This is a genomic window from Kitasatospora sp. NPDC048407 (assembly GCF_043200475.1).
GTDB lineage: Bacteria > Actinomycetota > Actinomycetes > Streptomycetales > Streptomycetaceae > Kitasatospora.
The window spans coordinates 55,874-108,772 of record NZ_JBICXW010000018.1; the positions used below are offsets into that span (position 1 = coordinate 55,874).

Here is a 52,899-nt window from a genome sequence, read left to right on the forward strand (position 1 = left end):
GGACGGTGTCGGCGGCGCTTCCAGTGGTAGCGACGGCGCGGCCGAGGCCTTCGGGCGGGCGCGGGACGCCTGGCGGGCGATCGGGCGGCCGTACGAGGCCGCCCGCGCGGAGGAGCGGTTGGCCCGGGTGCTGGCCGAGCACGACGCGCAGAGCGCGGCCGAGCGGCTGACCGCCGCGGAGGCGACGTTCACCACGCTCGGGGCCGCGTCCGACGCGGCGCGCTGCCAGCACGTCCGGCGCGATCTCGGCCTCGGGCGGATGGCGTCGCCGGGGCGGCGGGGCTACGGCGAGGCACTGTCGCCACGCGAGCGGCAGGTCGCGGAGCTGGTTGGGCAAGGGGCCACCAACCAGGACATCGCCCAGGCGCTGTTCCTGTCGCCACGCACGGTCGAGCACCACGTGGCGAGCGTGCTGCGGAAGCTCGGGGTGGGGCGGAAGGAGGTGGCGGAGGCGTTGGCGGCGACATGACGGCCGGTGAGCCGACGGGCGTGGGCGCCGAGTTGGCAGGTGTGGGCCGAGAGGCGGTGGATCAGCGAGTCGCGGGACTCAGGGACGAGGGCGGTGGGGCAGGCGGGCGAGGCGGGAGAGGGTGGCACGGCGGGTCTGGCGTTCGACGAAGCCGCGGCGGGGGGCGGGGCGTTCGGCGAGTGCGGTGAAGTGCTCGCTGGCGTACAGGCGGAAGCGTTCGCGGCGGGTCATCCGGATCTCCTGACTGGGGGTGGGGAGAGCGAATACCAGCTTTGCGGTGGGCGGGGGGCTGATCAATGCGTAGGGGATACCCATCCGGCACGGCGAAGAGTACGTAGTGGCCGAGGTGGGTCGACAGGACAAGGAGTTCAGCGGATGACGTGCGGGAGGAAGCGGGCGCCTTGGTGGGTGATGGGGCTGTCGTCGGTTTCACGGATGCCGAGGCCGGCGGATTCGCCGTCGACGACCCAGGTGCCGAGGACGGGCCGGTTGCCGTCGAAGTCGGGGAGGGGGTGGTACTGCTGGTAGCAGTGGCCTTCGGCGCCGTAGCGGTCGGGGTCGCCGGCCCAGTCGGCGAGGCGGGTCTGGGTGCCGTCCGGTTCGACGATGCGGATGCCCGCGCCTTCGCGGCCGAGCAGCGGCTTGGCGGCGTAGCCGGGGCCGTCGGGGTCGGCGAGTTCGCGCGGGCCGTCGAGGTAGGCGGGCAGCAGGTTCGGGTGGCCGGGGTTGAGTTCCCACAGGACGGCCAGCAGCGCCTTGTTGGACAGCAGCATCTTCCAGGCGGGCTCGATCCACAGGGTGGAGCCGGTGCTGCCGCCGAGGTCGATGACGTCGAGGAGCTGGTCGGCGAACTCGTCCTCGGCGAGCCACTCCCAGGGGTAGAGCTTGAACGCGGAGCGGATGAAGCGGTGTTCGAGATCGACGAAGCGGCCGGTCAGGCCGTCCCAACCGATGTCCTCCATGGCGATGCCGATGGTCTGCAGGCCGGCCTGTTCGGCGCACTCCTGGAGGTAGAGGGTGGTCAGCCAGTCCTCGCCCTCGGTGTCGCCGCGGGAGTGGGCGAAGTGCACGGGCCCGGGCGGCAGCAGGTGCTTCTGGCGCTGCCAGGAGGCGATCAGGCGTTCGTGAAGGGAGTTCCATTGGTCGGCGTCGGGGAAGCGGTCTTCCAGCCAGAACCACTGCGGCCCGGCGGCCTCGATCAGCGAGGTCGGGGTGTCGGCGTTGTACTCGAACAACTTGGCGGGTCCGGTGCCGTCGTAGGCGAGGTCGAACCGGCCGTAGACACTGGGCTGTTCGTCGCGGCGGTGCCAGGATTCGGCGACGATCGCGGCGAGCCGGGGGTCGGTGATGCCGAAGTCGGCGAAGCGGCCGCTGCGCACCACGTGGTCGGCTGCGGCGAGGGAGAGTTCGTGGAGTTCCTCGACGACCTCCTCCAGGGCCTCGACCTCGGGCAGCGAGAACTCGTAGTAGGCGCTCTCGTCCCAGTAGGGGTGCGGGCCGCCCTGGTTGCAGGGGTCGGAGCACATCGCGTAGACGAGGCCCTGGGATTCGACGGTGGCCAGCCAGTCGGGGCGCGGGGTGATGGTGTGACGGCGCATCAGGGGTCAGCCGCCGCCCGAGCCGCTGCTGCTGCCCTTGGGGCAACCGAAGCCACCGCGCTTGGTGGCGGCCTTGTCGAAGGTGCCGCCGTTGGCGGTGTCGGTGCCGTACCCGCAGTAGTACCAGCGGCCCGCGCCGGAGCCTCCGCCCGAGCAGGAGTGGCTGTCCAGCACCTTCAGCGTGGTCGGGTCGACGCAGCGGCTGGGCGGGGTGCTGGAGGAGGAACAGCCGGACAGCGTGAGGGCGAGCGTGCCGACCATCCCCAGCGTGACGAAGCCGGACCGGCGACGGCCGTCCGGTATCGGAAGGCCCGGGGCGGAAGTGGCGGGCGGCGGCGGTGTCATGGCGGACCATCGTACGCGGAAGATGTGATGTCAGGTCCAGTGCCGTCGGAATCTGACGGGCTTCCAGGGAGATGGGTTATGTTTTGCCGATCCTTGACCATGGTGCGGCCCGGCGCGGCTGCCCGACCCCGGGAGAGCCCCGCTGATGAACGATATAGTCCACGGCCTCGGCGCGGCCGCCGTCTACGGTCTGGTCGGCCTGGTGCTGTTGCTGCTCGGCTACCTGCTGATCGATGTGCTCACCCCGGGCAAGCTCGGCCGGCTGATCTGGGCGGAGGGCAACCGCAACGCCGCCCTGCTGCTCAGCTCGGCACTGCTCGGCGTCGGCGGCATCGTCTACACCGCGATCCGCACCACCTACGACGACTTCGGCAAGGGCCTGATCTCCACGCTGGCCTTCGGCGTTCTCGGGCTGCTGCTCATGGCGCTCGCGTTCTGGCTGCTGGACCTGCTCACCCCGGGGCGGCTGGGCGCGATCCTGGTGTCGAATCAGCCGCACCCGGCGGTGTGGGTGTCGGCCAGCTGCAACCTGGCTGCCGCGGCGATCGTCTCCGCCTCGATCGCCTGACGGCCGGCCATCCCCGGGGCCCCGGTGCGTGTTCATCGGCCGGCGCCCGGCAGGAGTTCGGCGAGCAGCGGTGCGACCTGGCCGGTCTCCAGCAGGAAGCCGTCGTGGCCGTACGGCGAGGAGATCACCCGCAGGGCGTCGGCGTGCGGCAGGTGCGCGGCGAGTTCGGCCTGCTGGGAGGGCGGGTAGAGCCGGTCCGAGTCGACGGCGGCGACCAGCGCGGGCGCGGTCACCCGCCGCAGGGCGGCGGCCGTCCCGCCGCGACCGCGGCCGAGGTCGTGGGCGTTCATCGCCTCGTTGAGGACGACATAGCTGCCCGCGTCGAAGCGGTGCGCCAGCTTCGACGCGTGATGGTCGAGGTAGGACTCGACGGCGAACCGTCCACCGCGCCAAGGGTGTTCGCCGGGCTGCCGGGCGCGGCCGAAGCGGGCGGCGAGTTCGGGTTCGCTGCGGTAGGTGATCTGGGCGAGCCGGCGGGCCAGGCCGAGGCCGCGGTGCGGCCCGGCGCCGAGCGGCAAGTGATGGTAGTCGCCGCCGTGCCAGCCCGGGTCGGTGCGGATCGCGTGCATCTGCGCGGAGGCGTGCGCGATCTGTTCGGCGGAAGCGGCGGCCGCGGTGGCCAGCACCAGCAGCGCACCCACCCGTCGAGGGTGTGTCACCGCCCACTCCAGCGCCCGCATCCCGCCCATCGACCCGCCGGCCACCAGCGCCCAGTGCCCCACGCCGAGCGCATCGGCGAGGTGGGCCTCGGCGGTGACCTGGTCGCGCTGGGTGAGGAACGGGAAGCGTCCGCCCCAGGCCCGTCCGTCCGGCGCGGCAGCGGACGGCCCGGTGGAGCCCTGGCAGCCGCCCAGCACGTTCGGCGCCACCACGAACCAGCGGTCGGTGTCCAACGCCCGGCCGGGGCCGACCAGTTCGTCCCACCAGCCGGGCGTGGGGTGCCCGGCCGCAGCGGGCCCGGCGAGGTGGCTGTCGCCGGTCAGCGCGTGCAGCACCAGGACGGCGTTGGAGCCGTCCGGAGCGAGCGTCCCCCAGGTTTCGTATGCCAGCCGCCCGCCCGGCAGGGTGCCGCCCGCCTCCAGGGGGAGCGGCCCGGGCAGCGTGAACCAGCGCCGCCGGCCGGCCGGGTCGCCGTCCCGCCAGGCCCCGGTGGCGGGCGGGACGGCGAGGCCCAAGGTGCCGTTCAGGACGCGCCCTTCGCCGAGCGGAAACCAGCCTCCAGGTCCGCCTTCAGATCGGTGACGCTCTCCAGCCCGACCGACAGCCGCACCAGGCCGGGCGAGGTGCCGGTGGCCGCCAACTGCTCGGCGTCCAGCTGGCTGTGCGTGGTGGATGCCGGGTGGATCACCAGGCTGCGCACGTCCCCGATGTTGGCGAGGTGGCTGAACAGTTCGAGCCCGTCCACGAACCGCCGCCCGGCCTCGACGCCGTCGCGCAGTTCGAACGAGAGCACCGCGCCCGCGCCGCGCGGCAGGTAGTGCTGCGCGGCGGCGTGCCAACGGCTGGACGGCAGGCCCGGGTAGTGGACGGCCGCGACCTCGTCGCGGGCCTGGAGCCAGCGGGCCAGTTCCAGCGCGTTGGCGGTGTGCCGCTCCAGCCGCAGCGACAGCGTCTCGATGCCCTGCAGCAACAGGAACGCCGAGTGCGGGGAGAGCGCCGGACCGAGGTCGCGCAGCAGTTGCACCCGCAGCTTGGCGGCGAACGCGCCCGGTCCGAGGGCGTCCCAGAACCGCAGGCCGTGGTAGCTCGGGTCGGGCTCGGTGAAGCCGGGGAACCGTGCGGGGTGGGCGCCGAAGTCGAAGGTGCCGCCGTCCACCACCACGCCCCCGATGGTGGTCCCGTGCCCACCGAGGAACTTGGTCGCCGAGTGCACGACCACGTCCGCGCCGTGCTCGATCGGCCGGAGCAGGAACGGCGTGGGCACGGTGTTGTCGACGATCAGTGGCACCCCGGCGGTGTGCGCGACCTCGGCGACGCCGCGTACGTCCAGCACGTTGCCGCGCGGATTGCCCAGCGACTCCGCGAACAGTGCCTTGGTGTTCGGTCGGATCGCCGCCCGCCAGGCGTCCAGGTCGTCCGGGTCGTCGACGAAGCTCACCTCGATGCCGAACCGGGGCAGGGTGTGCCGCAGCAGGTTGTAGGTGCCGCCGTACAGCGACGCCGAGGAGACCAGGTGGTCGCCGGCCCCGGCCACCGTCAGCAGTGCCAGCGTCTCCGCGGCCTGCCCGGAGGCCAGCGCGACCGCCGCCACCCCGCCCTCGAGGGAGGCCAGGCGCTGCTCCAGCACGTCGGTGGTCGGGTTGTGGATCCGGGTGTAGATGTTGCCCGGCTCGGCAAGGGCGAACAGGTCGGCGGCGTGCGCGGTGTCCCGGAACGCGAACGAGGTGGTCTGGTAGATCGGGACCGCCCGGGCCCCGGTCGCGGGGTCGGGCTGCGAGCCCGCATGGATCTGCCTGGTCTCGAACGACCAGCCGGGGGTGGCGACGGGGCTCTGCTCGGACATGCTGCTCCTGTACGCGTGCGGGGATAACGACGGCTTCGCGGGCAGGGCGAAGCCGTCGCGGGACGGGGAGGTGAGAGATGCGCGGGGCGGGGGAGGAGGGCCGCCCGGGCGGTCACGGCGTCAGGTAAGCACAGCGCGGGATCGACCCGCCAGCGGATCGCAGGAGCGGACACGCGGGGACATGTGGCGAAACGCCACGGAGACCTGACGGATCATCATCTAATCGTCGGACGAGCCGATTTCAGGTGGACGCGTCGGCCGGGACGCCCAGCAGATCGAGGAATGCCGCGGTGGCCGGCGTGCGGCCCGTGCGGCTCCACACCACCGTCTCGATCCGGGTCGGTGCGTCCGTGACCTCGACGGTGGCGACGCCCGTCAACCGGTCCACGTACGCTGCGGGCAGCATCGCCACCGCCAGGCCAGGGCCGACCAGCCGGGGAATGTAGGCGGCGTCGGTGACCTCGAACGCCACATCACGGACCAGGCCGGCCGCGCTGAACGCCAGATCGGTCTGGGCACGGCCGGCCGTGCCCGCCGGCAGGTCGACGAACGGCTCGGCGGCCAGCGTGCGCAAGCTCACTCGGCTGCGGGCGGCCAGCGGATGGCCCGGCGCGACGACCGCGACCAGGCGGCCGCGGGCCAGCTCACGGGCCGTCACCCCCTGCGGGCGCAGCGTCGGTGGCAGACCGAGGAAGGCCACGTCCAGTACGCCCTGGCGGACCAGCTCGATCAGGTCGTCGCTGGCGCCGACCCGCAGGCTGATCCGCACCTGCGGATGGCGGCCGCGGAACGCGTGCAGCCCGGACGGGATGTCCACGGCGGTGACGGTGGGGATCAGGCCCACCGCGAGCCGCCCGCGTACCTCGCCGACCGCCGCCGCGACCTCGGCCGCCGCCCGCTCCGCCGCCTCCAGGCACTGGCGGGCGGCCGGCAGGAAGGCCTCGCCGGCCGCGGTCAGCCGCACCCGACGGCTGGTGCGCTCGAACAGCCGGGCGCCCAGCTCGTGTTCGAGTCGGGAGATCTGATGGCTGAGCGCCGACTGCACCACCAGGCAGCGCTCCGCGGCACGGGTGAAGTTGAGTGTCTCGGCCACCGCGACGACGTAGCGCACCTGCTGGAGCTCCATGCGCCCCATCCTGCATCCATCGCGAAACGAGATCAATGCACTGACAAACATGTGTTGGACTCATCGATCCGGTGAAAGTCAGACTCTCCGCATGACAGCGACCAGCACCGCCACCCCGTCCGCCGAACCGCTCACCACCCGTGCACCGTCCGGCAGTTCGGGCGGTGGCCGCGGCGTCCTGCCGCGCACCGCGCTGACCGCGATCGCCCCCGCCGTCTGGGGTACCACCTACGTGGTCACCACCGAGCTGCTGCCGCCCGGCCACCCGATGTTCGCCGCCCTGCTGCGCGCCCTGCCCGCCGGCCTGATCGCCCTGGCCGTCACCCGGACTCTGCCGCGCGGAAGTTGGTGGGGCAAGGCCGCCGTCCTCGGGGTACTGAACATCGGACTGTTCCTGCCGCTGCTGTTCACCGCCGCCGAACGCCTGCCCGGCGGAGTGGCCGGAACCCTCGCCGCCGCCCAGCCGGTGATCGTCGCCGTACTGGCCGTGGTGGTCCTGCGCCAACGGCTCTCCGGCCGACGACTGCTGTGGGGCCTGGTCGGCGTACTCGGCGTCGGACTGGTGGTGATCGGCCCGAGCGCCGCCCTGGACGCCGTCGGCGTGGCTGCCGGGCTCGGCGGCGCCGCCACCATGGCGCTCGGCGTCACCCTCACCAAGCGCTGGGGCCGCCCCGAAGGCGTCTCCCCGCTCGCGCTCACCGGATGGCAACTCACCTCCGGTGGCCTGTTCCTACTGCCGCCGACCTTCCTGTTCGAGGGCGCCCCGCCGGCCATCGACGGGCGAGCCGCGCTCGGCTACCTGTGGCTCGGCCTGATCGGCGGACTGCTCACCTACGCCCTCTGGTTCCAGGGCATCACCAGCCTTCCGGTCACCGGCGTCGCGGTGCTCGGGCTGCTCTCTCCGCTGGTGGCTGCCGTCCTCGGGGCGGTGGTGCTCGACCAGACCCTCGGCCCGGTCCAGCTGGTGGGTTTCGCCCTCGCGCTGGCCTCGATCGTCGCCGGACAGTTGCCCGACCGCCGCCCCGCCCCCGCTCGGAGCTGATCGGCGATCGGGTGCCGGGGCCTCGGCCCCCGCGCGTCAGACCCGGCGGATGACGTTGATCGAAATCGCGTCGACCTTCATGACCTTGACCACGTCACCGGCCTTCGGCGCGTGCACCACCATGCCGTTGCCGATGTACATGGCGACGTGGCTCCGGTCGGACTTGTAGATCACCAGGTCGCCGGGCTGGGCATTGTGCCAGTCGGTGCCCACGCTGACGCCGGCGCCGGCCTGAGCCTGCGAGGTGCGCGGCAGCGAGACACCGGCCTTCGCGTAAGCCCACACCATCAGGCCGGAGCAGTCGAAGGTGTTCGGACCGGTCGCGCCCGAGACGTAGTCCAAACCCTGCCTGCTGAGCGCGGCGTCCACCGCGACCTTCGCCGCGCCGCTGGCTGCCGGCAGACTGGCCGGATCGACCCGGGAGGCACTCCGCGAGGCGGACCCGTCGTCGCCCCGTACGATCGAGGCCCGGTCGGCCGCCGATACCGTGGACAGCAGGCGCTGCGCCTCCGCCAGCTTGGACTGCGCCGTGCTCCGGGCGCCGTTGAGTTCCTGGGTCCGGCTGTCCAGTTCGGCCAGTACCGTCGCCGCCTCCCGCTTCTGCTGCTCCAAGCGGCGCTGCTGCTCCTGCAACGCCTTCAGAGTGGCGGTCTGGGTGCTGGCGGCCTGGTCGAAGGACGACGCCTGGTCCAGGTACTTGTCCGGGTCGGACGAGAGCATCAGCTGCATCGACGGGTCGACGCCGGCGTGCCGGTACTGGTCGCCGGCCACCGCCGCCAGCCCCGAGGCCAGCTCGTTCAACTGCTCCTGGCCGCGGGCCACCTGGTCCTGCAACTGGTCGGCCTGCTTGCGCAGCTGGTCCGCCCGTTCCTTGGCGCCGTTGTACTTCTCGGTCGACTGCTCCTGCTCCTCCAGCAGTTTGTCGACCTGGGCCTTCACCTCGTTCTTGTTCGGCTGGGCCGGCGCGGCGTGCGCGTTCACCTGGGCCGACAGCACGACCGCGGTCGCGGCGGCACCGGTCAGGACGTAGGCGCGGGCGCGGCTCGGTTGTTTCGGGCGTCGATGGGAAGCCATGTGGGCTCCTTCTTTCTGCTCCGGTCGGATGCGTCTGAGTGCGTGATCATCCGACAATCGGTTTGGTGCCAGACCGTAATCAAGGCAGGGCCTCTACGTCCACTTCCGCAGGTCCGTGAACCGGCTCGCACGGCTGCCGCATGACTACCCATCAGTGGAAAATGCCTTGCCAGGAGGGCTCGCTAGCTTGCCCGCATGACCGACACCCTCCACCAACTGCGCCACCCGCGGCCCGACGCCGACCTGGCCGCCGTCGCCGCACTGCTGACCGCCGGACGGCTGGTGAAGCCGTACGCCAACGACGAAGACACCGCCCCCGTGCTCTGGACGAGCGACGGGCCGGCACCCCTCGGGCTCTGGGAGAAACTGCACCACGAGCACCCGGCCAGCGGACTGTGGCCGCTGCTGCTCGCCCCGCTCTCCACCACCGACGTCGAATTCCGCCCCTGGAGCTCCGGCGAACTCCAACCGCGCTATGCCACCGAACCCGACTGGTACGACCTCGCCGCGCTGCTGCGCACCAACTGGGAGTACTACGCAACCCCCGACGCCGACGCTCCCCCCGACCCGGACGAGAGCGCCGAACTCGCCGCTGGTCCAGGTCGGCTTCGCCGAACTCGAGTTGAGCGTCGGCGTGCCACCCCAGGACCACGAACCGGAGCTTCGGATCGCCGCCGAACACCTTGCGTTCTGCCCCGACGATATCTTCCAAGGAGCCGGCACGACCGCCGACTACGCCCCCGGCCTGGTCAATGCCGACCGGTGGTCCTTCTGGCGGGACTGAGCTGCCTTCGCTTCTTCTGCAATGTGCCATTCACCAAAGGAGATTGAGTGAACGTCAACTTCGCTCAGGGCTGATCCACCCGTGCGGGCGGAGAATTGCCCTTCGGCTCACCCCGCCGGGTGGTTTGGGGCCTGTGCCAGCGGGTCTGGCTGGGAGCCGCCCCTAGGCTTCGGAACATCCGGAACGGGCCGAAGCCGAACGGCCATTGAGCAGCCGTCGGGCCAGCCGGAGCGAAAGGGGGTACGGACCTATGACGCACACCGCACGAGCGGAATCGGACTCCATGCTGCGCCGCACCCTCGGCGAGCGGCGCATCGCCCTTGTCGCCTGGCGGCTGCTCGTCCTGCAGAACGCCCACCCCGCCGTCGGCGCCGGAGTCGACCAACTGTCGACCTACCGCAGCCACCCCTGGCGGCGGATCGAACACACCATGGACAGCGGCAGGCGCCTGTTCTTCTCCGACCAGGAGGCGCTGCGCCGCGAGATCGAGCGCCTCGAACGCAGCCACCGCCGGATCGCCGGAGTCGACGCCCAGGGCCGCCCCTACACGGCCCTCGACCCCGCCGTCCGGGTCTGGGTGCTGGTCACCCTGTACGAGGCCATGACGGCAATGCGGGCACTCTCCGGCCGCCCGCTGCGCCCCGCCGAACTGGACAAGCTCTACCGGGAGTTCCGCGAGGTCTGCACCGCCTTCCGGCTCCCCGACGAGCTGTTCCCGCCCACCGCCGCCGACGTGCCCGGCTACCTCCGGGACACCATCAGGGAGACGCTCGAACTCACCGAAGCCGCCAAGGACATGCTGTACACCGTCCTCACCCGCGCACCGGCCCCACGCCGCCTCGGCCGGCTCCGACCCGCCTGGCCGCTGCTGCGCCGATTCGTCGCCCGCTTCCTCACCACGCTCACCCTGGCCGACCTTCCGGCGGAGTTTCGCGCCAAGTGCGGCCTGCCACGCAGCCGCAGCGCCGCCCTACTCTCCTGGACGGTCCACCGCGGCGCGCGCCTGATCGCCGAGCGGCTGCCCGACCGGCTCCGCTACCGCACCCATACCGGAGGCGAGCAGCCCCGGGCGGCCACCACCGCACCGCCCCGGCCGCCACGCACACCACGTACGCCACGGCGGGACGACCGACCGGCCCGGATCGCCGCCTTCTATCACCAGGTGATGGACCAGACCGGCGACGGACGCCTCACCGCCGCCGACTTCCGGGCCATGGCGCACAACATCTGCTGGCCGCTGGAGCGCGACGAGGAGACCGAGTCCGCCGTCTACACCGCCTTCGACACCTGGTGGCAGCACCTGCTGGCCACCATGGACGCCAACGGCGACGGGGAGATCTCCTGCGAGGAGTTCGTCACCGCGATGCTGGCCGGGACCGACCGTGACCCCGGCTACCTGGAGCAGGGCCTGCACGTCGCCGTCCGCGCCATGTTCCACGCCGCCGACGTCGATCACAGCGGCCAGCTGTGTGCCGACGAGTACCGCACCCTGTTCGGCGGCTCCCGCGTCCACCCGGCCGAACTCTCCCACGGCTTCCGCCAACTGGACACCGACGGGGACGGCCAGATCACCGAGGAGGAATTCGTCGGGGGCTTCACCGAGTTCTTCACCGCCCGCTCCAGCAGCACGGCCGGCACTCAACTCCTGGGCCGACCATGACGGATGCCCGGTGCCCGGCGCGCCCGGCGCCGGGGAACGCGGCAGGGCCGCCCCTCGGGAGGGGCGGCTGCCGAGGGCGCGCGGGTACGCCGGTCGGGATCGCGGAGTTCGGGCGCGGTGTCAGAGCGCGGTGGTGGGACGGGTGCGCAGCAGGGCGCGTCCGGGGAGAGCAGTGGCGGCCAGGCAGAGCAGAGCGGTCGCTGCGCCGAGCGGAAGGGCGGTGGTGAGGGGAACATGTGGAGCTGCGGAAGTCAGCGCGCGGGTGATCGGGGTGAGCGTCGCCCAAGCGATCGCGGCACCGGTCGCCAGGCCGATCGCGGTGATCAGCAACGCCTCCCAGCGCAGCATCGCGCGGACCTGACGGCGGGTGGTGCCGGCCAGTCGCAACAGGGCGATCTCGCGGCGGCGGTCCAGCACCGTCATCACCAGGGTGTTCGCGGCTGTCAGCGCCGCGAACCCGGCCAGCACGCCCGCCATCACGTTGTTCACCCAGCCGTTCAGCTCGCGGTCCTGGTCGGTCTGCGCCGCGTAACCCTGGCGATCCGTCACTGTCAGGCCGGCTGGTGCGAGTTCGGAGAGTGTCTTCGCGGTGGCCGCTCCGTCCGTGCCCGGGGAACTGGCGACCAACAGCCGGGTCGCGTACGGCGAATCGGTGTGCGCGGCGACCGCGGCCTTCGGCAGCAGGGCCTGCCCGAAACCGAGTCCGCGGCGGTAGATCGCGACCACCGTGGGCTCAACCCGGGTGCCGTCGCCGAGCCAGAACGCCGTCCGCTGACCGACCTTCGCATGCAGGCTCTCGGCCAGAAGGCTGTCCAGCGCGACGGTGTCGGCGGAGCGGGACAGGTCGGCCGGCGAACCGGACGTCACACCCAGGTCCAGGAGCTTCGCCAGTGCGGCCGGATCGCCGTCCACCGCCTCGGCGGTGGCCGTGCCGAGCGCGCCGGAGCTCTGGTACGTCAGACCGGTGGGCAGCAGGCCGACCGCGGCGTCCACGCCCGGCATCTTGGCCGCGCGTTCCACCGCGTTCGCCGGCAGTCCCGGAGCGGCTTCGGCGGTGACCACCAGATCCGCCTTCAGACCCTCGCGGACCTGCTCGGAGGCGGCGTGCTGAAGGCTGGACTGCAGGAACACCAGCGTCCCGCAGAAGGCGATGACCATCACGATCGGGACGGTCGCCGAGGCCAGCCGGCGCGAGCCGGCGCGGGCGTTGTCGGCAGCCAGCGAGGCCGAGGCCCCGGCGGCGCGCAGCAGCACACCGACCAGACCGACCGCGCCGCGCACCAGCCACGGGCCGAGCAGCCCCACCGCGACCATGAAGCACAGCACCACACCGAGGGCCAGGTTCGCCGCGGTCGCACCCGCCAGGTTGGCGGCGACCACCGCCAGCACGATCGCGCCTGCGCCGAACAGCGCACCGAACACCGCGCGTACCACGCCCGGCGTGCCCGGCCCGGTGCCGGCTTCGCCGAGTGCCTGGGTCGGCCGCATCCGGGCACTGCGCCGGGCCGCGAGCAGACCGGCCGCCAGAGCTGTCCCGGTGCAGACCGCCACCGAGACGAGCAGCGGCAGCGGGCCGGTGTCGAGCGACACCCCGGAGGGCACCGCACCGCGGGCGACCAGTTCGCCGAACCACCAGCGGGCCAGCGCCAGCCCGGGCAGGATGCCGATCGCGGCGGCAACCGGGGCGATCAGCACCGCCTCGGTGGCGATCGAACGCTGGATCTGACGGGGCGTGGCCCCGACGGTCCGCAGCAGCGCGAATTCGCGGGCCCGCTGGCCGGTGGCCAACGCGATGGTGCTCGCCAGCACGAAGACGGCGACCGTGGCGGCCGTCCCACCGAAGGAACCGCCGATGCCGGCCAGCACCTCCTTCGCCTTCAGCAGCACCGGCTGCTCCACCTCGCCGCGCTGCTGGCCGGTCGCCACCTGCGCCTTGCCGTCCAGCGCCTGGCGCAGCGCGTCGGCCAGTGCGGCCGGGGTAGTGCCCGGCGCGGGGCGGACGGCGAGGGCGTCGATCCGGCCGGGGTGGCCGGAGATCCGGTCGGCGGTGCCGTCCGCGAACCAGGCGGTGGCCCGGCCGGGCTGGGCTTCGGCGAGGCCGGAGATCCGGTAGGACGCGGTGCCGACGGGCGTGTCGACGGTCAGGTCCGTGCCGGGGGAGAGGTGGGCGGCGCGGGCGCTCGCGGCGTCCAGGACCAGTTCGCCGTCGGCCGGGGCGCGGCCCTCGGTGAGCCGCTCGCCGGGGGCGATGCCCAGTGCGGCCCAGCCTCGGCCGGTGAGCGCCGGCAGGCCGGATCGGCCGGCCGACACCGGGAACGCGGAGTCGGGCCGGGCCTGCTCGACGCCGGGCACGGCGGCCACGACTGCGGTCAAAGAGGCGTCCAGCCGGGCCCGTTCGGGGAGTGTCTGGGCGATCGTGTCGGGCCTCTTGCCGTGCACGACCGTCATCTTCACCTGCTGGTCGGCGGAGACCACGATCGGTGCGTCCGCGTACCGGTGGGGCGTGATGCTCGCGGTCAGCCCGGTCTGCAGCAGCACGCCACAGGCGGTCACGATCGCCGAGGCGAACAGCAGCGCAAGGAAGGTGCCCACGAACGACGCGGGCCGGAAGCGTATGGCGGCGCGGGCCAGTCCGTTGGTCATGCGGTCAACTCCGGGGCGTGGCAGGGGAAGAGGGTGACGGAATGCCTGGAGGCGACGCCGGCGCGGGCCGGTCCGTCGGCTGCGCGGCCGACTCCGGGGCGTGAGCAGGGACGGTGCGGGTTCATGCGCGAGTACCGGCAGGCTGGGCGGAGAGGGTGAGCATGTGCTCGGAGACCGTGCGCGGATCGGGCCGGTGGAGTTCGCCCGCGAGGAGACCGCCGGCCAGGAAGACCGCGCGGTCGGCGAAGGACGCGGCGACCGGGTCGTGCGTGACCAGCACCACTGTGGCGCCGAGGCCGTCCACCGCGTTGCGCAGCAGGCCGAGGACCTCGTGCGCGCTGCGCGTGTCGAGCGCCCCGGTGGGCTCGTCGGCGAAGATCACGTCGGGCCGGGTGATCAGGGCCCGGGCCAGGGCGACGCGCTGCTGCTGGCCGCCCGAGAGCTGAGCGGGGCGGCGGGCGGCATGTTCGCCCAGGCCGACCCGGGCGAGCAGTTCGTGGGCCCGGGCCTTGTCCGGTCGGCGGCCGGCCAGGCGCTGCGGGAGCAGCACGTTCTGCAGGACCGTCAGCGACGGAAGGAGGTTGAACGCCTGGAAGACGAAGCCGATCCTGTTGCGCCGGAGCTTGGTCAGCGCGTCCTCCCCGAGCGAGCTGATCGGGCTCCCGGCCAGCAGCACCTGCCCCGCATCGGGCCGGTCGAGGCCGGCGGCGCACTGCAGGAAGGTGCTCTTGCCGGAGCCGGACGGGCCCATCACGGCCGTGAAGCTGCCTGCGGGGAGGGCCAGGTCGATCCCGCCGAGGGCATGCACCGCCCCGGCGCCGCGACCGTAGACCCGGCGCACGCCGCGCAGTTCGACCGCCGGCGCCCCGTCGACGGGCCGTCCGCCCGTGGCCTGCCCGCTCGCCGGCTGCCCGCCGGTGGGCCGTCCGTCCATGGGCCGTCCGTCCATGGGCCGTCCGTTTACGGGCAGGCCGGGCGTGGGCAGGCCGGGCGTGGACGTGGGCGCGGCATGGCTGGGCCAGGGCGACCCCGGTGCGGCGGCAGCGTCCGGCGTGGCGGAATGGGCGGGCCGGCCGGGCTGGGAACGGCGCAGGCGGGGCGACATGGTGAAGCCTTCCTCGGAGATGAGGCCCCAGTGGTTCTCTCTGCCGGGGCCTCACCAACGCTAGGAAAACCGCTGGTCACCCGCCATGGAGGGGGCACGAGGGTTCGAGGTGGGGTTATCCCCACCGCTGTCCGGCGGCCAACCCCCGGAAGGTTCGGGGAGATTGGGGCAGCCTCAGGAGGATGGTTCGCGACAGGATCAGATCGGGCTGGTCGCGCGCGCCGGGATCTGGTTGGTGACCGCCAGGACCTCGCCCCGGGTCAGCACGCCGAGGGTGCGCCGCAGCTCGCCCACCTCCGGGTCGGCCAGCGACATCGTGACGGTGTACGGCGCTGGGCCGGTGATTGTGTTGCCGCCGTCGGTGCGCAGTGCCAGCCCGGTCGCCAGGGCCTGCGCGTCGACGCCCGGGCAGAGCGCCGCCGCTGGCAGCACGACGTGCGCGACCGCGCCGTAGTCGGAGATCAGCCAGCCCCGGCCGTCGGAGGTGTGCGGCGTGCCCTCGACTGTCGCGGGCAGTCCGTACGCGCCGGCCACCAGACCGTTCGGTCCCTCGATCTCCACCGCCACGCCCTCCGGGCCGAGCGGTCCGGACAGCACCATCGGCGTCGCGGAGCCCGAGCTGAGCCGCAGGTCGAAGGTGAACTCGCCGGGCCGGTCGGTGCCGAGGTGTCGGTAACCGTGGGCGGCCAGCAGCAACGCCGGACCTGACGACCCGTCGACGCTGAGCGAGGCGGGCGCGGCCGGGAAACGGTGGTAGCCGCGAGTCCCGCACCGGCTGCCGACGAATATCCCACCGCCCGGCAGCGCACGGTCCTGCGAGGGTGACGGGCTGCCCGGCTCTCCTGCCGGGCGGGCCAGCTGCGGGGTGTGGGCGCGCTGCGGTTCGAACAGCACCCCGCCCACCACCAGCAGGACGATCAGCAGCCCGAGCACCACCGTCCACTGCTCACCCCGGCTGAGCGAGCGGAACCGTCGCAGCCGCCCCAATCGTCGGGTGTGGTAGGGAGCTTGGGCCTGTCTTGTCCGCCGGGGCCGCCGACTGCGCCGGGACGGTCGCGACCCGCCCGGCGACCAGTGGCGGCCACCCGGGTCGACCGGCGGCTCATGACGCCAGCGTTCCGCCAGCATCCGGGCCCGCGCGGACGGCTCGGTCACGGTGGCGGAGCGGACGAACTCCTCGTCCAGGACCAGACCTTCGAACGGGTCCGGCGGTTCGATGGCATCGGACGGGCGATGGTCGGACATTGCGCCAGTATGCCTGCCGCCGGCGACATAGCGGGGCCGTGTTTTTCGATCTTCTCTGCGGCAAGCCTCATGGCTCGTCGCTCATCGGTGGGGTGCCCGGTCGGCGTGAGGGGAGGTTGGGAGTCCGGGTGGTTGTGGTGGAGGCGGACATGGTTGCTGCGGTGCGCGGTTCATGCGGTTGGCCCCTGCCGGTGACCGGGCTGGCCGGCACGCAGGTTACGCGGGGTCGGCGGGTCACCCGTGTTGTCGTGGGCCGGCGTTGGTCGGTGCGATCTGACATGTGGCGTGATGCGCGTAGCCGGTTGCAGGTTGGGACGCTGGCGGGGCTGGGACCCGAACGAACTGCCGGTCCCGGATGCCGGATTGCGAGGGAACCTGCTCCGGCTGCGGTGAGATCTGGGAGGTTGCCGGACCGGCGTGGATGGACTGCTGTGCCGGACCTGCGCCAAGTCGGTCGGTCAGCACCTGCGGGCGCTGCGGCACGGTGGCTTCGAGTTCCGCGCGAGTGCGTCTTGTTGGCTTGATGGTGGCTTCGTTCATGCGAAGTGGTTCTGGCTCACTTCCTGGAGGGCTGACTCACCGTATGGTCATGCGCTCGCGACGCTGGCCGGTATGACCAGCAAGGAGGGGCTGCATTGAGCCAGTACTACGACATAGGCGACGAGACCGTGTGGAACCCGTCCAACGGGGCCTCCCGGCTGTTCATGAGTCAAGTGAGCGTCTACCAGACGGAACTGGGGCTGCGGTCCGGCATCGGTCCCATGCAGGCTGACGAGTGCCAGATCGACCCCGTCGTGTTCAAGGAGTTCGTCGACGCCCTGCTCGCGTGGCACCGGAGAACGACTCACGATGTCATGGCTGCCCTCTCCGAGGGCTTCGTCGTCACGATGCTGGTCCTGGCGGAAAGGGCAGGCATCGAGGTGAACTGGCAGTCAGCAGGCTCCGCCGAGGACGGCGGCCTCAAGGATGTTCAGGTGCCGGCGGCCCCGGGTTCCGCTGAGGCGGCTCGGATGGCCGCCCTTCAGCACAAGGCGCGCGAGCTGGGCCGATTCATGGCGGCCTGAGCCTGGTCTGTCCGGCGAAGTACATGGATGCCATCAGAACGCGGTGTCCTGTGAGTAGAGCAGGACGCGCTTGCGGAGGAGATGGAAGTCGGCTCGGCCGAACCGCTGGGGCTTGAGCATCTTGATCCGGTTGACGTGCCTTTCGATGACGCCGGAGTTCCAGAGAAGGGTGAGGCCTGCGATGACGGCGTCCCGGGCTCGGTCGATTCCAGCAGCGAGTGTGTGCCAAAGGGGCAGGTCGTCCCGGCGGACCGCGTCGAGCCGTTCCGGGAGACGCTCGCCCTGGTGCTCGGCGAGTATGACGGCGAAGGAGCGGACGTGCCGGGTCAGGGCGTCGAGCTGTGGGCCAGGACGGTCTTGAACTGGAGCTGTTCTGCGTCGGACAGTGCCGTGGGTCGCCGGAGAATCCAGCCGGTGACGGTCCAGGACGACGGCGGTTGGGCGGTCACGGGCTGCGGCGAGGTTCGCTTCTGCCGTAGGGAGGCGTCGATGCGCTGGTGGCAGCTGCCTTTGTGGCCGAGCGGGATGATCTACTCCCAGAGCTTCCAGGATTAGGGTGCGAGAGGAGCCCTCGCCCCAGCCGCTCATCGCGGCAGAGAGCCGGTCCTACGGCGAACACTGCGGTGTGCATGCTGGTCGCGGATGCGCGCATCAGCCAAGGTCACCACGTGCCGATTCCCCTGCGCCGGCCTCTTGCAGGGCAGATGCTTCCTATTCGGGGCGGCCGTCCGCGAGCCACTGGGCGAGGCCGCGGAGCCCGACCGCCCACCGCCCGAGGTCGGTGACCTCGGCATGCCCGGTGACGACGGTGAGCAACTCGGCGACCGCCTCGTCCGCTCGCTGGGCATCGTTGAGGGTCAGAGCGCGGAAGACGCGGACGGAGTCGGAGTCGGGGAACTCCCTGCGGGCGCGGTCGAGCACCGCCAGCGACTCGTCCAACTTGCCCAGCCACCTCAGGGTGCTGGCGTACTGGCACAGGCACCGGCGCAGGACGTCGCCGTCGAGGCCGAGGGCGAGCGCGCGCTCGTAGTAGCCGCGGGCGGTCTCCTCCTCGCCCGCGGTGTCGTAGGCGCCACCCACCTCGTACACGAGGACCGGGTGGTCCGGGTGTTCGGCAAGCAGCGCCTGGAAGTAGGCGATCGTCGGCGCCATGTTCGCCCGGTCGCGTTGGTCATAGCCACGCTGGATCGCCTCGGCCAGTTCGGGCGTCACCTCGGTCGTCACTGCTACGCCCCCCATGCGTACGAGTTCGGAGATCAACTCACCTTATCGGAGCCTCGTCCACAGGCGCCTACTTGTGGATCGGCCCGGCATTTGCGGTGCTTTCGTCCTTATTTGACGGTTTCTTCCCACTACGTCGCTGGTCAGGCGCAGTGCGCACAGCATGTGCGCGCGAGGCACATGCTTCTCGGCGGATGCGGATGCCTGCCTCGTGGGGAGTGGGTCACTGCCGGCCTGATGACTGTTGGCCGGCCGGCTGGAACGGTGGGCGGCACGGACGGCGACGTGCGGACGGCCGTGGGCGCGAGCCCGGGGAGGCCAGGGACGGGCTCAGGTACGACGAGGTTCCCTGGCGGCGGTTCCGGCACTTCGACGGCCCGTGCGAGGAGATCCCCGGCCTGCTCGCCACGCTCGCGTCCGGGGACGCCGAAGCTGCCGGTGGGGCCTTGTGGCGGCTCTGGACGAGTCTTCACCAGCAGGGCGGAACGATCGCGGTGGGAGCATTGGCGCCGTTCCTGCTTCGGATTGCGGCGACCGGGCGGCCCGAGCTCGTGCCCGAACCCTTGGTTCGGTTGCCGAGACCGGTCGGTGTCAGCACATGGCGGACGGATCGGGGGGAAGGCCTGCTCCGGGTTGCCGAGGAGCCGTTGATGGTTGAGCGCAGCACGGTGTGCCTGGTGGGCTGGACGGTCCAGGCTGGCGAGGGAAGACGATACGGGGGGTTCGTGGGAGCCTGATCCCGGCGATCGCCCAACTTGCCTGCGGACGCCATGATGACCGCGTTCTCGGGTGGGTTCGGGGTCTGGGGTCGGGTCCCGGACGGCCGCTTGAGGTCCGCATCGGTGCCGGCCTGGTCTGACTGTGCGTGGTCACGGCTGGTGTGGGGATCGTGAGTGCCGTGGTGAGTGGTGGCGGGTCAGAGCTCGAATACCGGTCGGGTGGAGAAGTCCTCGTACATGTCTTCGCCGTCGGGCCCGTACACGAACTCGGCGTAGAAGGGGTTGCGGTTGGCCGTGGCCAGCGGGAGCCATCCGAGGAGGTGGCCGTAGCCGCCGCAGGCCGACTCGCCGCCGTCGCCGCCGTGTACTGCGGTGAGGTCGCTGGTCAGTTCGGTGCGGTACGTGTCGTGGGCAATGCGGAGGCCCAGGGCGTTCGGTTGGTGCTGGGGGCCGGTGTGATCGTCGTAGGGGATGCGGTCGAGGGGGCAGTCGTTGCCCCAGCGGAACAGGGTGTTGGCGCCGGCTCCGCAGGCGTGTTCCCACTCGTCGGAGCTCGGCATTCGCAGGCCGCGGGCCGCGAGGACGGCGGGCATGTCGGTGGGTGGCTCGGTCAGGTTCTCGTCCTCGACGGCCATGAGTACCGTCGCCAGGTTGACGCGCCGGTGCGGGCTGAGCAGTTGGGCGAGGTGGGCCCGGAGGTCGGGGTCGTTGCCGAAGCCCTGCTCCAGGCTCTCCTGGTAGTCGGCGGCCTGTTCGGGCGTCGGTTGCCAGGTGTCGAGGTCGAATCCGAGCGTTACTGGGCCGCCGGGTATCAGGGCGAATTCCTGTGCGTTCCGGTCGATCAGGACGCGGTGCATTCGGGAGCCGAGATGTTCGCCGGTTTCGACGGCAATCACGCGGCCGCCGGCCAGATCAGCTGCCTGCTGCGCGATTTGGCGGGCGGTCGAGAGGTCGAACGACCGCCACTGGTCGAAGGTGAGGTCGGCGAGAGACATGCGTCGCAGTCTTTCACGCAGGCCGGACAGGGCCGTTGCCGCGGGCTGACCCGCTAGCTGTTCGCGGTTGACGGTTGGCCGGGGCCGGAGGGCGCGGTGACCAGGTGCAGACGCTGGGACCCTCCGCGGGTGAGCTGGATGCCCGTGCCGGCTGCGAGCGCGTGGGCTGCGTGGCCGATGCGCATGCCGGAGATCCTTCGGCCGTCCGCGGTCGCGACCACGGCCGGCCGGGTGCCTGACCGCAGAGCCTGCCAGACGGTGCGCGTCTGTTCGGTCAGGAGTTGGTGCATCTCGGGCCCAACCTCGGGTTCGAACCAGCGCACCCCGAGGCGACCGGCCTCGAACGCCTCGCCGCGGTGACTCGGCCTGCGCCGTGAGCACAGCAGTTGAACCACCGCAGCGCGCGGCAGCCCAGGACCGTTCGCGTGGCCGGTCAAGTCCTGGACACCCGCGGGGGCGGCAGCCCCTCCTGGCAGGGCCAGAAAGGCCTGAACCCCGCCGCAGCACAGAGCCTCCTGGACCGTCGAGTGCACATGTACTTGGTGCAGGCCCAGTGGGCCCGGTTGGCTGCAAAGCCATCCAGCACCCGGCAGGAGCTCCCCGATCCGCTGCCCGACCAGGGCCTCGTCCTCCGGTAGCAGCCAGACATCTGTCGTCTTCGTACGGGAGCCGGGGAGTGCCATGGGGACAGCGTTGCAGCAGTTGCTGACAGGACGGCCCGGCGCCATGACGGCGGAGGCTCGGACGAGGGCGTTTCCTCGGGTTGTCGAGGCAGGAACGGTCGGGCAGTTGTTCGCCTGGGGGGTGCCTTGTTGCGGGCGGGCGGGCGGGTGGGCGTTCGGCAGGTGGTGGCGGCCTCCGATGATGTGCGAGGTCGAGCAGTGTCGAGTCGGGAACGGCCTGGATCCTGTGCCGAGTTCGATGCTTGCGTCCGGTGGGTCAGTTCGTTCGTTGGTATGGCGGCGGAACGCCGGGGATGGTTCGAGCGGTGGGTCAAGTAGCTGATGGAGCCTGCTGTGTGGTCGCTGCTCGGGCGGTGGCCGATTCGACCTGGCGGCGGCCGGATTCGCCTCGGCTCCAGAGGAAGGCACACCAGCGGCGCGGTGCGTCGCTGCTCCAGATCCGGAACTCCTTGACTGCGACGTTGTCGGACAGTCGCCATCGGACGGTGCGGCCTGATGCTTCGGGGATGTCGGTGAGGCCGTCGAGATGCTGGGCGAGTGCGAAGCTGTCGACGTTGGTGGCGACGCGGTCCCAGGTCGCGAGCGTGTCGGTGAGGGCGTGGGATTCGATGAGTGCCGGGATGGACGGGGCGACTTCGAGGAACGTTCCGCCTCCGTCGGTTACTCCGACCCGGCCGTCGGTGTGCACCAGGTAGCGGACCGGGGAGGACACGTACTCCCCGGACCAGTCGAAGTACCAGCCGTTGGCAGGGCCGGCCCACATGCCTTGGCCCAGGTCGTAGTGCCAGTCGCGGAGCGTCTCGTGGCGTTCGCCCTCGATGGTGCAGCTGCTTCGGATTTGGTAACGGAGTCCGCCGTACCTCTGCTCGAATCCCTCCCGGCGGATGACCAGCATCATGGGCGCGGGGGTCAACTGGCCGGAGTGGTCACGGATTTGCAGGAACTCGGTGGAGAGTCGGGGTTCCTGCGGATCGTCGCGTCGGCCGGTTCGGTCGAGCAGGTTCTTTGCACGCGAGGTGAGACCCGTGAGGTCATCCAGGATGTGCATGCTGCACTTCATTTCCCAGGACAGGGTGTGGGTTTGCAGGTCCGAAAGATACCGGGTCGGGGCAGTCAGTACTCCGGCTTCAGATCGTGATCTCGGCTACCCCTGGACTGGTCCGCGGTGCCGTAATGCTGTCGACGGCCGTGATCGTCTACTGCTAGGTTCGCCTGCGCCAGAGCAGTGCCATGTCGACGCGTCACCGAGAGGGTGAGGTTTATGGCTGCCGGGAGCGAGTTCCGTCACGTCCCTGACCGGGTCGCCGACTGAGCCGGCTTCTGCCGCCAGCGGCCCGGACCGCTTCACAACTCCGGAGTTCGTCAACAATGCAGAGCATGACCCCCCGCCCGCTGAGCCTGCTCGTGCTGGGTGGCACGCGTTTCGTGGGTCGCACCCTTGTCGAGGCCGCACTGGCCGAGGGGCACCAGGTGACGCTGTTCAACCGCGGCCGGACCGCGCCCGAGCTCTTCCCCGAGGTCGAGACCATCATTGGCGACCGCACCACCGACCTGTCCGCGCTCGGTGACCGCCGCTGGGATGCCGTGGTCGATGTCGCAGGCTACGAGCCCGAGGTGGTCCGCCGCTCGGTCACCGCCCTGGGTGAGCGCGTGGACCGGTACGTCTTCGTCTCCTCCCTGTCGGTCCTTGCCGACCAGGCGACCGTGCAGAACGAGGACGGAAATCTGCTCGTCCTCGGCGAGGACCTGCCGCCACACCAGCTCTACGGCGCACGCAAAGCCGCCTGCGAGCGGATCGTGCTGGGCGCATACGGCGAGCGTGCCAGCATCGTCCGCCCCGGCATGATCGTCGGGCCGCACGACCCGACCGACCGCTTCCCCTACTGGCCGCGGCGCTTCCAGCGCGGCGGCACGGTGCTGCTGCCGGGCGACCCGGCCGACGCGGCCCAGTTCATCGATGTCCGCGATGTCGCGGCGTGGATCCTGGGGTGCATCGCAGCACAGCGCGGCGGCATCTACAACGTCACCGGTCGCACCCTGCCGTTCGGCGAGTTCTTCGCCGTCTGCCGGGCACTGGTGAACCCCGGTGCGGAGCCGGTCTGGGTCAGCAGTGAGAAGCTGCTGAAAGCCGGCGTCAACCCATGGATGGGCGTCCCGATGTGGATCGGCGCCCCCGAGTGCGTGGCGATCAACCGGGTGGACATCTCCCGCGCCCTGGCCGCCGGCCTGATGTACCGTCCGCTCGCCGAGACCGTTGCCGACACCCTCGCCTGGGACACCGCCCGCGGTGGACCGGCCGTCGACGAGGAGGGGCTCACCGCTGCGGAGGAGCAGCGGCTGCTGGACGAGCTGAGGTGAGTCGGCTCGGTGTGGTCCGGCTCGGTGTGGTCCGGCTCGGTGTGATCCCGCGCTGAGAACGGGTGGTCTCGAGTGAGCGAAGCTGCGGATGGTGGCCGGGGCGCCGACCTCACCGCGAGCAGCTCGCCCGGGGCCACCGTAATTTTCGGCGCCAAGGTGTCGCGGGTGCTCGGCAGGCGGCCCTCCGGCCTGGAGACGACACGGCCACCGTTGATCATCGTCAGGTGTGTCGACAAACGACAACCGGCTGGTGGCCGTGGGCCACAGCGGAGACGCTGCCCTAGTGTCTCGTGGGTGATCTGCAGCCGTTCCGTGCGCTGTTCAGCGGCGGTCGGTCGGCCGGTGAGGTAGGCCCGGCCTGCTCGGGGTCTGTCCGTGCGGCGGCAACTGTTGGGCCGAGCAGGGTTTGTGAGGTACTTGGGCGGTGTGTCAGTGGCCCGGCTCGGTAGGATCGTTTACTCGAGGGGCTGGGCCGGCACGCGGACGAAGCCCTCGGTCTAGTGGTCCTCATCGAGGTCGTACTCTCCGACCTGGAAGCAGTCCGGCTCGTTGGCGAAGCCTGGTTGAAGGCGCGCGCGGTGGATTCGTGCTTCGGCTTCGGCCTCGGAGGAGTAGATGCCGAGCAGCTTGACGTCGTCGCCGTCCAGCTCGTCGAGGAACACGATCGTGTCGTTGACGTGAATCGTTTCGCCGTTCGGGCCGGCTTCGTTCTGGTGGCCGATGTGCCACAGGGGGTAGACCTTCACGGCGCAGGCTATCGGTCCTCCGCTGTGATCTTCGACTTCTTCGGCACGCTGACCCCGAGCACGCCCAGCGGGATCTGGGACGAACATGCGGCCCGCAGTGCGGCCCCGCTCGGGATTCCGGTGGAGCAGTGGCGTCGGGCGCTGGACGAGTCCTTTCCGGAGCGGGCCGTGGGGGCGATGGGTGATCTGCCGCGGACGATCCGCACCCTGGCCCGGCGCTGCGGAGTCGACCCGGGTGACGAAGCGCTGGCAGCCGCAACGGCGGCCAGGCTTGCCTGCCAGCGTGAACTGTTCGTCTTCCGCGATGACGCGCTCGAGACTTTGGAGCGGCTTCGCCGCGACGGCCTTCGGATCGGGGTCCTGAGTGACTGCACGATCGAACTCGCCGAAACCTGGCCGACGTTGCTGCTTGCCCCGCTGGTCGACGCGGTCGTCCTGTCCTGCCAGGAAGGGCGCAGGAAGCCGGATCCGGAGTTGTTCCGCCAGGTCGCGAGGGAACTGGATACGCCGACCAGCGATTGCCTCTATGTCGGTGACGGCGGCGGCGATGAACTGAGTGGCGCAACTGCGCAAGGAATGACCGCGGTCATGCTGCGGGCCGGCGACTGGGCGATCAACGACGCGCACGTCCGTGAGGACAGCTGGCCGGGACCGTTCTTCTCGACGCTGTCCCACGTCGTCGCCGCTGCCGGCGATCCGGCCCTGATCACTGCCTGAGGGCGCCGCCCCGGAGCGCCCTGTCGGTCCGGGCGGTGTCAGGGGGCGGATGTTCGCCGGCACGGTGTTGTGGTCGGTCCGGTGGACGCCGCGGTTCGGATCCGACGTCGCGTCAGCTGGTCGTGGGCTGTGTTCGATCAGGTCCCTGATGGTCGGCCAGATGGTCAGGGCCGCAGCGATGGTGAGTCCGGCGTCGAGTGCGATTCGGCGGTCTCCGGTGGTCAAGTGGACGGTGATTGCGCCGGTTTGGAGGAGGACGAAGCCGGTGGCCGCGGCCGGGGCCAGGGAGGGGGCGGTGTCGGTCAGTTGGGGGGAGGATCAGGCCGGTTGGGCCGCCGGTTCACGCGGGACCCGTCGGTTGTGCCGCGTGCCGGAAGAGGCCGGGCCGGGGGGTTCAGGCGTGGTCGGTGGCGGGCTCGGTCGCGTAGTGGCTCATTGCGTCGATGTTGGCCTGTGGCGTCAACGGGCGGCCGTCGGTGAGGACTTGCTGGAGGTCCCGGAAGTACTGCACGTACAGGTCGGGGGTGAAGGTGCTGAGCAGGACGGCGGGTTGGTCGGTCGGGTTGGCGAAGGTGTGCGGGGTGCCGGGCGGGACCATCACGAGGGTGCCCGGGGTGGCGTCGTAGTCCGTGTCCCCGACGGTGAACCGTACGGTGCCGGCCAGGATGTAGAAGCCCTCGTCGTGCAGGGCGTGGCGGTGCTGCGGCGGTCCCTGGGTGTGCGGGGCGAGGACGGACTTGGCGATTGCGAGGCGGTGGCCGGTGTGGCTGCCGTCCTCCAGGATGCGCATGCGGGTGGTGCCCAGAACGATCGTCTCGCCGTCGCCGGGGGTCACCACCGAGACGGTGTGGGCGGTCTGCGGGTCGCCGGTCTTCGTTTGCCTGGTCATGTGGACGAGTGCACCGCTGGGGGTGGGTCGGTGTCCAAGACCTGTTCTGCGGGGCTGATGCCTTGTGGGTATCGCCGCTGTGTGGGACTGCGGAGCTTGCGCGGCGAAGTCGGTGGCGCCGAGGGGTGGGCGTCCTTTCGGTGGCGGGCCGTCGGCGTATCGTCGCGGTGTATGAAACTCCTTTGATATAAGGGAAGTTGTGGTGGCGGCGAGGGTCGTTTCGGCCCTGGTCGTGCCTGCGGGTCTGCCGTCCGGTAGTCCTTCGTCACGTACGCGGCCACCGCCGCCGTTCGACCCAGGGAGCGCATCCATGCCTCGCACCGACATCCGTGCCGCCCTCAACGACCTCGTCTTCTCCCCGGACCTCGACCTGAACGAAGCCGCCGAGCGTCACATCACCCCCGACTACGTCCAGCGCACCGACGGCAACTCCCTTGACCGGGAAGCCTTTCTCGCCCACATCGCGCACCTCCGTGCGAGCGTGGCCTCCGGGGTGATCGAGGTGCACCAGGAGCTCTTCGACGGCGACCAGTACGCCGACCGTCACACCGCCACGATCTCGATGAAGGACGGCTCCACCCTTCTCATGGAGGTCCACCTCTTCGGCGAGTTCGCCGCGGACGGCCGCTTTCGTCGTGTCAACGAGACCACCCTGGTCCTCGAAAGCCCCGGCGACGTGCGCTGATCCTCACGGAGTGGCCCGAGGCCGGGATCGGTCAGCCGATCGGTGGGGCGAGGTATTCCAGGGCGTAGCCGTCGCCGGCGGGGGTGACGCGGGCGATGCCGGGGGAGTCGAGGTGGGCGCCGGCCACGAAGTGGTGGGGGCGGGTGAGTTGTTCGAGGAGCGCCGCGCGTGCGGTGCGGGCCTGGGGCTGGTTGCCGTCGAACTCCCAGGACACCTTCGGCTGGTCGAACTGGAGCGTGGGGACGTGGACGGTGTCGCCCCAGACGAGGAGGTGGCCGGCGTTGCTCCTCACCTCGTAGACGGTGTGGCCGGGGGTGTGGCCCGGTGTCGGGATCGCGGTGGTCCAGTCGTTGATCGCGACCTTCTCCGTGACGGGGACGACCCGGTCGCGGATCGGCGCGAGGCGCCCCGTGAAGACCGAGGTGTCGCCCGCGCCGATCCAGACGCGTTCGAGTCCGGTGAACGCCTCCGAACCGTCCGGCGTGATCAGGCCGCTGACGTGGTCCTCGTGCCGGTGGGTGATGGCCACATCGGTGATCCGCGCGCGCTCGACTCCCGCCTCGTCGAGCGCGTCGTAGATCAAGCCCATGGTGGGGTCGTGCCAGACGTTGGACGCGCCGGTGTCGATGAGGACCGACCGAGTGCCGTCGGTGACGAAGAAGGCGTTGACCGACAGCCGCAGGTTCTCGCCGACCAGCGGGACGGCGGCCGGCAGCACGTCGAGCGTGCGCCCGTCCTCGTCGCGGAGGCGGGTCGGCGGCATGTCGATGTACCCGTCCCGCAGCGAGACCACCCGCAGGTTGCCGAAGTCGAACGTGGCGTGGTGTCTGCCACTTGAGATCAAGTGCATGGAGCCTCCGTCGGGTTGAGGGTGGATCGCGTTCCGTGTTCGATGGAAGGGGTCGTCTCCTTCGGGAGAACATTAGGCGGTCGCGCGGCGAGGTACCTACGGTGGTCGAGCGGGCGGATGCGGGGCCGAACCGCCGCGCGGGGGCCGAGGAGGTGGAGCGCGGCCGGAGTCGGTGGCGTCTGGGAGCATGCCTTGGGCGCGCGGTCGGGTGGGGGGCGGGTGGGGAGCATGGCGACGGCCATCGCGGCGACCGCGTCTCCGTCGGCGGGATCGGGGACCTGGCTGCGGGCATCCTCGATCGAGTTCCAGAAGCGCTGAGTGCGCATGACGCCGGAGCATGTCAGCGTGGTCCGACATCGGCGCGCGGGGGAGGGGCGGCTGCGTCGGGTCGGGTGGGTTGGCGGGTCAGTAGAGTCAGCTGACCATGGGCGCCGTCGTGCCGGGAGGGTCCCGGGGCGTTGTGCGTCCGGGAGGGTGTTTGTCATGCCGCAGATCCTGATCGATCACTCGCCGGGGCTCGAGTTCGACGCCACGGCGTTTGCGAAGGAGGTTCATCAGCTGATTCCTGAGGTGATCGACACGGCGACGGGTGACTGCAAGACGCTGGTGCGGCCGGCGGTTTCGCATCTGGTCGGGGACGGGGCGTCGGGGGAGGCGGTGGTGCTGGTGGAGATCAAGATTCTGGGCGGGCGCAGTGTCGCGGCGCGTAGTGAACTGTCGGTGCGGGTGACGGATTTGCTGCGGTCGCATGTTCGGGTGCCGGCCGCGTTCTGTGTCGAGGTGAGTGAACTGGACCGGGAGACCTACGTGTTCGTGCATCACGCCGGGCACTGAGGTCGGCGGGCCGGGGTGGAAGGGGGCGCCTCGGCCTTCGGCGGTGGGGGGGTGGGCGTGGGGGAATTCGGTTGTCGGGTGGTGTCGGACGGTTCGACACTGAGGTCATGCTCGGATTCGTGAGGACCGACAACGAAGCCCTCGTCGCGTACTTGGGCGACCCGCAGCGTGCCGTGGCGGCCTACTGGGAGCTGTTGCGGCGCAAGGGGGATGCGGTGGGTGCCATCAGGGCCGGCCTGTCCCATGAGAGTGCGGCTGTCCGGGAGGGCTGCTGCCGGTTGCTGGACCACCTGGTCGACACGGAGTCGATGGGGCAGCTGATCACGATGGCCGACGATCCGGACGCCCGGGTCAGGATCGCCGCGTTCCATGCCCTCGCGTGCGACCGGTGCAAGGACGACGCGTGCGCGCCGGGTGCGGACCGGGTGCTCGAACCTGCGTTGCGGCACCTGGCTTCCGACCCCGATCCGCAGGTGCGGTCGCGGGCCGCCGAGTTGGTCGGCAAGTTCGCCCGTGCCGATGCCCGGGCTGTTGCCGCTCTGCAGGTGTCGCACCGGCAGGATCCGAGTCCGGCTGTGCGGAAGAAGGCGGGCTGGTACATCCCGGGCGGGGCCGTTTACGAGCGGACGGGTCCGCGGGCGTCCAGGTGACGGGGCGGGCGGTGCCCCGGTGAGGGGCGGCAGACTGCGCGCATGCTGTCGGACTGGATCGCCGAGGTGGCGGACGAACCGCTGGTGCTCGACTCCGGGGACCGGCGGGAGGAGTGGGACACCACGGAGTCTGCCCTGGCTCGCGTTCTCCATCGGTCGGACTGCTGCTCCCTGGCCGGCAGTTGATCGTGCGCCTACTGCTCGGAGTCGGTGCGGGCCAGCCAGAGGAACAGCGGCGGCAGGGCCAGTTCGACGATGCCCAGGGCGACCTGGAACCAGTGCGGCCAGCCGTGTACGGCGAGCGAGAGGATTCGTCCGAGGCCGCCGAGGAACAGGATGCCGGCCAGCCGGCGGACGGCGGTGGTGCGGATCGGTGACCGGCGGGCGGCCTGGAGCCAGGCGACGCCGTAGCCGGCGAAGATCGCGCCGAAGAACCGGCCGAGGCTGTCGATGGTCGGGCCGGCCGAACTCTCGCCGGGGATCGCGGAGTTGCCGAGCAGGACGTGGAAGAGCCCGATCGCCACGCAGCCGTAGCCCATGGTGAGCATGAGTGCGTGCAGTGCCTTGTCCTTGGTCATGACAGCGCCGACCCCCTGTTAGTAGACACGCGTCAACCAGGAACAGCAGGCTACGCGCCGCTAGTAGACACGTGTCAAGTAGGATGGCCGGGTGCCTCCTCGCCAGCGCCTCAGCCCAGCCGACCGCCGCGCCCAACTCCTCGCTGTTGCTGCCCAGTTCTTCGCTGCGCATGCGTACGACGAGGTGCTGATGGAGGACGTCGCCGAGCGCGCGGGGGTGTCCCGGGCGCTGCTCTACCGGCACTTCCCGAGCAAGCGCGACCTGTTCGCGGCCCTCTACCGGCAGGTCGCCGAGCAGTTGCTCGCCAAGACCCGGTTCGACCCCGCCGACTCCCTGGTCAAGCAGCTCGCCGAGGGCCTGGACGCGCACATCGAGTACTTCGCGGAGAACCGCAACACCGTGCTCGCGGCGAACCGGGTGCTGGCCGGTGACCGGCTGGTCCAGACGATCATCGCCGACGAGCTCGACGCGCTGCGCGAGCGCCTGCTGAGTGCGCTCCCGCCCGCCGGCGACCGGACCAGGGAGGCCGTGTCGGGCGTGCTGAAGAGCTGGCTGGTGTTCGTTCAAGTCCTGTGCGTGGACTGGCTGATCGAGCCGCACTGCACCCGCGCCGAGCTGCGCGACATCTGCATCGGCGCCGTCCTGGGCGCGATCAGGCCGCTGTTCGACGTGGATCCCGCCCCGGACTGGCCGCACTGAGCGCCCAACAGGGTCACGCGTACTTCAGGAGGAGTCCGAGCATCCGAGGGTCCTGGTGGGTGAATCCCAACCCCGGCTGGTGGCGGTCGAGTTGGGCGATGGCGGCGAGTTCGTCGGGGGGCAGCTCGAAGTCGAACACGGCGATGTTCCGGCGCAGCCGCCCGGGGTCGGTGCTCTTGGCGACCAGCGGGATGCCGCGCTGGAGCAGCCAGCGCAGGGCGACTGACGCGGCCTGCCTGGGCTGGCGGGCATGGACGACCGGGGAGAAGCCGCCGCGTTCCTGCGCTCCCGCCGCGACCGGATCACGCCCGCGCAGGCGGGGCTGCCGGTGCACGGACTGCGACGGGTGGCGGGGCTGCGGCGCGGCGAGGTCGCGATGCTCGCGGGCGTCAGCGTCGAGTACTGCACCCGGCTGGAGCACGGCAACCTCAAGGGTGTGTCGGACAGCATCCTGGACGCCGTCGCCCGGGCGCTGCGCCTGGACGGCACCGAACGCATGCACCTGTACGACCTGGCGCGGGCCGCCGGGCCGGGGTCCCGCGCGCGGCGGCCCGGTGCTGAGCCGACGGTGCGGCCGAGAGTGCTGCGGATCATCGAGGGGATGCCGAACCTGCCGGCGTTCGTGACGAGCGATCGGCTGGACACCTTGGCGGCCAACCCGCTCGGCCGGGCCCTGTTCGCCCCGATGTTCGACGACCCCACCAGCGGCGCGAACAGCGCCCGGTTCGCTTTCCTCACGCCCGCCGCCCGCCGGTTCTACGCCGACTGGGAACGCGTCGCGCACGACGCGGTGGGCGTGCTGCGGGTCGCGGCGGGCAGGAACCCGTACGACCCGGAGCTGACCCGGCTGATCGGCGAACTGTCCGCCCGCAGCGAGGAGTTCCGCACCCTGTGGGGCGGTCGCGACGTGCACGTCCACCGCAAGGGCGTCAAACGCTTCCGGCACCCGGTGGTCGGCGAACTGGAACTCGACCACGAGAGCATGGAACTCCCGGAGGGGCTCGCCGTGGTCGTGTACAGCGCGCCCGCGCACAGCGCCGCCGCGGACGCGCTGACGCTGCCGGCCGGTTGGGCCGTTACCAACACCGGCCGGGGCAGCGGAGTTCGCGGTGACCCAGCTCACATCCGGGCGCTGTCAGCAATCGGTGCGCCGTCCCGTTCAGAGGGCACGCGAACCAGACAGGAGCACCCTCATGAGGCACCGCATCGTCGTCCTCGGCGCCGGCTACGCCGGAGCCTTCGCCGCCGGGAACCTGGCCCGCCGGCTGAACGCCGAGGACATCGAGATCACCGTCGTCAACGCCGCCCCCGACTTCGTCGAGCGGATGCGGCTGCACCAGCTCGCCAGCGGGCACAAGGTCGAATTCCGCCCGCTCGCCGACATGTTCGCGGGCACCGGGGTGCGGGTGCGGGTGGCCCGCGTCACCGGGCTCGACCCCGAGCGCCGGACCGTCGCCGTCAGCGACGCGGACGGCGACGCCGAACTCGCCTACGACACGCTGCTGTTCGCGCTCGGCAGCGCGGTGGACCGGCACGACGTCCCCGGCGTGGCGGAGCATGCGTTCGACGTCACCGGCCTGCCCTCGGCGCTGCGGCTGCGCGACCGGCTGGCCGAGCTGGGCGCGGGAGGCACCGTGCTGGTGGTGGGGGAGGGGCTGACCGGCATCGAGACCGCCGCCGAGATCGCCGAGGCCCGCCCCGACCTGGCGGTCGCGCTCGCCGCCCGGGGCGAACTCGGCGCCTGGCTCTCCCCGAAGGCCCGCCGCTACCTGCGGGCGTCCTTCGCCCGGCTCGGCATCACCGTCCACGAGCACACCGGCATCGAAGCCGTCGAGCCGGGCCGGGCGCTCGCCGCCGACGGCCGCGCCGTGCCCGCCGAAGTGACGGTCTGGGCCGCCGGGTTCGCCGTGAACCCGCTGACGGCCGCCAGCGGCCTGGAGCTCGCCGCGGACGGCCGGATCCTGGTCGACCGCAGCATGCGCTCCGTCTCGCACCCGGACGTCTACGTCGCCGGGGACAGCGCCCACGCGATCGGCGTCAACGGTCGTCCGCTGCCGATGTCCTGTGCCTCGGCCGGCCTCACCGCCACCCAGGCCACCGCCGCCATCATCGCCCGCCTGACGGGCCGGGAGGCCCCGGTCTCCGCGCTGAAGTACTTCGGCAACCACATCAGCCTCGGGCAGCGGGACGCGCTCGTGCAGATGGTGGACGGCGCCGAACGCTCCAAGTCCTGGTACCTGGGCGGCCGGACCGCCGTGCGGTTCAAGACGAGCGTGCTCAAGGCCTCCGCGTGGACCATCGCGCACCCGACCTACGGCATGCCCAAGCGCAGGCGCCACCTGACGGCAGTTCCGGTGAAGAGCCCCGCACAGAGCCCCCAGCAGACCCGCACGCGGAGCGCCGCCTAAGTTGTTGTGCATGGACAGCGCCGCCATCGACCGCTTCGAGGCCAGCCGGAGCCGGCTGGCCTCGCTCGCGTACCGTCTGCTCGGTTCGGCCGGCGACGCCGAGGACGCCGTGCAGGACGCCTTCCTGCGCTGGCAGGCCGCCGACCGCGACCGGATCGAGGTGCCCGAGGCATGGCTGACCAAGGTCGTCACCAACCTCTGCCTCGACCAACTCCGTTCGGCCCACGCCCGGTACGAGCGGGCCGTCGGCGACCTGCTCCCCGAACCGCTGCTCCAGGGCGACCCGATGCTCGGCCCCGCCGACACCTTCGAGCAGCGCGAGTCGGTGTCGCTGGCCGTGCTGACCGTGATGCAGCGCCTCGCGCCCGTCGAACGCGCCGCGTACGTGCTGCGCGAGGCGTTCGCCTACCCGCACGCCGAGATCGCCGGGATCCTCGACATCAGCGAGTCCGCGAGCCAGCAGCACGTCCACCGGGCGCGCCGGCGGGTGGCCGCCGAGCGGCGCGGCGGCCCCGAGACGGATCCGGCGTCCGCGAAGCGGGTGGCCGAGGAGTTCCTGATCGCCGCCACCTCCGGGCGGGTCGACCAGTTGGTGGCGATGCTCACCGCCGACGCCACCGCGGTCTCGGACGGCGCGGGCCTGGCCAAGCGGCTGCTGCGGCTCACCAGCCGCGAACAGATCGCCGCCGGCGTGCGGGCCGGCTTCCGGTCCACCCCCGCCAAACGACGGCTGGCGGGCGGCATCTCCGCGCTGCACATCGCGCAGGTCAACGGTGCCCCGGCGGTCGTCGCCGTGGTCGACGGCCGGGTCAAGGGCGCCGTGGTACTGGAACTGCGCGACGGCAAGGTCGCCGGCCTGTGCGGCGTCGCCGCCCCGGACCGGCTGGCGCGTCTCGACACCGCCTGGCAGCGGCACGAACCCGGGGAGCCGGTCGTCGCCGAGTGGTGAGCGGAAGCGGCTTGACCTTGACCCAAGGTCAAGCCCCACGCTGGAGGGCATGACGAAGAACGCGAACACGAAGACCCGCAACGCTGCCTGGTCCGGGCTGGTCCCGGTGGAGGACACGGCGCTCGCCGTCACCGACACCGGCGGCCCCGGGCAGCCCGTGCTCTACCTCAACGGCTCCTACGCCACGCAGCGGAACTGGCGGCACGTCATCGCCGAACTCGGCGACGGCCACCGTCACATCACCTTCGACGAACGGGCCCGCGGCCGCTCGAAGCAGTCGGCCGACTACTCGTTCGCCGCCTGCCTGCGCGACATCGACGCCGTCCTGGACGCCACCGGGGTGCAGCGGCCGCTGCTGGTCGGCTGGTCCTACGGCGCCGCGCTGGCCCTGCACTGGAGCACCCGCAACCCGGACCGGACCGCCGGCGTGGTGATGGTCGACGGCGGCTACCCCTGGGACTACCTGGCCACCGTCGAAGGCGGCCGGGAGGCCGGCCGCGAGCAGATCCGCACCATGTTCCGGAAGTTCGGCTGGATCATGCCGCTGGTCCGGCCGCTGGGGATGGCCGCGCGAATGTCCGCCGAACAGCACGCCGAGATCAACATCGAACTGAACGAGATCGTCGCCGACAGTGACCCGGTGTTCGACCAAGTGACCTTCCCCATGCGTTTCCTGGTCGCCACCGGCGCCAGCCTCGGCGGCACCGCGGAAGGGCTCGCCGCGATGCGCGCCACCCTCGACCCGATCCTCGCCCGCAACCCGCACGTGCAGGTCAGCGCCACCGTCCCGAGCAAGCACACCACCATCGTGCGCAAGGACTTCCGGGCCATCGCCACCGCGGTTCGGGAGGTTGGACAGGACGGCTTGCAGTGAGGTTTTCTGACGGGATGGCAGGCGGATCGGTAGGCGGGTCGGCAGGCGGATTGGCAGGCGGGTCGGTAGGCGGGTCGGCAGGCGGGATGACGGACGGGGTCACCATCGGCCAGGCCGCCGCGTTCGCCGGCATCACGGTGAAGGCCGTCCGGGTCTACCACCGCACCGGTCTCGTCGCCGAACCCCGCCGCGACAGCTCCGGCTACCGGCGCTACGGCACCGCCGAACTGCTGCGCCTGGTCCAGGTCCGCACCCTGGCCGGGGCGGGCGTGCCACTGGCCGAGATCGGGCCGATCCTGGACGCCGAGGGCGAGGAATTCGCGACCGCGCTCGACCAGGTCGAGGAGAACCTCACCCGGCGGATCGAGGAACTGACCGCCCGCCGCGCCACGCTGCGCCGCCTCGCCACCGGCGACCGGGTGCTGCTGCCCGACCGGGCCTGCGCCATTCTCGACCGGATGCCTGGATTCGGTTTCTCCGCCCAGGACATGGCCATCGCGCGGGAGGGCCTGATCCTGGTCCGGGCACTGATGCCGGAGGGCTTCGAGGACTACCTTGCGCAGATCGAGCACGGCCTGGACGACCCCCGGCACGTCGCCCTGATCAAACTCACCTGGAGCGCCGGGAGTTGGGCGGCCGACGACCCCCGGATCGAGGACCTCGCCGAGGAGATGGCCCAGCACTTCCTCGCCGACCCGTCCCTGCTGCCCACCCTGACCGGCCTTCAGCACCAGGACGACGCCGTCACCCGCCACGACCTGCTCACCCACCACGGCGAGGACGACCGGCCGGGGTGGCGCCGGCTCACCGCGCTGATCCAGCAGAAGCTGCGCGCGGCCGGCACCGAACCGCCCTGACGGCGATCTGGGACGATGAGGGACGTGAACGACTCACCGAACCCCGCCGACGCCACCGTTGACCAGGTGGTGGAGTCCCAGTGGCAGTTCAAGCGCGCGGAGGCGGCCGCGATGGAGTACTCCTGGGCCGATTCGTACCGGCAGTTGATCGAGGCCGCCTACACGGAGCCGGTGCTGCGGGCCCTGTATCCCTTCACCAGCCACTGGGGACTGCGCTTCTCCACCACCACCGGGCCCCTGATGGCGGCGGTCGGCCCCGTCGTGTCGGCGAACGGCGACGGTGATTTCGGGGTGGGCACCGGGATTCTCGCGCCCAACCTCGGACGCTTCACCACCGCGGCGGAGGCGGTCGCGTGCGCCGTGCGCGAACTCCCGTCCGACATCGGGCCCGTGATTCTCGGCTCGGCGCTGCGGCCGATGGGCACCGGGTAGTCTGCCGGGCATGTTCGAGTACCACGGCTGGGTGACCATCCGGGAACGCGCCGACGCGGAGGACGACGAGGGCCGGGCGCACGCCGACGGGTTCGTGGTGCACCGGATGGTGCGGGGGCAGGTGAGCGTGCACGAGGACACCCACCTGTCGCCGTGCATCCCGGTGCTGGAGGACCCCTGGGTCTCCTGACGCGAGGTCAGGGGCGGCGGGCCAGGAAGACGAACTCGCGGCCCGGGCGGTCGGGTGCGTCGCGGACCTCGTGGAGGCCGAAGCCCGCCGCTTGCAGGTCGGCCGTCACCTCGGCGCGTTCGCGAAAGCGCAGGGTGGAGTCGGAGGTGAGGTGCCGGCCGTCCGAGGCGAAGACGTAGTGCGAACGGAACGTCACCAGCGGCCCGTTGACGTCCAGCAGATCGATCCAGCACTCCACCTGGCCGACCTCCGGCAGGTCGTCGAGCTGGTGGGTGGCCTCCCGGGTCCAGCCCTCCCAGGCGCGGCGGGACGGGTCGCGGGTCTCGAAGACGAGGTGGCCGCCGGGGCGGAGTGCCGCGTGGGCGCCGCGCAGGGTCGCGAGCCAGTCGGCGGGGTCGGTGATCGCCTGGGCGACGTTGGCCGTCATGGTGACCAGGTCGACCCGCAGCGGCGCCAGCGTCGTCGCGTCGCCGCAGATCCAGCGGACGCCGTCGCCGCCCGGCTTGGCCCGGGCCACCTCGACGGAGGCCGCCGCCGGGTCCACGCCCGTCACCTCGATGCCGCGCTCGGCCAGCAGCAGGGCGAACACGCCGGTGCCGCAGCCGAGATCGAGGACGCTGCGGGCGCCGAGCTCCTCGGCCAGGGCGAGATAGGGGAGCAGGTCGGAGCGGTCCGGGTCCAGCGCGTCGTAGAGCGCGGCCAGTCGGGGGTCGGTGAAGCACTCGTCAGCCATGCGGGCGAGGGTACGCCCGGGCACCTGCCGTTCGGGGAGGGCTGGAAAAACCGGTTGTCGCCGGGACGGGATGTTGCGTACGGTGCTCGGGTGAACACCGGAACGGCCATGGGCCACGCACGGATTGGTGAACCGGTGGGCGGCTGAGGCCGCCCCTGGTGCCTTCGGGGTGCCCACCGGTCAGGGGACCGCCCGGTCCTGGGAGCACGTAACCGCCCAGACCGAGCAGGCCGGCCATGCCTGCGCCAACCCCCCGACACCGGAAAGAGGTTCACCTACCACCATGCCTGCTGCTTTCAACCACACCATCATCCCGGCCGTGGATCGCGCGGTCTCCGCGCTCTTCTACCGCGAGCTGCTGGAAGCCGAAGAGGCCCCGTCCTGGGGGCCGTTCAGCAACCTGACGATCGCCGACGGTGTGCTGCTCCAGTTCGCCGAGCCGCCGGTGGAGATCCAGATGCACCACTACGCGTTCCTGCTCGACGACGAGCACTTCGACCGCGCCTACGCGCTGCTGTGCGAGCGCGACATCCCGCACTGGGCCGACCCGCAGATGCAGCGCCTCGGCGAGACCAACACCGAGCACGGCGGGCGCGGCGTCTACCTGCTCGACCCGGCCGGTCACGGCCTGGAGCTGATCACCCGCCCCTACCTGTAGGCGCCGTAGCTGTTCCATGGTGCGGGTGCGAGGATGACCTGATGGACGATCAGGATCTGCGCGCGGCGCTCGCGGAGCTGCAACTCACCCTCGCCCCGCACCTGGACGCCGACTGGAGCGTCCCGGCCGGCGGGCTGGAGTGGTCGTGCCAGGAGACGCTGGCGCACATCGGCCACGATCTGCTCGCCTACGCCGGGCAGCTGGCGGCCCGTCCCGACGACCGGTACCTGCCGTTCGACCTGACGGTCCGGCCGGGCACCGCCCCCGCCACCACCTTGCAGATCGCGCTGGCCTGCGGCGAGTTGCTGGCTCTCGCGCTGGCCGCCGCCGGGCCCGACCTGCGGGCCTGGCACTGGGGGCCGGCCGACCGGACCGGCTTCGCCGCGATGGGCGTCGCCGAGATCCTGCTGCACACCCACGACATCGCCACCGGCCTCGGCCTCGACCGCACCCCGTCGCCGGCGCTCTGCGCCGCCGTGCTGGCCCGGCTGTTCCCCGACGCGCCGGCCGGCGACCCGGTGCGGGTGCTGCTCTGGTGCACCGGACGCGGCGAACTGCCGGGCCTGGCGCGGCGTGAGTCGTGGGGGTGGCGAGCGGCGCTGTCGTCCTGAGCGGTGCTGTCGTCCTGGGCGGTGGTGTCGTCCTGGGCGGTGCTGTCGTCCTGGGCGGTGCTGTCGTCCTGGGCGGTGCTGTCGTCCTGGGCGGTGGTCAGGGCGGCGCGAGTCGTGCAGCCGGTGAGTGCTGAGCGCGGTGGTCAGGACGGCGTCGGGACCATCCGGTGCAGGCCCTTGCGGTCGTAGTAGAAGGTCATCGCGAAGCCGAAGACCAGCGCCACCACGAAGCCCACCGCGATCATCACCCAGGCCCGGGTCAGCCCGGCGTCGGCCTGCGCGTCGAAGTACAGGATCGCCCGCACCCCGCCCGCGACCTGGCGCATCGGTTCGAACGCGCCGAGGAAGTGGTAGAAGGACGGCGTGGCCTCGAGCGGGACCGTCGCGCCCGAGGACGGCAGTGCGAGCGCGATGAAGACGAACATCGCCACCAGCTGGCCGAGCGTGCCGAACGCCGCGTTGATCGCCTGCACGCCCAGGCCCACCGTGACGCAGGCGGCGAACGAGAACACCCACAGCAGCGGCAGGTGCGGGGCGTCCATGCCGAGGATGCCGATCGTCGCCAGCATGATCATCGTGGTGGTGACGACGGACAGCCCCGCGGTCATCTCCATCTTCACCACCAGCGTCTGGGTCCGGTTGATCGGCACCGTCGGCCGGCGCCAGTGCCACGGCCCGATCTCGCTGTCCGCGTAACCGAGCGACGTGTCCACCCCGTTGTGCACCAGGTTGGCGCTCAGGAACCCCGCCAGCACCAGCAGCAGCGTGTAGTAGAAGGCGCTCAGTCCGAGCCCGCTGTGCCGTCCGATTGGATGTCCCGGCTGCACCCGGACGTCCACCGGGTCGGCCAGCAGCAGCCGCGCCGTCGCCGAGGCGCTCGGCACGGCCGCCGTCAGCTGCTTGCCGAGCGCCTGCGAGGAGCGGTGCGCCGACTGCTGGGTGATCTGGCTCGCCAGCGAGGACGCCAGCGAACCGGTGCCCGGATTGGTCAGTGCGAACAGCACCGGACGCGCCGAGGCCTGGTTCGTCGTCAGCGCGGCCACGGTGCGGGAGAAGTCCTCCGGTACCACCAACGCCCCGTACACCTGCCCCGAGGCCAGCAACTCCTGCGCCCGCTCGCGCGACACCCGCTGCCACTGCACCTGCCCCGGCGGCGTCCCCGCCGCCACCGCGTCCGTCAACTCCACTCCCAGCGGCGCGGATTGGCCCGGCAACGGCGGTCCGGCGTCCGCGTCCACCAGCGCGATCGGCATCCGGTGCAGATGGTCCGTCGGGGTCAGGATGCCGCCCATGTACAGCAGCGACAGCACCAGCGCGACCAGCGCGCTCAGGACGCCGGGGACCAGCCACATCCGCCACCGGCGCAGCACCTGCCACGCGCGGGCCTGCCGGGCGGGTCGTTGCGGGGGAACCTCGGTCGCCATGCCACTCCACCCTGTCGACGCCGGCTGCCGTCCCGGCCTGGAAACCCCCATGACGATAGGGTCCGGGCGCCGTCCGAACGGCCGCGACACCGGCCGGGCTCACCCCAATGGGCCAGCCCGGGTTGCGCGGGGGCGTTCGCTAGGGTTGGTCCATGGACGAACAGGACTCCCTGGACGAGCAGGTGACGGCGCCGTTCGGGAACTTTCCGGACGTGCGGCGGGCGCTGGACGCCGTCGCCGAACTGGCCGGGCCGGTGGCGGCCGCGCTGAAGCACTGGGACGCCGAACTCGCCGGCGCCGTGCGGTACGTGGACACCGACCCGGAACTCGCCGACACCGCCGTGTTCTGCGCCGCGTACGACGTCCCCGCCGAGGCGTCCGCGAACTGCGTGGTGGTCGCCGCCAAGCGCGGCGGCGAGACCACGCTGGCCGCCGGGCTCGTGCTGGCCACCACCCGACTCGACGTCAACAAGGCGGTGCGCGGTCACCTCGGCGCGCGGAAGGCCTCGTTCGCGCCCATGGACACCGCCGTCGGCGAGAGCGGCATGGAGTACGGCGGCATCACCCCCGTCGGCCTGCCCGCGCACTGGCCACTGCTGATCGACGCCGCCGTCGCCGCCACCCCGTGGGTGCTGATCGGCAGCGGACGGCGCCGCGGCAAGCTGATCCTGCCCGGCGCGGCACTGGCCGCACTGCCCGGCGCGCAGGTGCTGGACGGGCTGGCCGGCTGAACCTTTCGGCAGTGGGAACACCGGGCGGACGGCTGAGGTTGGAGGGGATGGTCCCGCCGGGCAGCGCCCCGGCGGACGGGCCACGCACCGCACCAGGGGTGCGGACGTCCCACGCGAGGAGTGAGAACGAGATGACCACGGACCGGGCTGTCCTGGCCGGCGGCTGCTTCTGGGGAATGCAGGAGCTGATCCGCAACCTCCCCGGCGTCCAGTCGACCCGCACCGGCTACACCGGCGGCGAGAACGCGCACGCCACCTACCGCAACCACCCCGGCCACGCCGAGGCGCTGGAGATCGTCTACGACCCGGAGCGAATCAGCTACCGCACGCTGCTCGAGTACTTCTTCCAGATCCACGACCCGAGCACCGTGGACCGGCAGGGCAACGACATCGGCAGCAGCTACCGCTCCGCGATCTTCTACGGCGACGAGCAGCAGCGCGCCACCGCGCTCGACACCATCGCCGACGTCGACGCGAGCGGCCTGTGGCCCGGAAAGGTGGTCACCGAGGTGACGCCGGTGGGCGACTTCTGGGAGGCCGAGCCGGAGCACCAGGACTACCTCCAGCACTACCCCAACGGCTACACCTGCCACTTCCCGCGGCCGGGGTGGAAGCTGCCGGTACGAGACGCCTGACGGCGGGTCGGCGGGCGGTGTGGGGATGATCGTCGGCCGGGTGCGGTTGATCGTGTGTCGGTCGACGGCCGGTGGTTCGGGGTGGTGTCAGCTGCGGCCGGGGTGGAAGCTGCCGGTGCGTGACGCCTGACGGCGGGTCGGCGGGCGGTGTGGGGACGATCGTCGGCCGGGTGCGGTTGATCGTGTGGCGGTCGACGGCCGGTGGTTCGGGGTGGTGTCAGCTGCGGCCGGGGTGGAAGCTGCCGGTGCGTGACGGCGCCTGACGCGTAGTCGGGGGTTGGCCGCCGATCGGGTATGCCCGGTCGGCGGTCGCGTGTTTTCGGGTCGAGCCGGGTCGAGCCGGGTGGGGTCAGTGTTCGGCGCGGGCGCGCAGCCGGTTTCGGGGCGGGTCGAGCCGGGTGGGTCAGTGCTTGGCGCGGGCGAGCAGCCGGTTTCGGGGCGGGTCGAGCCGGGTGGGTCAGTGCTTGGCGCGGGCGCGCAGCCGGTTTCGGGGCGAGTGGTTCCGGGTCGGGTCAGTGTTCGGCGCGGGCGCGCAGCAGGGTGTCCAGGGAGTCGACGATCCAGTCCCAGGACGCCTGCGGGTCGACCGGTGTGTGGGCGAAGCCGCCGGCGGCCTCGAGTTCGATGTAGCCGTGGAACGCGCCGCCGAGCAGGCGGACCGCGTGGGTCTGGTCCGGCTCCGGCAGGTGGTAGCCGCGCAGGATCGCCCTGGTCAGCTGGGCGTGGCGGGGCGCCGCGCTGCTTGCCGCAGTCTCCGGGTCCAGCCGCAGGCGGGTGGCCTGGTAGCGCCCCGGGTGCTCGACGGCGTAGCCGCGGTACGCCTCGGCGAACGCGGCCAGCGCGTCGCGGCCCGCCCGTCCGGCGACCGCGTCGGCGGCCCGGTCGGCGAGTTCGGTGAGCGCCAGCAGGGCGATCCGCACCTTCAGGTCCTGCGAGCTCTTCACGTGCGAGTACAGGCTGGCCACCTTCACGTCGAAGCGCCGCGCCAGCTCCGTCACCGTGACCTGCTCGAAGCCCACCTCGTCGGCCAGCTCCGCACCCGCCCTGGTCAGGACCTCCGCCGACAGACCTGCACGCGCCAACTGGACCCGCCTCCTGCTGCTCGATCGTTCCTTCTCCGGTGATTATCCATTTGCCTAAACGACTTAGGCAAATTAACGTGGCGCTTCGTGAGAGAGCTGACCGACCCCGAGATCCGCGCCGCGTTCCTGAACTGCTCCAAGGGCGAGGCGAAACGCCTCAACCTCCCCCGCGACCTGGCCGACCTGCCCTGGTCCGACCTCGACTTCCTCGGCTGGCGCGACCCGCAGGCCCCCGACCGCGCCTACCTGGTCACCGTCCACGACGACCGCCCCCGAGCCGTCGTCCTGCGCAGCTCCGCCGCCGCCAGTTGGCAGCCCCGGCGCAGCATCTGCTCCCTCTGCGTCACCACCCACACCGGCGGCGTCTCCCTCCTCGTCGCCCCGCTCGCCGGCCCCGCCGGCCGCCAGGGCAACTCCGTCGGCGCGTACATGTGCAGCGACCTCGCCTGCTCGCTGTACGTCCGCGGCCTGCGCGAAACCGGCACCCGGATCCACGAATCGCTGACGGTGGAACAGCGGATCGATCGTGTACGAGACAATCTGGCAGGCTTCCTCGCCAAGGTGGAGGGAGCGGAAGCGAGTTGACAGGTGTGCCCGCCGCAACGAAGGCTGCGCGTTCTCGCCGAACCCTGGTGACCGCCAGCTTCGTCTCACCGAAGATTGAGCGATTCGGCTGCCAAGGGGCGAGGGCGGCGGTGGGGAAGCTCGCGGGAGCGCAGCGAGATACGACGCTCACCGGACCAGGGCCCGCCGGGAAGGCCGGAGTTTGCAGCGGCGGTCACCAATGCTCCCCGGCGATGGGCCAGTTGACCGGTAGCCGACCAGGGCCTGGGTGCTCAGACCTCCCGGCGGAGTGCTTAACCTTTGGTGAGACTGTTCAACCTTCGCTTCGCTGAGACAGGACAGAAGCGAGTTGACATGCCGGAGGGGGCGGGAATGGGCGGGATCGCCGAGGCGGACGTGGACGCGTTCGACGCGCTGGAGCGCCGGATCTGGGCGGGCCGGGCCACCGCCTACGCCGCGAGCGTCGCCCGGCTGTGCGCCCACCCCGTGCCCGCGCTGCTCGACGCCGCCGGCGTCGGGCCCGGCAGCGCGGTGCTGGACGTCGGCACCGGGACGGGCACCGCCGCCGCGGCGGCCTGTGCGCGCGGTGCCCGCGTCACCGCCGTGGACGCCGAACCGAGCATGCTGGCCGAAGCGAGGCGCACCGCGCCCGAGGCCGAGCTGCACACCGCCACGCTGCCCGAACTCCCTTTCGCGGACGGCACGTTCGACGCGGTGGTCGGCAACTTCGTGCTCAACCACGTCGGACGACCCGCCGAGGCGCTCGCCGAACTGCGCCGCGTGCTGCGCCCCGGTGGACGACTCGCCCTCACCACCTGGGCCGCCCCCGCACCGCCCGGACAGTCCCTGCTCGGCCGCGCCTTCGAGGCCGCCGGGGCCGTCCGCCCCACCGACCTGCCCCCGCCACCTGCCGCCCTGCGGGCCGTCACTGAGGTCGACGGCTTCCTCGCGTTGCTTGCCGCAGCCGGTTTCGGCGGGGTGGACGGCCGGGTGGTGGCGTGGAACCACCGGACGGCCGTGGAGACGTGGTGGGGCGGCCCGGCCGACGGGGTCGCGTTCCTCGGGGAGCTGTTGCGCCGCCAGTCGCCGGAGGTGCGGGCCGGGGTGCGGCGCGAGTTCGATCGGCTGGCGGCCGAATTCTTGGTCGAGGACGGCGAGTTGGAGCTGCCGCATGCGGCGGTGCTGATGGCTGCGCGGCGTTAGGCAGTGCGGTCGGCGGCTTCGCGGGCGTCCAGCAGTTCGTCCAGGTGGGCTTCGGCCCAGGTGCGAGCGGTGGCCAGCAGGTCGAGGAGGCTGCGGCCGAGCGGCGTCAGCTCGTAGTCGACGCGGCGGGCGGGGCCGGGGTGGACGGTGCGGAGGACGAAGCCGTCGCGTTCCAGCGACCGGAGCGACGCGGTGAGCACCTTGGGCGTGATGGTGCGCAGCGGGACCCGGAGTTCGGAGAAGCGGCGGGGACCGTCCGCCAGGCACTGGACGATCATGCCCGCCCACTTGTCGCCGCCCACCCGGATCGGCACCAGCTCGGACGGGCACACCGGATCGAACATCTCCGGGTCCAGGGGCTCGCGCATTGGCCCACCGTAGCGCCGCGCCCCGGTATCCGGGCGGAAACCAGAGGGGTGGCTACCGTCCGGAGGCACTACCGGCAGTACGACAGGTCGAGGGAGCAACTCATGCGCAGGATCATCATCTTCGGTGCGGGCGGGCGCGTCGGACGTGCGGCCGTCGCGGAGGCCGTCCGCCGAGGGCACCACGTCACCGCCGTGGTGCGAAACCCCGACGCCCACCCGGACCTGGCGGGCCTCCATGTGGTGACCGGTGACGTCACCGATGCCGGTGTCGTCGCCGACCGGGCGGCCGGACACGACGCCGCCGTCATGGCCGCGTACGACGCCGGTGCCCGGCCGGACGCGTTCTTCGCCGCCGCCGCGCACGCCCTGGTCGACGGACTGGAACGGGCAGGCGTCGAACGGCTGATCACCCTCGGCCTGGCCGCCACCCTCGAACTCGCCCCCGGCACACCGCTGATGGACGCCCCCGGCTTTCCGCAGGAGTACCGCCCGTTCTCGCGCGCCCACGCCGCCGGCAGCGCCGTGTACCGCGCCGCCGATACCGTGCTGGACTGGCTGATCGTCAGCCCCGCCGGCGACTTCGACCACACCGCCGCACCCACCGGCCACTACACCGTCACGACCGGCGACTTCGCCGCCCGCGTCACCCACGCCGACTTCGCCCGCGCCCTGCTCGACGAGATCGACACCCCGCGCCACCACCGCACCCACCTCGGCATCGCCGGGGCCTGAGCGCTTAGCGTACTTCGGCATCGCCGGGGCCTGAGCGCTTAGCGTACTTCGGCATCGCCGGGGCCTGAGCGCTTAGCGTACTTCGGCATCGCCGGGGCCTGAGCGCTCAGCGTACTTCGGCATCGCCGGGGCCTGAGCGCTCAGCGCACTTCGGCATCGCCGGGGCCTGAACGCTCAGCGCACCTCGGCGGACACCTGGGTGCCGAGTTCGCGGAAGCCGAGTCGGGCGGCGACCCGGCGGGAGGCCGGGACGCGGGCGCGCCACTGGGGGAGAAGGCCGGCGGCGAGGGCGTGCCGGGCGGAGGCGGCGGCGGTGTGACCGGCGAGGCCGCGGCCGCGGTGGGCCGGGTCGGTAAGCACGCCGAGATGGGCCGTTTCGAACGGCCAGGCGCGGTAACCGCAGGCGGCGATCGCCCGGTCGTCGGCGAGCACGGTGAAGACGGGGGAGGTGAGGTCTTCGAGTCCGGCCTCGTCGGCGTCCTGCTCTCCGGCCCGGCGCACCAGGTCGCGCAACCGGGGGTCGGTGGGCGGGAGTTGGACTGTCGAGAGGGTGGTGGGTGGTTGGGGTCGGAGCCCGTCCGGGGCGAGGTAGGCGAGCGTGGCCGGGCCCAGCAACTCGCCGATCGGGAGGAGTTCGCGCAGCCGCTCGGCGTCCCCGGTCACCGCCGTCGGGTCCTTCCGCAGCGCCGCGCGCACCAGCCGCGCCCGCCGCTCGTCCGGCGCCGTCGCCAGCACCGCACCCCCGAGTGCGATCAGCCCGACCCACCCGGGCGGGCACAGGCCGGAGCGCGGCACGACGGCGACGGCCACCCCGCCGGGTGGCGGGAAGGTCGTCCCGGCCAGACCTTCCCAGAGACGCCAAGCGGCTTGCGGCAGCGAAGAGTTCGTCATTGCCGCATCCTGCCCGGCCTGCCGCGCGCCCGGCACCTCGATTTCCGGGAGGGGCCGGGGCGGCGAGTCGAGGTGACGTCAGGTCGGTTGACCGGGGTTGGTAGCGTGAGGCCTTTCGTGGTCCGACGAGTCGGGGGTGTCGCGGTGACCACCATGGTTGTCGTCAGGTACGGGGCCAGTGGCAAGCTCATGGACGTCCACCGGCCCGCGGACGCGCCGGAGCCGATGCCCGCGGTGCTGCTCTGGCACGGCCGGGGCCCCGACGAACGGGACGTCCTCGCGCCCGTCGCCCGCGCCGCGGCGGAGCGGGGCGTCGTCGTCCTGGTCCCGGACTGGCGTCCCGACGCACCGGACGGCGGGCGAACGCACCTGAGGGAGTCGGCCGCCTTCGCACGGCAGCACGTGGCCGAGTTCGGCGGGGATCCCGAGCGGATCGCGCTCGCCGGCTGGTCGCTGGGCGGCAAGGCCGCCGTGGGCGTCGCCGTGAACCCCGGAGCCTTCGGCGACTGGAGGCCGCAAGCCGTGGTGGGAATCGCCGGCGCGTACGGATCGGCGGCACCGACCACCGGTACCGTCCCGCTCGACGACCTGCGCGTGGGCGGCGACGAGGGGCCGCCGGTACCGGTGTGGCTGGTGCACGGCACCGCCGACGCGGTGGTGGACGTCGAACGGTCACGCGAGTTGTTCACGGCTCTCACGGAACGGGGCCGGCCGGTGCTGCTCCACGAGGACGTGACCGACCACGCCGGCGTCATCATGACCGAGTTCGTCCCCGAACACGCCCGCTGCCTGCCCAGCACCGCCGACCACGCCGTGCGGGCGGGGACGCGGACCGCCGAGGTGCTGGCGCGCGCGGCGGGCATCGCTGCGCACAACTCCGGCCGGCGGTTGTGAGATGACGCGCTGAAGGCGGCGGCAGTGCAGCGAAGGGTTCAGCGATCGAGCCCCAGTGCGTCGGGAATGCCCCCGATCCAAGCCGCTCGATCAGGTTCCTGTGCGGCAACGCGGTCCAGCCTCTCGATGAACCGCCGGCGCTCCTCCGGCTCCATGCTGCCCAGCTCGTGGGCGATCTCTTCCAGGGCGTTCAGCGCAATGTGCGAGTCATGGCCCACCGCGACGAGGTCGTCCAAGGCCGCGATCGCCGCCAGCAGGGCCCTGACGACTTCGTCCCCCCGAGTCACAACTTCGCCTTCCTCGATGTGAGTTGTCACGGTGCGACGCCGCCGCAGGAGCCTGCCGGACCGGTCAGTGGCCGCCGCGGGGGCGTTCGCAGCCGCCTTCGAGGTAGGCGCCGTGGACCTCGATGCGGGCGGCGGAGGAGAGGTTGCCGGTGAGGCAGCCGCCCGGGCCGGGGACGGAGAGGGTGAAGTGGATGCCGTCGCCGTAGGGGGTGAAGTTGGCGTCGGGGTAGCCGAGGCCGGTCATCAGGGTGCGGGCCTGGCTCACGTCGATGGGGGCGGACTTGACGGCGGCCGTGATGCGGGCCGCGTGGGCCTCGCCGCGGCAGCGCTGGTTGTCCGTCAGGGTGGCCATCTGCAAGTAGGCGTGGTTCTCGGCGTACTTGGAGTTCTCCGGGTCGGTCCCGGAGGTGGCGGGCGGCGGAGTGGGCACCGTGGTGGCCTTGTCCGCGCAGAGCTTCGCCACGTCGGGGAACTTCCGGTCCACTTCGGCGAGTTGCTGCTGCCAGCGCTCCTGCGCCTCCTGCTGGGCCTGGTTGATGCTCGCCGAGGTCTGCGGGGTCGGGGCCGCCTGACCGGAGTCGGTCACGTGCTTGCTGCCGCAGCCGGTCAGGGCCCCGGCGGTGGCGAACACGACGGCGGCGAGGACCAGGACAGGACGCTTCACGGCGAGTACTCCAAAAAGACTGTGGCGGGCCCCGGGCGGCCCGTCCCCCCGGCAGGCGATCCTTCCGTGTGCGATGGACCGTCCGACAGAGTATCCGTACTCAGGTTCGGGGCCCGAAATTCGGTGGAACGACCGGGAAGGAGCCGCCACGATCGTCGAATGGGAGCATTGGACGGCGTGGCGGCAAGAGTCGCCGACGGGGCCACCGTTGAGTTCCGGCCGAGCGGTTCGTCGATGGTGCCGCTGATTCGTAGTCGGCAGTCGGTGCTCGTCGCACCGGTGGACCCGACACTGCTGAAGGTCGGCGACATCGTGCTCGCCCGGGTCGCCGGCACCGTGTACCTCCACCTGGTGTCCGCCCTCGATCCGGCCCGGCGGCGCGTGCAGATCAGCAACAACCGGGGCCGCGTGAACGGCTGGACGGGCCACGACCGGGTCTTCGGCATCTGCGTCTCGGTCGACGGCGTGGCGCGGCCCGGCGCGTCGAGCCGGACGATGCCGGTCGGGTCGGGTGATTCCGCGTGAAGGACGAACACCTGCGACACCGCTCGTCGTTCGGCGCCGCAGCCGGAGCGTACGCCGCGCACCGTCCGGACTACGCGCCGGCCGCCGTCCGGTGGGCGCTCGAACCGGCGCCCGGGCGGCGGGTGCTGGACCTCGGGGCCGGGACGGGCAAGCTCACCGGGTGCCTGCTCGCGGCGGGCGCCGAGGTCGTCGCCGTCGAACCCGACGCCGCGATGCTGTCCCAGCTGCGCCGGGAACTGCCGGAGATGCGGGCGCTGGCGGGGTGTGCGGAGTCGATTCCGTTGCCGGACGGGTCGGTCGACGCCGTGCTGTCCGGCAACGCGATGCACTGGTTCGACATGGACGCGGCCGGCCCCGAGATCGCCCGGGTGCTCGCCCCCGGCGGGGTGCTGGCCGGCCTGTGGAACCTGTTCGACGACGGAGTCGCCTGGGTCGCCGGGCTCGCCGAGGCCGGCGGGAGCGCGGCGATCGGGCCGCGCGACGTCCCCGCGAGCTGGCGCGCCGGGACGGCCCGGATGCACCTGCCCCCGGCCGGCGGGCCCGCCCGGTTCGGGGCCGCCGAGCAGGCCGAATTCCCGCACGGCCAGCGCCGGACCGCCGATTCGCTGGTGGCGACGCTCGCCACCAAGGCGGGCCTGCTGGTCATGCCGGAGGCCGAACGGGAGGCGCGGCTGGCCCGGGCCCGGGACTACCTGGCGGGCCGGCCGGAGACGGCGGACGGCGAGTTCGTCCTGCCGATGCTGACGGGGGTGCTGCGGGCCCGTCGGCTGTGAACTGCGGTCAGGGCCGGTCCTCGTGGAGGGGGATGGCGTACACCGGTTCCGGGCCGAAGCTGGTGAAGCCGGACTTGTGCAGGATCGGGCCGGACGTGGCCGGGTTGGCCTTGACCAGCGCCATCGTCGCGCCGTGCGCCGCACCGTAGTTCAGCCGGGCGCCCAGCACCGCGCGGTACACCCCGCGACCCCGCCACGGCTCGGCCGTCACGCCGCCGGTGAGCCGGGCGACGCCGTCCACCACCGAGACGCCGCCGGTGCCGACGGGCTCGCCGTCCACATAGGCGACGAGCAGGCCGCCGTGGCCGGCCGGGACGGTCTCCGCGTTCTTCGCCGCGACCGCCTCGATCCGTTCGGCGGGCGGGAGTTCGCCGCGGAACCCCGCGGCCTCGATCGTCAGCCCGTCGAGGGCCGTCGTCACGTCGGTGGCCCAGCGCAGCTCGACGTCCACCGCCGGGGGCCGGAGTTCGGGCGCACCGTCGCCCAGATCGGCGGCCAGGATCTCCAGCACGATCTTCACCTTCCCGCCGCGCGCGGACAGTTCGGCCTCCAGCCCCTCCGGGGCGCCGAGCAGCACCTGCCAGTCCAGCACCGGCGGCCCGAAGGCGCGGGCCCGCGCCATCAGGGCGTCAACGGCCTGGTCCACTGGGCGAGTCGGTGTGAAGGAGACCACCGAGAGGTCGAACGGGCAGTAGTCGGGCAGGCGGAGGAAGGTGAACTCCGGGTCCTCGACGACCTCGGCGTCGTCCGGCATCCACACCCAGGCCGCACCGGCGGCGGCGACGTCAGAAACTGTCAGGCTCATGCGGGGGAGCGTAGACGGGTGGGCGATGGTGTCCCTGGCGCTGTTACGTGATCACGACGTTTCGGTGACGCGGCTGGTGCGCGGGGTGAGGGCAGGTCAGAGGCTATGGGCGAGGCGCTCGGCGTGGTCGCGCATCCGGGGGCGGTCCTCGGCGGCGGCCGTCTAACCGGCCTCGGTTGCCGTAGGGCCCATCATATTGTCTGAGGACGATCGGGCGAGCGAGGAGTGGACGACGTACAGGGCGTGGTGGCGGTGCGGTGCGCGGATTCGGCGGGCGTCGGAGTGCGGCTGGCCAAGCGAACGGGGTCGGAGGCCGGGGGCGGTGCGGTTCGCGGTGGAGGTGTGGGCGCCCGGGTTGGCCGCACGGGTGGACGAGGTGGTGGGCTGGGTGGGGGCGGCGGACGTGCGGGAGTTCGTCGATGGTGAGTAAGGGGAACTGTGCGAGGGCGAGATCGGCGACGCCCCAGGAGTCGCGGCTCCTTCCCTGCTCGCCGTCGAGCACGCTGAACCCGTGCCACTGCCCGAGGAGACAACGACCTGACCCGGGCCTGGCAGGTAGGCGAGTGGTTCGATCTCGGGGAGCCCCTCTGCGGAGCGCGTCCGGACAGTGGACCGGAAATGCCGGGATCCTGGGTCGCGTTCAAACTCGGAGTAGATGCGCTGGAATTCGGTGGCGTTCACCGGCCGGCCATCGTTGAGGAACACGGGCTCGACTAGCGGCAATGTTTCGCCGTCTCCATAGATCTGGTCGACGGTCGCCCAAGCGATGACGGGGCTGACCAGAACCTGCACATCCCGCGACTTGTCGCTCTGGGAGTACTGGTTCACGGACGTGGTCGCGTACCAGTTGGCCGGTACCGGGATGATGGAAGTGATGCGGTTCTCGAACGGCTCGGACATCGAGTCCTTCTCTGGTGAGACCCCTGTGGGTCCATTGGAATGGGCTGCCAGGCGGCATGGGCGAAGCATATTCCAATGGAGTGGCGAGGATTTGACGGTCAATCCTGGCAGCGGTCACGGCAAGCCCGGCGACCTACTCGGTGAACTGGATCGGACTCATCGGTCGCTGGGGCTGAACCCGATACGTCCACCCGGGCTGGGTAGAATGTCCCTCATTGACGAAGACGGCCTCGTACACGCTGCACTGCAGGCGGAATACTTCGTCCTCCGCGGTGATCAGATCAATCGAGTATGGTCCGACCGGAAGGACCGGCCGCCTGCCCTCCGGCGTGATCTTCCACGAGAAGTCAGCAGGGCATGCGTGGCAGCACGATTTTGGTGCGGTCGGGAACGCGCAGGGATTCGGTTTCATGCCTGGGGATTCGTGCTTCACCTATGCGGCAGGTGGGTCTTCTTCACCGAACCCACCCGCTGTCGCAACCTGCCGTGCGCACTTCGGCACCGGCGGGATCGAACGCCCGCGAGTCGCCCGCCGTGTTCCTCTCGGCCTGGACCTGGCGCAGCATTCGGGAGGACATACCGTCGAGCGCCCAACTGGCGTACGGGTTGTCCGCGGCCAGTCGCGGTGCGGATGGCATAGTCGGGACGGGGCCGCGGACAGTGGGGGGCGAAGACCACGACGGACAAGGTGTCTGGCGAGTCGTCGAAGACTCAATACATGACCCGACCTCCGGCGCCCTTGATCGAGGTGATGGGTTGGACGGGAGTATCAGGGCGCGGTGAGAGTGCCGGGCCCGGCGGTTTGCGGGTGGCCCCGACGTAGCAGCAGGGTGGGAACGGTTGCCAGACCGAGGGGGGCCTTCCCGGTTTTCGATCAGGATGACTGACGCAACGGCCGCTAGGAAGCGAAGAGCTGGTCGGTGAGAGATCCAAGTTCCGGTCTTTGCAGGAGTATTGACGATCCGGCACATGGATCGGCTGGAGGATGGCAAAATTGACGGACGCACAGCTGACTCAAGGCCTTGGGGGATCGCGTGTCAGTCGAGTTGGCGCAGCTCGTGGAGCAGACCGGGCCGTATCTCAGCGCGGCAGTGAGTGCTTACGGGGCTACGGTACTCACCCGGGCGCAGGATACGGCGGCTGATGCCACAGTGAAGCTAGGACAACGGATCCTCCAGGCTGTGTGGCGTCGGCGCGCCAGGCCTGATCAAGCTGCTCTCGCTGTCGCGTTGGAGGACGCCGCCGGGCAGCAAGATCCGGCGGCATCCACGGAGCTGCGTCAGCAAATCGAACGGGCGTTCCGTGAGGACGGTCAGTTGCGGGAAGAGATCGCTGCAATGCTGCCGCGTGCGCCACGAACTGTCATCACTGCCTCGGGCGAGCGCGGCGTCGCGGCCTATCACATCGATACTGTGATCAGCGGCGACAACAATTCGATCCAGTGATGGGGCAGCCCAACGAGTCAGCCGGCGAGCGCCGGATCATATCGGAGGGTGAGCGCGGAGTCGCCGCTGACAGCATTGGTGTGGTGGTTAGCGGTGACCTCTACATCTTGCCAGCAGAGGCTGGTAGATGGCCGGGCCGCTCCGGTGGCTCTGAGACATTGGCGGGCTCGGGCCCTGTCATTTGGTCAGTGCCGTCGCGGAACCCACTGTTCACAGGGCGGGATCATGCCTTGGCCGACCTGCGCGCCGCGCTGGCCAACAACAAGGCAGGTTCCCGGCGATCGCTGTATGCCCTGTCCGGGCTCGGCGGCGTGGGTAAGACTCAGGTCGCGCTGGAGTACGCGCACCGGTACATGTCGCACTACGACCTGGTGTGGTGGATCGACGCGGAGCAGAGCGAGAACGTCGTCGTCGGCCTCGCCGAACTCGCGGGACGACTCGGCCTGCGGGTCGGTGAGAACGTCAACGAGGCCGCCCAGTCCGCGCGTGACGCGCTGCGGCAGGGGCTGCCCACGCCGAACTGGCTGCTGATCTTCGACAACGCCGACGAGCCGGGCGAGATCCGCCGGTTCTTCCCCGACGGTCCCGGCCACATCCTGGTCACCTCCCGCAACCAGGGCTGGTCCGGGCAGGCCGGCGTGCTCAACGTCGACGTGTTCGACCGGACCGAGTCCGTCGACCACCTCACCCGGCGGGTCCGCGGCCTGACCCGCGCCGACGCCGACCGGGTCGCTGAGGCCGTCGGCGACCTCCCGCTCGCGGTGGAAGTTGCAGCCGCGTGGCTGACTGCCACTGCAACCCCAGTAGACATGTACGTCAACCTCCTTCGGGCCGAGGCCACCAGGGTCCTTGCGGCGGGCGAGACCCCGGTCGACTACCCCACGCCCGTCGGCCTCACCTGGAACGTCTCCATCGCTCGGCTGCGGGAGCAGTCGCCTGCCGCCGTCCGGCTGCTGGAGTTGTGCGCGTTCTTCGCGCCCGAGCCGATCTCGCTCAAGCAGTTCTTCTTCTCCGAGCAGATGCGTCTCGCGCTCTACCCCTACGACGAGGAACTCATCGACACCTTCCTGCTCGGCAAGGTGCTGAGCGCGGTGAGCCGCTACGCCCTCGCCAAGACCGACGCCGGCTCCGGCTCCTTCCAGGTCCACCGACTCGTCCAAGCCGTTGTCCGCAGTGGCATGAGCGAAGTCGAACGCAACATCGCCATGCATCAGGTGCACCGCATCCTGGTCAACGCCCGCCCGTCCCGCGGAGATGCCGACGACCCCGCCAACTGGCCCACTATGGAAGCCATCTGGCCGCACCTCGCGCCGTCCAGGGCGCAGGACTGCGACGGGCGCGAAGTCCGTGAACTGCTCATCGACCGGGTCCGCTACCTGTGGAAGCGTGTCGACCTCGACCAGGCCCTGCAAC

General features: G+C 71.5%; 61 protein-coding genes and 1 pseudogene (2 of these 62 only partly in view). 34 read left to right on the top strand and 28 right to left on the bottom strand.

What is annotated here, in order from left to right:
* Nucleotides 1-469, top strand: partial view of an AAA family ATPase gene (locus tag ACGFWJ_RS27610; protein ID WP_392954450.1) — the end only. Its footprint begins 2,357 nt before the window's first position; the window shows 469 of its 2,826 coding nt (coding positions 2,358-2,826); its start codon lies off the left edge, out of view; the stop codon is at nt 467-469.
* A 78-nt stretch (nt 470-547) separates the two neighbouring features.
* On the opposite strand, the gene ACGFWJ_RS27615 is transcribed toward ACGFWJ_RS27610, so the two are convergent.
* The 3 genes from ACGFWJ_RS27615 to ACGFWJ_RS27625 all read right to left on the bottom strand — a co-directional run bounded on the left by ACGFWJ_RS27615 (nt 548) and on the right by ACGFWJ_RS27625 (nt 2,412).
* Complete coding sequence (locus tag ACGFWJ_RS27615) at nt 548-700, bottom strand: hypothetical protein (RefSeq protein WP_387641398.1); 153 nt, start codon at nt 698-700, stop codon at nt 548-550.
* Nucleotides 701-837: 137 nt separating this feature from the next.
* The gene (locus ACGFWJ_RS27620; protein ID WP_387641400.1) at nt 838-2,067 is read right to left on the bottom strand and encodes a glutathionylspermidine synthase family protein; all 1,230 of its coding nucleotides are present in this window, start codon (nt 2,065-2,067) and stop codon (nt 838-840) included.
* 6 nt (nt 2,068-2,073) lie between these two features.
* Nucleotides 2,074-2,412, bottom strand: a complete 339-nt coding sequence (locus ACGFWJ_RS27625; RefSeq protein ID WP_392954453.1) for a hypothetical protein — start codon at nt 2,410-2,412, stop codon at nt 2,074-2,076.
* A gap of 145 nt (nt 2,413-2,557) precedes the next feature.
* On the opposite strand from ACGFWJ_RS27625, the gene ACGFWJ_RS27630 reads away from it, so the two are divergent.
* Nucleotides 2,558-2,980 (top strand): DUF350 domain-containing protein, encoded by a 423-nt coding sequence (locus tag ACGFWJ_RS27630; protein ID WP_392954455.1) that lies wholly within the window; start codon nt 2,558-2,560, stop codon nt 2,978-2,980.
* Nucleotides 2,981-3,012: 32 nt separating this feature from the next.
* Here the strand turns inward: ACGFWJ_RS27630 and ACGFWJ_RS27635 are convergent, their stop codons facing one another.
* From ACGFWJ_RS27635 to ACGFWJ_RS27645, 3 genes are all read right to left on the bottom strand, one after another.
* Nucleotides 3,013-4,155, bottom strand: a complete 1,143-nt coding sequence (locus tag ACGFWJ_RS27635) for a homoserine O-acetyltransferase (RefSeq protein ID WP_392954457.1) — start codon at nt 4,153-4,155, stop codon at nt 3,013-3,015.
* Nucleotides 4,156-4,163: 8 nt separating this feature from the next.
* Nucleotides 4,164-5,483, bottom strand: a complete 1,320-nt coding sequence (locus ACGFWJ_RS27640; RefSeq protein WP_392954459.1) for a bifunctional o-acetylhomoserine/o-acetylserine sulfhydrylase — start codon at nt 5,481-5,483, stop codon at nt 4,164-4,166.
* 241 nt (nt 5,484-5,724) lie between these two features.
* Nucleotides 5,725-6,609: a LysR family transcriptional regulator gene (locus tag ACGFWJ_RS27645; protein WP_392954461.1), complete on the bottom strand. Its 885-nt coding sequence runs from the start codon at nt 6,607-6,609 to the stop codon at nt 5,725-5,727.
* A 91-nt stretch (nt 6,610-6,700) separates the two neighbouring features.
* Between ACGFWJ_RS27645 and ACGFWJ_RS27650 the strand changes: the two genes are divergently transcribed.
* Nucleotides 6,701-7,651: an EamA family transporter gene (locus ACGFWJ_RS27650; RefSeq protein ID WP_392954463.1), complete on the top strand. Its 951-nt coding sequence runs from the start codon at nt 6,701-6,703 to the stop codon at nt 7,649-7,651.
* Nucleotides 7,652-7,687: 36 nt separating this feature from the next.
* On the opposite strand, the gene ACGFWJ_RS27655 is transcribed toward ACGFWJ_RS27650, so the two are convergent.
* The gene (locus ACGFWJ_RS27655; RefSeq protein WP_392954465.1) at nt 7,688-8,725 is read right to left on the bottom strand and encodes an NlpC/P60 family protein; all 1,038 of its coding nucleotides are present in this window, start codon (nt 8,723-8,725) and stop codon (nt 7,688-7,690) included.
* Between the two features lie 475 nt (nt 8,726-9,200).
* Between ACGFWJ_RS27655 and ACGFWJ_RS27660 the strand changes: the two genes are divergently transcribed.
* Both ACGFWJ_RS27660 and ACGFWJ_RS27665 read left to right on the top strand, forming a co-directional pair.
* Nucleotides 9,201-9,509 (top strand): DUF4253 domain-containing protein, encoded by a 309-nt coding sequence (locus ACGFWJ_RS27660; protein WP_392954467.1) that lies wholly within the window; start codon nt 9,201-9,203, stop codon nt 9,507-9,509.
* Between the two features lie 250 nt (nt 9,510-9,759).
* A complete protein-coding gene (locus ACGFWJ_RS27665) occupies nt 9,760-11,169 on the top strand; it encodes an oxygenase MpaB family protein (RefSeq protein WP_392954469.1) in 1,410 nt (469 codons plus the stop codon).
* A gap of 120 nt (nt 11,170-11,289) precedes the next feature.
* Here the strand turns inward: ACGFWJ_RS27665 and ACGFWJ_RS27670 are convergent, their stop codons facing one another.
* The 3 genes from ACGFWJ_RS27670 to ACGFWJ_RS27680 all read right to left on the bottom strand — a co-directional run bounded on the left by ACGFWJ_RS27670 (nt 11,290) and on the right by ACGFWJ_RS27680 (nt 16,162).
* Complete coding sequence (locus tag ACGFWJ_RS27670; RefSeq protein ID WP_392954471.1) at nt 11,290-13,812, bottom strand: FtsX-like permease family protein; 2,523 nt, start codon at nt 13,810-13,812, stop codon at nt 11,290-11,292.
* A 121-nt stretch (nt 13,813-13,933) separates the two neighbouring features.
* Nucleotides 13,934-14,761 (bottom strand): ABC transporter ATP-binding protein, encoded by an 828-nt coding sequence (locus ACGFWJ_RS27675; protein ID WP_392954473.1) that lies wholly within the window; start codon nt 14,759-14,761, stop codon nt 13,934-13,936.
* 354 nt (nt 14,762-15,115) lie between these two features.
* Nucleotides 15,116-16,162, bottom strand: a complete 1,047-nt coding sequence (locus tag ACGFWJ_RS27680; RefSeq protein ID WP_392954475.1) for a hypothetical protein — start codon at nt 16,160-16,162, stop codon at nt 15,116-15,118.
* Nucleotides 16,163-16,797: 635 nt separating this feature from the next.
* On the opposite strand from ACGFWJ_RS27680, the gene ACGFWJ_RS27685 reads away from it, so the two are divergent.
* A complete protein-coding gene (locus tag ACGFWJ_RS27685) occupies nt 16,798-17,226 on the top strand; it encodes a DUF6086 family protein (protein ID WP_392954477.1) in 429 nt (142 codons plus the stop codon).
* Nucleotides 17,227-17,307: 81 nt separating this feature from the next.
* Nucleotides 17,308-17,781: a hypothetical protein gene (locus ACGFWJ_RS27690; protein WP_392954479.1), complete on the top strand. Its 474-nt coding sequence runs from the start codon at nt 17,308-17,310 to the stop codon at nt 17,779-17,781.
* Nucleotides 17,782-17,937: 156 nt separating this feature from the next.
* Here ACGFWJ_RS27690 and ACGFWJ_RS27695 read toward each other — a convergent pair whose 3' ends face one another.
* The 3 genes from ACGFWJ_RS27695 to ACGFWJ_RS27705 form a co-directional block, all read right to left on the bottom strand.
* Nucleotides 17,938-18,450 (bottom strand): tetratricopeptide repeat protein, encoded by a 513-nt coding sequence (locus tag ACGFWJ_RS27695; RefSeq protein WP_392954481.1) that lies wholly within the window; start codon nt 18,448-18,450, stop codon nt 17,938-17,940.
* Nucleotides 18,451-19,363: 913 nt separating this feature from the next.
* Nucleotides 19,364-20,161 (bottom strand): hypothetical protein, encoded by a 798-nt coding sequence (locus ACGFWJ_RS27700; RefSeq protein ID WP_392954483.1) that lies wholly within the window; start codon nt 20,159-20,161, stop codon nt 19,364-19,366.
* A gap of 53 nt (nt 20,162-20,214) precedes the next feature.
* Entirely contained in the window at nt 20,215-20,346 is a 132-nt protein-coding gene (locus ACGFWJ_RS27705) for a hypothetical protein (RefSeq protein ID WP_392954485.1), read from the bottom strand.
* 240 nt (nt 20,347-20,586) lie between these two features.
* Here ACGFWJ_RS27705 and ACGFWJ_RS27710 point away from each other — a divergent pair, with 240 nt between their 5' ends.
* Nucleotides 20,587-20,799, top strand: a complete 213-nt coding sequence (locus ACGFWJ_RS27710; protein ID WP_392954487.1) for a hypothetical protein — start codon at nt 20,587-20,589, stop codon at nt 20,797-20,799.
* Nucleotides 20,800-21,154: 355 nt separating this feature from the next.
* Here ACGFWJ_RS27710 and ACGFWJ_RS27715 read toward each other — a convergent pair whose 3' ends face one another.
* On the bottom strand, nt 21,155-21,892 hold the full coding sequence (locus tag ACGFWJ_RS27715) for a hypothetical protein (protein WP_392954489.1): 738 nt from the start codon (nt 21,890-21,892) through the stop codon (nt 21,155-21,157).
* 329 nt (nt 21,893-22,221) lie between these two features.
* On the opposite strand from ACGFWJ_RS27715, the gene ACGFWJ_RS27720 reads away from it, so the two are divergent.
* Nucleotides 22,222-23,202, top strand: coding sequence for an NAD-dependent epimerase/dehydratase family protein (locus ACGFWJ_RS27720; protein WP_392954491.1), 981 nt, complete (start codon nt 22,222-22,224; stop codon nt 23,200-23,202).
* A 497-nt stretch (nt 23,203-23,699) separates the two neighbouring features.
* On the opposite strand, the gene ACGFWJ_RS27725 is transcribed toward ACGFWJ_RS27720, so the two are convergent.
* Nucleotides 23,700-23,948 carry a hypothetical protein gene (locus ACGFWJ_RS27725; protein WP_392954493.1) on the bottom strand — a complete coding sequence of 83 codons (249 nt, stop codon included), beginning with the start codon at nt 23,946-23,948 and terminating at the stop codon, nt 23,700-23,702.
* Nucleotides 23,949-23,972: 24 nt separating this feature from the next.
* Between ACGFWJ_RS27725 and ACGFWJ_RS27730 the strand changes: the two genes are divergently transcribed.
* Complete coding sequence (locus tag ACGFWJ_RS27730; RefSeq protein ID WP_392954494.1) at nt 23,973-24,665, top strand: HAD family hydrolase; 693 nt, start codon at nt 23,973-23,975, stop codon at nt 24,663-24,665.
* 394 nt (nt 24,666-25,059) lie between these two features.
* Here the strand turns inward: ACGFWJ_RS27730 and ACGFWJ_RS27735 are convergent, their stop codons facing one another.
* Nucleotides 25,060-25,554 (bottom strand): cupin domain-containing protein, encoded by a 495-nt coding sequence (locus tag ACGFWJ_RS27735; RefSeq protein ID WP_392954496.1) that lies wholly within the window; start codon nt 25,552-25,554, stop codon nt 25,060-25,062.
* Between the two features lie 310 nt (nt 25,555-25,864).
* On the opposite strand from ACGFWJ_RS27735, the gene ACGFWJ_RS27740 reads away from it, so the two are divergent.
* On the top strand, nt 25,865-26,239 hold the full coding sequence (locus ACGFWJ_RS27740; RefSeq protein ID WP_387641460.1) for a nuclear transport factor 2 family protein: 375 nt from the start codon (nt 25,865-25,867) through the stop codon (nt 26,237-26,239).
* Between the two features lie 31 nt (nt 26,240-26,270).
* On the opposite strand, the gene ACGFWJ_RS27745 is transcribed toward ACGFWJ_RS27740, so the two are convergent.
* The gene (locus tag ACGFWJ_RS27745) at nt 26,271-27,089 is read right to left on the bottom strand and encodes an MBL fold metallo-hydrolase (protein WP_392954498.1); all 819 of its coding nucleotides are present in this window, start codon (nt 27,087-27,089) and stop codon (nt 26,271-26,273) included.
* Nucleotides 27,090-27,572: 483 nt separating this feature from the next.
* On the opposite strand from ACGFWJ_RS27745, the gene ACGFWJ_RS27750 reads away from it, so the two are divergent.
* From ACGFWJ_RS27750 to ACGFWJ_RS27760, 3 genes are all read left to right on the top strand, one after another.
* Nucleotides 27,573-27,923, top strand: a complete 351-nt coding sequence (locus ACGFWJ_RS27750; protein ID WP_387641464.1) for a 5-carboxymethyl-2-hydroxymuconate Delta-isomerase — start codon at nt 27,573-27,575, stop codon at nt 27,921-27,923.
* 107 nt (nt 27,924-28,030) lie between these two features.
* On the top strand, nt 28,031-28,573 hold the full coding sequence (locus tag ACGFWJ_RS27755) for a HEAT repeat domain-containing protein (protein ID WP_392954500.1): 543 nt from the start codon (nt 28,031-28,033) through the stop codon (nt 28,571-28,573).
* Between the two features lie 42 nt (nt 28,574-28,615).
* Nucleotides 28,616-28,759 carry a hypothetical protein gene (locus ACGFWJ_RS27760; RefSeq protein ID WP_392954502.1) on the top strand — a complete coding sequence of 48 codons (144 nt, stop codon included), beginning with the start codon at nt 28,616-28,618 and terminating at the stop codon, nt 28,757-28,759.
* An 8-nt stretch (nt 28,760-28,767) separates the two neighbouring features.
* Here the strand turns inward: ACGFWJ_RS27760 and ACGFWJ_RS27765 are convergent, their stop codons facing one another.
* Nucleotides 28,768-29,151 carry a DUF4345 domain-containing protein gene (locus ACGFWJ_RS27765; RefSeq protein ID WP_392954504.1) on the bottom strand — a complete coding sequence of 128 codons (384 nt, stop codon included), beginning with the start codon at nt 29,149-29,151 and terminating at the stop codon, nt 28,768-28,770.
* A 91-nt stretch (nt 29,152-29,242) separates the two neighbouring features.
* Here ACGFWJ_RS27765 and ACGFWJ_RS27770 point away from each other — a divergent pair, with 91 nt between their 5' ends.
* Nucleotides 29,243-29,851 (top strand): TetR/AcrR family transcriptional regulator, encoded by a 609-nt coding sequence (locus ACGFWJ_RS27770; protein WP_392954506.1) that lies wholly within the window; start codon nt 29,243-29,245, stop codon nt 29,849-29,851.
* 13 nt (nt 29,852-29,864) lie between these two features.
* Here the strand turns inward: ACGFWJ_RS27770 and ACGFWJ_RS27775 are convergent, their stop codons facing one another.
* A complete protein-coding gene (locus ACGFWJ_RS27775; RefSeq protein WP_392954508.1) occupies nt 29,865-30,353 on the bottom strand; it encodes an aldo/keto reductase in 489 nt (162 codons plus the stop codon).
* Between ACGFWJ_RS27775 and ACGFWJ_RS27780 the strand changes: the two are divergent.
* The 7 genes and pseudogenes from ACGFWJ_RS27780 to ACGFWJ_RS27810 form a co-directional block, all read left to right on the top strand.
* A pseudogene (locus ACGFWJ_RS27780) lies at nt 30,348-30,896 on the top strand (transcriptional regulator); the annotation flags it as partial. The gene ACGFWJ_RS27775 and the pseudogene ACGFWJ_RS27780 overlap by 6 nt on opposite strands.
* A gap of 148 nt (nt 30,897-31,044) precedes the next feature.
* Complete coding sequence (locus tag ACGFWJ_RS27785; RefSeq protein ID WP_392954510.1) at nt 31,045-32,259, top strand: NAD(P)/FAD-dependent oxidoreductase; 1,215 nt, start codon at nt 31,045-31,047, stop codon at nt 32,257-32,259.
* A 10-nt stretch (nt 32,260-32,269) separates the two neighbouring features.
* A complete protein-coding gene (locus tag ACGFWJ_RS27790; protein WP_392954512.1) occupies nt 32,270-33,208 on the top strand; it encodes a sigma-70 family RNA polymerase sigma factor in 939 nt (312 codons plus the stop codon).
* A 49-nt stretch (nt 33,209-33,257) separates the two neighbouring features.
* The gene (locus tag ACGFWJ_RS27795; RefSeq protein WP_392954514.1) at nt 33,258-34,082 is read left to right on the top strand and encodes an alpha/beta fold hydrolase; all 825 of its coding nucleotides are present in this window, start codon (nt 33,258-33,260) and stop codon (nt 34,080-34,082) included.
* Nucleotides 34,083-34,168: 86 nt separating this feature from the next.
* Nucleotides 34,169-34,939 (top strand): MerR family transcriptional regulator, encoded by a 771-nt coding sequence (locus ACGFWJ_RS27800; RefSeq protein ID WP_392954516.1) that lies wholly within the window; start codon nt 34,169-34,171, stop codon nt 34,937-34,939.
* 24 nt (nt 34,940-34,963) lie between these two features.
* Nucleotides 34,964-35,371 carry a DUF6193 family natural product biosynthesis protein gene (locus ACGFWJ_RS27805; protein ID WP_392954518.1) on the top strand — a complete coding sequence of 136 codons (408 nt, stop codon included), beginning with the start codon at nt 34,964-34,966 and terminating at the stop codon, nt 35,369-35,371.
* 10 nt (nt 35,372-35,381) lie between these two features.
* Nucleotides 35,382-35,561, top strand: coding sequence for an Imm7 family immunity protein (locus ACGFWJ_RS27810; protein ID WP_392954520.1), 180 nt, complete (start codon nt 35,382-35,384; stop codon nt 35,559-35,561).
* A gap of 7 nt (nt 35,562-35,568) precedes the next feature.
* On the opposite strand, the gene ACGFWJ_RS27815 is transcribed toward ACGFWJ_RS27810, so the two are convergent.
* On the bottom strand, nt 35,569-36,294 hold the full coding sequence (locus ACGFWJ_RS27815; protein WP_392954522.1) for a class I SAM-dependent methyltransferase: 726 nt from the start codon (nt 36,292-36,294) through the stop codon (nt 35,569-35,571).
* A 283-nt stretch (nt 36,295-36,577) separates the two neighbouring features.
* Here ACGFWJ_RS27815 and ACGFWJ_RS27820 point away from each other — a divergent pair, with 283 nt between their 5' ends.
* Nucleotides 36,578-36,952, top strand: a complete 375-nt coding sequence (locus ACGFWJ_RS27820) for a VOC family protein (RefSeq protein WP_387641497.1) — start codon at nt 36,578-36,580, stop codon at nt 36,950-36,952.
* Between the two features lie 41 nt (nt 36,953-36,993).
* Entirely contained in the window at nt 36,994-37,563 is a 570-nt protein-coding gene (locus tag ACGFWJ_RS27825; RefSeq protein WP_392954524.1) for a maleylpyruvate isomerase N-terminal domain-containing protein, read from the top strand.
* Nucleotides 37,564-37,706: 143 nt separating this feature from the next.
* Here the strand turns inward: ACGFWJ_RS27825 and ACGFWJ_RS27830 are convergent, their stop codons facing one another.
* Entirely contained in the window at nt 37,707-38,987 is a 1,281-nt protein-coding gene (locus ACGFWJ_RS27830; protein WP_392954526.1) for a YhgE/Pip domain-containing protein, read from the bottom strand.
* A gap of 152 nt (nt 38,988-39,139) precedes the next feature.
* On the opposite strand from ACGFWJ_RS27830, the gene ACGFWJ_RS27835 reads away from it, so the two are divergent.
* Together ACGFWJ_RS27835 and msrA are read left to right on the top strand one after the other, a co-directional pair.
* Nucleotides 39,140-39,718, top strand: a complete 579-nt coding sequence (locus ACGFWJ_RS27835; protein WP_392954528.1) for a YbaK/EbsC family protein — start codon at nt 39,140-39,142, stop codon at nt 39,716-39,718.
* 131 nt (nt 39,719-39,849) lie between these two features.
* Nucleotides 39,850-40,353, top strand: coding sequence for a peptide-methionine (S)-S-oxide reductase MsrA (msrA, locus tag ACGFWJ_RS27840; RefSeq protein ID WP_392954530.1), 504 nt, complete (start codon nt 39,850-39,852; stop codon nt 40,351-40,353).
* Nucleotides 40,354-40,865: 512 nt separating this feature from the next.
* On the opposite strand, the gene ACGFWJ_RS27845 is transcribed toward msrA, so the two are convergent.
* The gene (locus ACGFWJ_RS27845; protein WP_387641511.1) at nt 40,866-41,435 is read right to left on the bottom strand and encodes a TetR/AcrR family transcriptional regulator; all 570 of its coding nucleotides are present in this window, start codon (nt 41,433-41,435) and stop codon (nt 40,866-40,868) included.
* Between the two features lie 87 nt (nt 41,436-41,522).
* Between ACGFWJ_RS27845 and ACGFWJ_RS27850 the strand changes: the two genes are divergently transcribed.
* Nucleotides 41,523-42,020 carry an FBP domain-containing protein gene (locus tag ACGFWJ_RS27850; protein ID WP_387641513.1) on the top strand — a complete coding sequence of 166 codons (498 nt, stop codon included), beginning with the start codon at nt 41,523-41,525 and terminating at the stop codon, nt 42,018-42,020.
* Nucleotides 42,021-42,371: 351 nt separating this feature from the next.
* Nucleotides 42,372-43,202, top strand: coding sequence for a class I SAM-dependent methyltransferase (locus ACGFWJ_RS27855; protein ID WP_392954533.1), 831 nt, complete (start codon nt 42,372-42,374; stop codon nt 43,200-43,202).
* On the opposite strand, the gene ACGFWJ_RS27860 is transcribed toward ACGFWJ_RS27855, so the two are convergent.
* The gene (locus ACGFWJ_RS27860; protein ID WP_392954535.1) at nt 43,199-43,570 is read right to left on the bottom strand and encodes a winged helix-turn-helix transcriptional regulator; all 372 of its coding nucleotides are present in this window, start codon (nt 43,568-43,570) and stop codon (nt 43,199-43,201) included. The genes ACGFWJ_RS27855 and ACGFWJ_RS27860 overlap by 4 nt on opposite strands.
* 102 nt (nt 43,571-43,672) lie before the next feature.
* Between ACGFWJ_RS27860 and ACGFWJ_RS27865 the strand changes: the two genes are divergently transcribed.
* Nucleotides 43,673-44,302 carry an NAD(P)-dependent oxidoreductase gene (locus ACGFWJ_RS27865; protein WP_392954537.1) on the top strand — a complete coding sequence of 210 codons (630 nt, stop codon included), beginning with the start codon at nt 43,673-43,675 and terminating at the stop codon, nt 44,300-44,302.
* 174 nt (nt 44,303-44,476) lie between these two features.
* Here the strand turns inward: ACGFWJ_RS27865 and ACGFWJ_RS27870 are convergent, their stop codons facing one another.
* A complete protein-coding gene (locus ACGFWJ_RS27870) occupies nt 44,477-45,193 on the bottom strand; it encodes a GNAT family N-acetyltransferase (protein ID WP_392954539.1) in 717 nt (238 codons plus the stop codon).
* Nucleotides 45,194-45,346: 153 nt separating this feature from the next.
* Between ACGFWJ_RS27870 and ACGFWJ_RS27875 the strand changes: the two genes are divergently transcribed.
* Nucleotides 45,347-46,087, top strand: a complete 741-nt coding sequence (locus ACGFWJ_RS27875) for an alpha/beta hydrolase (RefSeq protein WP_392954575.1) — start codon at nt 45,347-45,349, stop codon at nt 46,085-46,087.
* A gap of 38 nt (nt 46,088-46,125) precedes the next feature.
* Here the strand turns inward: ACGFWJ_RS27875 and ACGFWJ_RS27880 are convergent, their stop codons facing one another.
* Both ACGFWJ_RS27880 and ACGFWJ_RS27885 read right to left on the bottom strand, forming a co-directional pair.
* Nucleotides 46,126-46,404 carry a hypothetical protein gene (locus ACGFWJ_RS27880; RefSeq protein WP_392954541.1) on the bottom strand — a complete coding sequence of 93 codons (279 nt, stop codon included), beginning with the start codon at nt 46,402-46,404 and terminating at the stop codon, nt 46,126-46,128.
* A 34-nt stretch (nt 46,405-46,438) separates the two neighbouring features.
* Entirely contained in the window at nt 46,439-47,038 is a 600-nt protein-coding gene (locus tag ACGFWJ_RS27885) for a hypothetical protein (RefSeq protein ID WP_392954543.1), read from the bottom strand.
* A gap of 159 nt (nt 47,039-47,197) precedes the next feature.
* On the opposite strand from ACGFWJ_RS27885, the gene ACGFWJ_RS27890 reads away from it, so the two are divergent.
* Nucleotides 47,198-47,563 carry a S26 family signal peptidase gene (locus ACGFWJ_RS27890; RefSeq protein ID WP_392954545.1) on the top strand — a complete coding sequence of 122 codons (366 nt, stop codon included), beginning with the start codon at nt 47,198-47,200 and terminating at the stop codon, nt 47,561-47,563.
* Nucleotides 47,560-48,336, top strand: coding sequence for a class I SAM-dependent methyltransferase (locus ACGFWJ_RS27895; RefSeq protein WP_392954547.1), 777 nt, complete (start codon nt 47,560-47,562; stop codon nt 48,334-48,336). Before ACGFWJ_RS27890 ends, ACGFWJ_RS27895 begins: the two co-directional genes overlap by 4 nt.
* 7 nt (nt 48,337-48,343) lie before the next feature.
* Here the strand turns inward: ACGFWJ_RS27895 and ACGFWJ_RS27900 are convergent, their stop codons facing one another.
* Entirely contained in the window at nt 48,344-49,141 is a 798-nt protein-coding gene (locus tag ACGFWJ_RS27900) for a GNAT family N-acetyltransferase (protein WP_392954549.1), read from the bottom strand.
* Nucleotides 49,142-49,303: 162 nt separating this feature from the next.
* Complete coding sequence (locus tag ACGFWJ_RS27905) at nt 49,304-50,041, bottom strand: hypothetical protein (protein WP_392954551.1); 738 nt, start codon at nt 50,039-50,041, stop codon at nt 49,304-49,306.
* 1,229 nt (nt 50,042-51,270) lie between these two features.
* On the opposite strand from ACGFWJ_RS27905, the gene ACGFWJ_RS27910 reads away from it, so the two are divergent.
* Entirely contained in the window at nt 51,271-51,486 is a 216-nt protein-coding gene (locus ACGFWJ_RS27910; protein ID WP_392954553.1) for a hypothetical protein, read from the top strand.
* On the top strand, nt 51,486-52,899 hold the 5' portion of the coding sequence (fxsT, locus tag ACGFWJ_RS27915) for an FxSxx-COOH system tetratricopeptide repeat protein (RefSeq protein WP_392954554.1). The gene runs 1,277 nt beyond the window's last position; only the first 1,414 of its 2,691 coding nucleotides appear in the window; its start codon is at nt 51,486-51,488; its stop codon lies off the right edge, out of view. The genes ACGFWJ_RS27910 and fxsT overlap by 1 nt, the downstream gene beginning before the upstream one ends.

Bases quoted from the DNA above. Each gene is read 5' to 3' on its own strand.
- ACGFWJ_RS27890 (WP_392954545.1), top strand. From the start codon at position 47,198: ATGGGAGCATTGGACGGCGTGGCGGCAAGAGTCGCCGACGGGGCCACC.
- ACGFWJ_RS27660 (WP_392954467.1), top strand. From the start codon at position 9,201: ATGCCACCGAACCCGACTGGTACGACCTCGCCGCGCTGCTGCGCACCA.
- ACGFWJ_RS27835 (WP_392954528.1), top strand. From the start codon at position 39,140: ATGGACGAACAGGACTCCCTGGACGAGCAGGTGACGGCGCCGTTCGGG.
- ACGFWJ_RS27785 (WP_392954510.1), top strand. From the start codon at position 31,045: ATGAGGCACCGCATCGTCGTCCTCGGCGCCGGCTACGCCGGAGCCTTC.
- ACGFWJ_RS27760 (WP_392954502.1), top strand. From the start codon at position 28,616: ATGCTGTCGGACTGGATCGCCGAGGTGGCGGACGAACCGCTGGTGCTC.
- ACGFWJ_RS27705 (WP_392954485.1), bottom strand. From the start codon at position 20,346: ATGCGCATCGGCCACGCAGCCCACGCGCTCGCAGCCGGCACGGGCATC.
- ACGFWJ_RS27675 (WP_392954473.1), bottom strand. From the start codon at position 14,761: ATGGACGGACGGCCCATGGACGGACGGCCCACCGGCGGGCAGCCGGCG.
- ACGFWJ_RS27790 (WP_392954512.1), top strand. From the start codon at position 32,270: ATGGACAGCGCCGCCATCGACCGCTTCGAGGCCAGCCGGAGCCGGCTG.
- ACGFWJ_RS27860 (WP_392954535.1), bottom strand. From the start codon at position 43,570: ATGCGCGAGCCCCTGGACCCGGAGATGTTCGATCCGGTGTGCCCGTCC.
- ACGFWJ_RS27690 (WP_392954479.1), top strand. From the start codon at position 17,308: ATGGAAGTCGGCTCGGCCGAACCGCTGGGGCTTGAGCATCTTGATCCG.
- ACGFWJ_RS27810 (WP_392954520.1), top strand. From the start codon at position 35,382: ATGTTCGAGTACCACGGCTGGGTGACCATCCGGGAACGCGCCGACGCG.
- ACGFWJ_RS27875 (WP_392954575.1), top strand. From the start codon at position 45,347: ATGGTTGTCGTCAGGTACGGGGCCAGTGGCAAGCTCATGGACGTCCAC.
- ACGFWJ_RS27865 (WP_392954537.1), top strand. From the start codon at position 43,673: ATGCGCAGGATCATCATCTTCGGTGCGGGCGGGCGCGTCGGACGTGCG.
- ACGFWJ_RS27900 (WP_392954549.1), bottom strand. From the start codon at position 49,141: ATGAGCCTGACAGTTTCTGACGTCGCCGCCGCCGGTGCGGCCTGGGTG.
- ACGFWJ_RS27815 (WP_392954522.1), bottom strand. From the start codon at position 36,294: ATGGCTGACGAGTGCTTCACCGACCCCCGACTGGCCGCGCTCTACGAC.
- ACGFWJ_RS27650 (WP_392954463.1), top strand. From the start codon at position 6,701: ATGACAGCGACCAGCACCGCCACCCCGTCCGCCGAACCGCTCACCACC.
- ACGFWJ_RS27745 (WP_392954498.1), bottom strand. From the start codon at position 27,089: ATGCACTTGATCTCAAGTGGCAGACACCACGCCACGTTCGACTTCGGC.
- ACGFWJ_RS27715 (WP_392954489.1), bottom strand. From the start codon at position 21,892: ATGCACATCCTGGATGACCTCACGGGTCTCACCTCGCGTGCAAAGAAC.
- ACGFWJ_RS27615 (WP_387641398.1), bottom strand. From the start codon at position 700: ATGACCCGCCGCGAACGCTTCCGCCTGTACGCCAGCGAGCACTTCACC.
- ACGFWJ_RS27700 (WP_392954483.1), bottom strand. From the start codon at position 20,161: ATGTCTCTCGCCGACCTCACCTTCGACCAGTGGCGGTCGTTCGACCTC.
- msrA (WP_392954530.1), top strand. From the start codon at position 39,850: ATGACCACGGACCGGGCTGTCCTGGCCGGCGGCTGCTTCTGGGGAATG.
- ACGFWJ_RS27820 (WP_387641497.1), top strand. From the start codon at position 36,578: ATGCCTGCTGCTTTCAACCACACCATCATCCCGGCCGTGGATCGCGCG.
- ACGFWJ_RS27655 (WP_392954465.1), bottom strand. From the start codon at position 8,725: ATGGCTTCCCATCGACGCCCGAAACAACCGAGCCGCGCCCGCGCCTAC.
- ACGFWJ_RS27765 (WP_392954504.1), bottom strand. From the start codon at position 29,151: ATGACCAAGGACAAGGCACTGCACGCACTCATGCTCACCATGGGCTAC.
- ACGFWJ_RS27825 (WP_392954524.1), top strand. From the start codon at position 36,994: ATGGACGATCAGGATCTGCGCGCGGCGCTCGCGGAGCTGCAACTCACC.
- ACGFWJ_RS27680 (WP_392954475.1), bottom strand. From the start codon at position 16,162: ATGTCCGACCATCGCCCGTCCGATGCCATCGAACCGCCGGACCCGTTC.
- ACGFWJ_RS27800 (WP_392954516.1), top strand. From the start codon at position 34,169: ATGACGGACGGGGTCACCATCGGCCAGGCCGCCGCGTTCGCCGGCATC.
- ACGFWJ_RS27830 (WP_392954526.1), bottom strand. From the start codon at position 38,987: ATGGCGACCGAGGTTCCCCCGCAACGACCCGCCCGGCAGGCCCGCGCG.
- ACGFWJ_RS27645 (WP_392954461.1), bottom strand. From the start codon at position 6,609: ATGGAGCTCCAGCAGGTGCGCTACGTCGTCGCGGTGGCCGAGACACTC.
- ACGFWJ_RS27855 (WP_392954533.1), top strand. From the start codon at position 42,372: ATGGGCGGGATCGCCGAGGCGGACGTGGACGCGTTCGACGCGCTGGAG.
- ACGFWJ_RS27620 (WP_387641400.1), bottom strand. From the start codon at position 2,067: ATGCGCCGTCACACCATCACCCCGCGCCCCGACTGGCTGGCCACCGTC.
- ACGFWJ_RS27625 (WP_392954453.1), bottom strand. From the start codon at position 2,412: ATGACACCGCCGCCGCCCGCCACTTCCGCCCCGGGCCTTCCGATACCG.
- ACGFWJ_RS27640 (WP_392954459.1), bottom strand. From the start codon at position 5,483: ATGTCCGAGCAGAGCCCCGTCGCCACCCCCGGCTGGTCGTTCGAGACC.
- ACGFWJ_RS27670 (WP_392954471.1), bottom strand. From the start codon at position 13,812: ATGACCAACGGACTGGCCCGCGCCGCCATACGCTTCCGGCCCGCGTCG.
- ACGFWJ_RS27750 (WP_387641464.1), top strand. From the start codon at position 27,573: ATGCCGCAGATCCTGATCGATCACTCGCCGGGGCTCGAGTTCGACGCC.
- ACGFWJ_RS27795 (WP_392954514.1), top strand. From the start codon at position 33,258: ATGACGAAGAACGCGAACACGAAGACCCGCAACGCTGCCTGGTCCGGG.
- ACGFWJ_RS27740 (WP_387641460.1), top strand. From the start codon at position 25,865: ATGCCTCGCACCGACATCCGTGCCGCCCTCAACGACCTCGTCTTCTCC.
- ACGFWJ_RS27720 (WP_392954491.1), top strand. From the start codon at position 22,222: ATGACCCCCCGCCCGCTGAGCCTGCTCGTGCTGGGTGGCACGCGTTTC.
- ACGFWJ_RS27665 (WP_392954469.1), top strand. From the start codon at position 9,760: ATGACGCACACCGCACGAGCGGAATCGGACTCCATGCTGCGCCGCACC.
- ACGFWJ_RS27905 (WP_392954551.1), bottom strand. From the start codon at position 50,041: ATGTCCGAGCCGTTCGAGAACCGCATCACTTCCATCATCCCGGTACCG.
- ACGFWJ_RS27630 (WP_392954455.1), top strand. From the start codon at position 2,558: ATGAACGATATAGTCCACGGCCTCGGCGCGGCCGCCGTCTACGGTCTG.
- ACGFWJ_RS27870 (WP_392954539.1), bottom strand. From the start codon at position 45,193: ATGACGAACTCTTCGCTGCCGCAAGCCGCTTGGCGTCTCTGGGAAGGT.
- ACGFWJ_RS27735 (WP_392954496.1), bottom strand. From the start codon at position 25,554: ATGACCAGGCAAACGAAGACCGGCGACCCGCAGACCGCCCACACCGTC.
- ACGFWJ_RS27755 (WP_392954500.1), top strand. From the start codon at position 28,031: ATGCTCGGATTCGTGAGGACCGACAACGAAGCCCTCGTCGCGTACTTG.